Raw genomic sequence first — 57,671 nt, 5'->3', positions numbered from 1 at the left:
TACGTGCTCGACCAGAGCCGCGTGAAGGACCTGCGTACGAACGTCGAAATGAGCAACACGCGTGCGGTGCTCGACGGCGATCTCGACGACTTCATCAGCGCGAGCCTCAAACAGGGCGTGTAAGCGCCGCGGCGCGGCCTGGCCCGCGCCGCCCTTCCCGTTTGCGTTGCCGCACCCATTCCGAATTCCGACCATCATGACCGAACCGACCCAAACGCAGCCCGCCGTCACGGCGGACGAAAACCAGATCATCGCCGAGCGCCGCGAGAAGCTGCGCGCCCTGCGCGAGCAAGGCGTCGCCTATCCGAACGACTTCCGGCCCGAGCACCACGCAGCCGACCTGCAGGCGAAATTCGCCGACTCGGACAAGGCCGCGCTCGAAGCGAACCCGGTCGAGGTGTCGGTGGCCGGCCGCATGATGCTCAAGCGCGTGATGGGCAAGGCGAGCTTCGCGACGGTGCAGGACGGTTCGGGCCAGATCCAGTTCTTCGTGACGCCGAACGACGTCGGCGCCGACACCTACGACGCGTTCAAGAAGTGGGACCTCGGCGACATCGTCGCCGCGCGCGGCGTGCTGTTCCGCACCAACAAGGGCGAGCTGTCGGTCCAGTGCAAGGAGCTGCGCCTGCTGTCGAAGGCGCTGCGTCCGCTGCCGGACAAGTTCCACGGCCTGTCCGACCAGGAAATGCGCTACCGCCAGCGCTACGTCGACCTGATCGTCACGCCGGAAACGCGCGATACGTTCCGCGCCCGCACGAAAACGATCGCGTCGATCCGCAAGTTCATGGACAACGCCGCGTTCATGGAAGTCGAAACGCCGATGCTGCACCCGATCCCGGGCGGCGCCGCGGCGAAGCCGTTCGTCACGCATCACAATGCGCTCGACATGCAGATGTTCCTGCGCATCGCGCCGGAGCTGTACCTGAAGCGCCTGATCGTCGGCGGCTTCGAACGCGTGTTCGAAATCAACCGCAACTTCCGGAATGAGGGCGTGTCGCCGCGCCACAACCCGGAATTCACGATGATGGAGTTCTACGCCGCGTACACCGACTACCGCTGGCTGATGGACTTCACCGAGCAACTGATCCGCCAGGCGGCGATCGATGCGCTCGGCACCGCGACGATCCAGTATCAAGGCCGCGAGCTCGACCTCGCGAAGCCGTTCCATCGCCTGACGATCACGCAGGCGATCCAGAAGTACGCACCGGACTATACCGACGGCCAGCTGTCGGACGACGCGTTCCTGCGCACCGAACTGAAGCGCTTCGGCGTCGACGTGTCGCAGCCGGCGTTCCTGAACGCAGGCATCGGCGCGCTGCAGCTCGCGCTGTTCGAGGAAACGGCCGAAGCACAGCTGTGGGAACCGACGTTCATCATCGACTACCCGGTCGAGGTGTCGCCGCTCGCACGCGCATCGGATACCGTGCCGGGCATCACCGAGCGTTTCGAGCTGTTCATGACCGGCCGCGAGATCGCGAACGGCTTCTCCGAGCTGAACGATCCGGAAGACCAGGCCGCGCGCTTCAAGAAGCAGGTCGAACAGAAGGATGCGGGCGACGAGGAAGCGATGTTCTTCGACGCCGACTACATCCGCGCGCTCGAATACGGGATGCCTCCGACGGGCGGCTGCGGGATCGGCATCGACCGTCTCGTGATGCTGCTGACCGACAGCCCGACGATCCGCGACGTGTTGCTGTTCCCGCATCTGCGCCGCGAAGACTGACGGCCGCGACCGCGTGTGCGCCGCGCCCCTGCGGCGCGCACGCGTCAGCTTTGTAACGACGCGTAAATCCCGCCAGCCGGCGTTCGCCGGCTTTCGATCTCTCCCCGTTTTATTCCCTCGTCGCGACGGCCTTCTGCGGGTTTTCCCTGCCATGACCGCCGCTGCCCTGCTGCAATTCGTTACACCTTGATACGGCGCGCCGCTTGCCGGTGGACGACACTCCTCTTGCGTCACCACGCATGACCACGGGACCAGAACTGGGCGCAGGAACGCCGAGTCTGCTCGCTCCCGAGCGTGGGATCCGGCCCGGCGCCGCGCCGATCCGGATCGACATCGGAGAAAAAAATGGACAACCAGAATCAGACCACGCCGCAAAAGCAACGCCTCCATCCGCTCATCGCCACCGCCGCCGGCGCCGTCATCGTCGCCAGCCTCGCGGCGACGGCAGCGATCACGGGGCTCATCCCGAAGGCCAGCAGCAACAACGCGCAAAGCGGCCAGACCCAGGCCGCGCTGATCGCGTCGCAGCCGGCCGTCGACACGGCCGCAGCCGCCAGCGCGGCGCTCGCCGCGCAAGCGCAGCAGCAGGCCGCGGAACAGGCCGCGCAGCAAAAGCTGGCCGCCGAGAAAGCGGCGGCCGCGCAAGCCGAGCCGAAGCCCGCGCCGCGTCCGGCCGCGCCGCATCGCCGTCATACGACGGCACCGCAGCCGCCGCAGTACGCGCAGCAGCCGTCCGCGCCCGCGCAGACTTACTGCCAGAGCTGCGGCACGATCGTCGCGATCACGCAGACGCGCACGCCGGGCCAGAGCTCGGGGATCGGCGCCGTGGGCGGTGCCGCCGCCGGCGGCCTGCTCGGCAACCAGTTCGGCCACGGTAACGGCCGCACCGCGATGACGATCATCGGCGCGCTGGGCGGCGGTCTCGCCGGTAACCAGGTCGAGAAGCAGGTGCGCGCGGAAACCGACTATCAGGTGCAAGTGCAGATGGAAAGCGGCGCGACGCGCACGTTCACGTACCACAACCCGCCGCCGTTCGGCCAGGGCCAGCGCGTGCGGATCGAGAACGGCACGCTAGTCGGCGCGTAATCGTCCGATCGCTGCGCCCCCTGCCCGCCTGTCGTGCGGGGGCATGGCCGGCCGGAAAACGAAAACGGCTCGCGAGCAATTGCCCGCGAGCCGTTTTTTCATTGGTGCCACGCGCGCCCACGCGACGCACGCCGTGCCCGATCGGTCAGTCCTCGTCGTCGAAATCCGATTCGTCGATCCAGTGTGCCTGGATCGCTTCGAGGATCTTCTCGCCGGAGTGCTTCGGATCGTCGTCGAAGCCGTCGAGTTCGAGCACCCACTGGCGCAGGTCGACGAAATTGATCCGCTGCGGGTCGATGTCGGGGTGCTTGTCCGCCAGCGCAATGGCTATTTCACGCGAATCGGTCCATTTCATCGCCTGCCTCCGGTTTAGGTCAGTGGTTTTCCTTCGCGTGGTTGATCGAGTACTTCGGAATCTCGACCACCAGGTCCGAATCTTCCGTCACGATCGCCTGGCACGACAGCCGCGACGTCGGCTCGAGGCCCCACGCCTTGTCCAGCAGATCGTCCTCGTCCTCCTCGGACGGCGCCAGATCGTTGAAGCCCTCGCGGATCACCACGTGGCACGTCGTGCATGCGCACGACTTCTCGCATGCGTGCTCGATCTCGATCCCGTGATCGAGCAGGTTGTCGCAGATACTCTTGCCGGGCGTCGCGTCGATCACTGCGCCATCCGGGCACAGTTCGACGTGAGGCAGCACCACCAGTTGAGGCATGTCCGTTCCGTCAGTCAGGGTACGGCGCCACGCGCCGCACGGTTCATTACATGATCGCGCGCGGGCCGTCGCCGGCCGACGCGCGGTTCGCAAGTTCAGATCTCGTCGAGCCGGCGGCCCGACAGCGCGCGCTTGATGCTCTTGTCCATCCGGCGCGCCGCGAATTCGTCGGTGCCGTCGGCCAGCGCCTTGGTCGCCGCTTCGATCGCGTTCGTATCGTCGCCCTGCGCGACCGCGCGCAGCGCGGCGGCCAGCGCATCGACCTGCGTGCGCTCGTCGGCGTCGAGCAGTTCGCCGTCGGCCGCCAGCGCGGCCTGCGTCGCCTCGAGCATCCGCTCGGCCTCGACCTGCGCTTCGCGCAGCGCGCGGGCGCGCATGTCGATTTCGGCGGTCTTGAAGCTGTCCTCGAGCATCTTCGCGATGTCGTCGTCGGCGAGGCCGTACGACGGCTTCACGACGACCGACGCCTCGACGCCCGACAGTTGCTCGCGTGCGAACACCGACAGCAGGCCGTCCGCGTCGACCTGGTAGGTCACGCGAATGCGCGCGGCGCCGGCCGTCATCGGCGGAATGCCGCGCAGCTCGAAGCGCGCGAGCGACCGGCAGTCGGCGACGAGCTCGCGCTCGCCCTGCACGACGTGGATCGCCATCGCGGTCTGGCCGTCCTTGAAGGTCGTGAATTCCTGCGCACGCGCGATCGGAATCGTCGAGTTGCGCGGGATGATCTTCTCGACGAGACCGCCCATCGTCTCGACACCGAGCGACAGCGGAATCACGTCGAGCAGCAGCCAGTCGTCGCCGGTGCCGCGATTGCCCGCGAGCAGGTCGGCCTGGATCGCCGCGCCGAGCGCGACGACCTGGTCCGGATCGAGGTTCACGAGCGGCGGCTGACCGAAATATTTCGCGACCGCGTCGCGGATCACCGGCATGCGCGTCGCGCCGCCGACCAGCACGACACCCTTGATGTCGGCCGGCGTGACCTGCGCGTCGCGCAGCGCCTTGCGGGTCGGCGTGAGCGTACGCTGCACGAGTGGCTCGACGAGCGACGCGAACGTATCGTGCGAAATCGTCTGAACGAGGTGCGCACCGCCCGACAGCGTCACGTCGAGCGCGGCCTCCGGTGCCGACGACAGCGCTTCCTTCAGCACGCGCACGCGGTCGAGCAGCAGGCGCACGTCCTCGGGCGCCAGCGTCTTCGCGTCGATGCCGGCCTGCGCGAGCACGTGGCCGAACAGCGCATGGTCGAAATCGTCGCCGCCGAGCGCTGAATCGCCACCCGCGGCCAGCACCTCGAATACGCCCTTCGTCAGTTTCAGGATCGACAGGTCGAACGTGCCGCCGCCGAGGTCGTACACCGCGTAGAGGCCTTCGGACCCGTTGTCGAGCCCGTAGGCGATCGCGGCGGCGGTCGGTTCGTTCAGCAGGCGCAGCACGTTGAGGCCCGCGAGACGCGCCGCGTCCTTGGTCGCCTGGCGCTGCGCGTCGTCGAAGTACGCGGGCACCGTGATCACCGCGCCGACCAGATCGTCGCCAAGCGAATCCTCGGCGCGATAGCGCAGCGTCGCGAGGATCTCGGCCGACACTTCGACCGGGCTCTTCACGCCGTCGACGGTGCGGATCTGCACCATGCCCGGCGCATCGACGAATTCATACGGCGCGTTCGCCGCGCCTTCGACTTCGGCCTTGCCGCGGCCCATGAAGCGCTTGACCGAGACGATCGTGTTGCGCGGATCGGTCGCGGCCTGCTCCTTCGCTTCGTGGCCGATGCGGCGGCCGCCCTTTTCGAGGTAGCGGACCACCGACGGCAGCAGCACACGGCCCGCTTCGTCCGGCAGCACCTCCGGCACGCTGTTGCGCACGGCCGCGACGAGCGAGTTCGTCGTGCCGAGATCGATCCCGACGGCGAGTCGCCGCTGGTGCGGCGCCGGCGCCATGCCCGGTTCGGAAATTTGCAGTAAAGCCATCTTGGTTCGTTCGGGCGCTCGGCCCGTTTGCTGCGCGTGCCGCGAGGCACGCGGTTAAGTTTCGAGGCGCTCGATCTGCGCGCCCACTTCCGACGCGACGCGTTCGATGAACATCAACTGGCGCACGGCTTCCGCGGCGGCCTGGTCGGCGCCGCTGTCGAGCAGCGTACCGAGGCGCTCGACGCGCACGCGCTTCTCGTCGCGCAACTCGGCGAGCAATGCGTCGAGCGCGTCGACGTTGCGGGCGGCCGCGGCATCCTCGATGCCCTCGCGCCACTCCATCTGCTGCATCAGGAATGCAGGCTCCATCGCCGTGTTGTTTTCCGCGCCGATGTCCACACCGCGCAGCGACAGCAGATAGGACGCGCGCTTCAGCGGATCGCGCAGCGTGCGGTACGCCTCGTTCGCACGGGTTGCCCATTGCATCGCGATGCGCTTCTGCGCATCGCCGGCCGCCGCGAAGCGGTCCGGATGCACCTGCGTCTGCACCGTTCGATAGGCGGCGTCGAGCGCCGTTTCGTCGAGCGCGAATTGCGCCGGCAGGTGAAACAGGTCGAAGTGGCTGTCTTTCAGCGAGACCATCGTCGCGTTCAATTCCGGTTCGTCGCGCGGCAAACGCCGCACATTAAAAAGGCGGCCCGTGCCGCCTCTTGCCCGCATCGCGCGGAGACCCGCGTCACACGCGGAACGATTCGCCGCAACCGCACTCGTCCTTCACGTTCGGGTTGTTGAACTTGAACCCTTCGTTCAGGCCTTCGCGGGCGAAGTCGAGCTCGGTGCCGTCGATGTACGCGAGGCTCTTCGGATCGACGACGACCTTCACGCCATGGCTCTCGAACACCTGATCCTCGGGAGCCAGCTCGTCGACATACTCGAGCTTGTACGCGAGCCCCGAGCACCCGGTCGTGCGAACGCCAAGCCGCAGGCCCACCCCCTTGCCGCGACGGACGAGGTATTTCTGAACGTGCTGTGCTGCTTTTTCGGTCAGTGTAATTGCCATGATGTCCTTGCCGCGGCGCGCCACCGGGGCCCGCCGCGTTCCCTTCTCTAACCCGCTCGATGCCGCTCAGGCTGCTGCCTGATCGCCTTCCTTGGTGTCGTGGCGCTTCTTGTAGTCGGCCACGGCTGCCTTGATCGCGTCTTCCGCGAGGATCGAGCAGTGAATCTTCACCGGCGGCAGCGCGAGTTCCTCGGCGATCTGCGTGTTCTTGATCGACAGTGCCTCGTCGAGCGTCTTGCCCTTCACCCACTCGGTGACGAGCGAGCTCGACGCGATCGCCGAACCGCAACCGTAGGTCTTGAACTTCGCGTCTTCGATCACGCCGTCCGCGCCGACGCGGATCTGCAGCTTCATCACGTCGCCGCACGCCGGCGCGCCGACCATGCCCGTGCCGACCGTGTCGTCGTCCTTCGCGAACGAACCGACGTTGCGCGGGTTTTCGTAGTGATCCAGAACCTTGTTGCTGTAAGACATGACTCAGACTCCTTGACTCGTTACGTCTGCGTGCGTCAATCCGCCCGCGGGTGCATTCAATGCGGTATTAGTGAGCGGCCCATTCGATCGTCGACAGATCGATGCCTTCCTGGTGCATTTCCCAGAGCGGCGACAGTTCGCGCAGCTTCGCGATCTTGCTGTTCAGCAGGTTGATCACGAAGTCGACTTCCTGCTCCGTCGTGAAGCGGCCGACCGTGAAGCGGATCGAGCTGTGCGCGAGTTCGTCGTTGCGGCCGAGCGCACGCAGCACGTACGACGGCTCGAGCGACGCCGACGTGCACGCGGAGCCCGACGACACCGCGACGTCCTTGATCGCCATGATCAGCGACTCGCCTTCGACGAAGTTGAAGCTGATGTTCAGGTTGTGCGGGACACGGCGTTCCATGTCGCCGTTCACGTAGGTTTCCTCGATCTGCGACAGGCCGCGCAGCAGCTTGTCGCGCAGCATGCGCACGCGCTCGTTCTCGGTCGCCATTTCCTCGCGGGCGATGCGGAACGCTTCGCCCATGCCGACGATCTGGTGCGTCGGCAGCGTGCCCGAACGCATGCCGCGCTCGTGACCGCCGCCGTGCATCTGCGCTTCGATGCGCACGCGCGGCTTGCGGCGCACGTACAGCGCGCCGATGCCCTTCGGGCCGTAGGTCTTGTGCGCCGAGAACGACATCAGGTCGACCTTCAGCTTCGCGAGGTCGATGCCGACCTTGCCGGTCGACTGCGCGGCGTCGACGTGGAACACGATGCCCTTCTCGCGGCAGATCTCGCCGATCGTCTCGATGTCCTGGATCACGCCGATCTCGTTGTTCACGTGCATCACCGACACGAGGATCGTGTCCGGGCGCAGCGCGGCCTTGAACACGTCGAGGTCGATCAGGCCGTCATCCTTCACGTCGAGGTAGGTGACGTCGAAACCGTCGCGCTCGAGCTCGCGGCAGGTATCGAGCACGGCCTTGTGCTCGGTCTTCACCGTGACGATGTGCTTGCCCTTGCCCTTGTAGAAGTTCGCGGCACCCTTGATCGCGAGGTTGTCCGATTCGGTTGCGCCGGACGTCCAGATGATCTCGCGCGGATCGGCGTTCACGAGTGCGGCCACCTGTTCGCGCGCTTCCTCGACCGCACGCTCCGCGTCCCAGCCGTAAGCGTGGCTGCGCGACGCCGGGTTGCCGAACTGCTCGCGCAGGTACGGCACCATCTTGTCGACCACGCGCGGGTCGACGGGGGTCGTCGCGCTGTAATCCATGTAGATGGGCAGGTGGAGAGTCTCTTGGGTCATCTGTCGCTCCGGGTATTCTGTGCAGGGACTATGTGCGTTATGGGGTATGGCGGGCGCCTTCGCGCTCACGAACTCGCGATGTTGAACACCGAATTGGGGCCGAGCGGCATCGTGCGCACGGGCTCGGCCGGTGCGGCGACGGGCTCCGGCGCGCGGCGGTCGCGCAGCACCGCGGGCGCGCCCTCGCGTGCGCGCTGCTGATCGACGAGATCCTGCAGCGACACGGAGTCGAGGTATTCGACCATCTTCTGGTTCAGGGTCGACCACAGCTCGTGCGTCATGCAATGGCCGTCGGGCTGCTTCGAGCCGTCGCACGTGCCTTTGCCGCCGCACTGCGTGGCGTCGAGCGGTTCATCGACCGCGATGATGATGTCGGCAACGGTGACGTCCTGCGCGCGGCGCGCGAGGTTGTAGCCGCCGCCCGGGCCGCGCACGGATTCGACGATTTCATGCCTGCGCAGCTTGCCGAACAGCTGTTCGAGATACGAGAGCGAAATCCGCTGGCGCTGGCTGATGCCTGCAAGCGTCACCGGGCCCTGCTCCTGGCGCAGTGCCAAGTCAATCATCGCCGTGACGGCGAAACGGCCTTTGGTGGTGAGTCTCATGGTGTCTAGGGGACTGCAATCTTGACGATTTTGGTCAAGTATAAATATTTGACGTTTTTAGTCAAGTATCCATGTCTTTGAAAGGGTATTCGCAGACCGCTGAATACCACCGTGCGATCAGCGCGCCGTACGGGCCCGGAGTGTCTCCAGCAGGCCCGCGCACGCGCGTTCGACCTGATCGAGCACCTGTTCGAAGCCCTGCGCGCCGCCGAAATACGGGTCGGCCACTTCGGTTTCGGTCGAATCCGGCGCGAATTCCATCAGCAGGCGCACCTTGTCGCGATACCGCGGCGGGCAGCGGCGCTGCAATTCCGCGAGATTCGCCTCATCCATCGCAAGCAGCAGGTCGAAGCGCTCGAAATCCGCCGCACTCACCTGCCGCGCGCGCAGCGCCGACAAATCGTACCCGCGACTGCGTGCCGCCGCCTGCGCCCGTGTATCGGGCGGCTCGCCCACGTGCCAGTCGCCGGTGCCGGCCGAATCGATCGCGATCCGGTCGGCCAGCGCGGCCGCGTCGACCTGGTGGCGCATCACGCCTTCCGCGGTGGGCGAACGGCAGATGTTGCCGAGACAGACGAAACAGATAGCAACGCGGGTCATCGCACTATAGAAAAGTTGCGGCGGACCGCGTGGAAGAACAACACGCCATTATACAAAGGCGGCCGAAATCGCGCCGTCGCCCGACGCGACGGCGCCATGCCTCACAGCGCCTTCGGCGCGGCGAGCACGATGTCGCCGGATGCCGCCGGCAGCGGCTGCGCCGCGTCGCCGACCAGCCCGAACGACACCGCGCGCGCCAGCTCGGCGGACGCCTGGTGAACCGCGAGCGGACCGCGCGACGGCGCATCGGCCATCGTGTGCAGATAGGCTGCCGCTGCCAGCGGGACGACGATTGCCAGCGGCCAGTACATCGATATTGTCTTTCTCATGATGCGGACCTCCTTGACCCGGTACCCCGAAACCCAATTCCGGGGACTACAAACCAGATTCTATAGACCGCATCTATCGAGATAAATATGCAAATAGCGAACGCACTGTTGCCGCCCGCTGAACAGTCGTCAGCCGAGGTGGCTCTGGGACGCCGCGTACAGCTCCCGGAACGTGCGCCCGGTCGGCGTCGGCATGTCGCGCGTGTCCATCCAGCCGCCCATCATCGGCAGGCGCCGCAGCGTGCCGCCGTTGCCCAGCCGCTCGAGGACGCGCACCGCGAGCTTGGTCGTCAGCGCGTACAGCATCGGCCGCCGCGCGAAGAAGCCCCATGCGGCGAGCGCCGCCCGCTCGCGCCACGGCCGCAGGTGCCGCTCGACCTGCTTCTCGCGCAGCGTGCGCAGCAGGTGCGACAACGGAATCCCGGCCGGGCACACGCTGTCGCATTCGCCGCATAGCGTCGCGGCCTGCGGCAGGTCGAGCGTACGGTCGAGCCCGACGTAGCTCGGCGTCAGCACCGACCCCATCGGCCCCGGATAGACCCAGCCGTACGCATGGCCGCCGACCTTCTGATATACCGGGCAATGGTTCATGCACGCGCCGCAGCGGATGCAGCGCAGCATCTCCTGGAATTCGCCGCCGATCAGGCCCGTGCGGCCGCCGTCGACCAGTACCACGTAGTTGTGCTCGGGGCCATCCTCGTCGCCCGGCCCGCGCGGCCCGGTCAGCAGCGAGAAATAGTTCGACGTCTTCTGCCCGGTCGCCGAACGCGGCAGCAGGCGCATCGCGGTCGCGAGATCCTCGAGGGTCGGCAGCACCTTCTCGATGCCCGTCACCGCGACGTGCACGCGCGGCATCACCGTGCACATGCCTTCGTTCCCTTCGTTCGTCACGATTGCGACCGAGCCCGTCTCGGCGATCACGAAGTTGCCGCCCGTCACGCCCATGTCGGCCGACATGAAATGCGGGCGCAGCACCTCGCGCGCCTCGCGCGTCATGTCCGGAATCTCGGTGAGCCGCTCGCGGTGGTGCGTGCGCGCGAACAGGTCGGCGATCTCGTCCTTGTCCTTGTGCACGACGGGCGCGATGATGTGGCTCGGCGGCTCGTTGTCGTTGATCTGCAGGATGTATTCGCCGAGGTCCGTCTCGATCGACTGCACGCCCATCTCCGCGAGCACCGCGTTCAGGCGCATTTCCTCGGACACCATCGACTTGGTCTTGATGACCTTCTTCACGTCGTGCCGGCGCGCGATGTCGGCCACCAGCCGCGCGGCATCCGCGGTCGTTTCGGCGAACAACACCGTCGTGCCGCGCCGCGTCGCCTCCTGCTCGAAAGCCTCGAGCCACACGTCGAGGTTCTCCAGCGCGCGGTTGCGGCGCGCCTTGAGCGCGGCGCGCGTGGCCGGGAAGTCGATCGCGGTCATCGCGTCGGCGCGCGCGGACACGAACTTCGTCGACAGCTTCTTCAGGTTCTGCTGCAGGCGCTGGTCGGCCAGCTTCTGGCCGGCGCGCGCCTTGAAATGCATCGATTGGACTTGCATCGCGGTATCGGGAAAAGTGAGCGGAACCGGGCGTCAGACGTCGCCCGCCAGCACCTGCGCGACGTGCAGCACGCGCGTGTCGCGGTCGCCGGTGCGGCGCAACCGCCCTTCGATGTTCAGCATGCAGCCGAGATCGCCGAGCACGACGGCACCCGCGCCCGACGCACGCACGTTCGCGCATTTCTCGTCCGCGATGGCCGCCGAGATGTCGCCGTACTTGATCGCGAACGTGCCGCCGAAGCCGCAGCAGTGCTCGCAGTCCTTCATCTCGGTGACCGCAACGCCGCGCTGCGCGAGCAGCGCGCGCGGCTGCGCCTTCACGCCGAGTTCGCGCAGGCCCGAACACGAGTCGTGATAGGTGACGGGGCCGGTGAACTCGCCCGGCGCGAGCGACACCTTCGCGACGTTCGCGAGGAAATCGGTCAGTTCGTAGACCTTCTGCTGGAACCGCGTGTAGCGCCCCATCAGTTCGGGGTCGTCGCGAAACAGGTCGCCGTAGTGCGCGCGGATCATCCCGCCGCACGAGCCCGACGGCGCGACGACGTAATCGAACTGCTCGAACTCGCGCAGCGTCTTTTCGGCGAGGTCGCGCGCGAGCGCGCGGTCGCCCGAGTTGTAGGCCGGTTGCCCGCAGCAGGTCTGCGCGGGCGGCACGATCACTTCGTAGCCGGCGTCGCGAATCAGCTTGAGCGCCGAGAAACCGATTTCGGGGCGCATCAGATCGACCAGGCAGGTCACGAACAAACCGACTCGCATACGTGCTCCTTCGAGAAAACGGCTCTCATTATCCGCCGTTTGGCCAGCAAGACCAACGCCGGCTCGCATGCAAGCCCGTCGTGCACGAAACGAGGACTTCCTCGAACGGCGTTCGCTTTTTTCACAATACGAGATACAATCGTTGCAACACCGCTTGACGCGTCAACCGATTTCTCCCCCCGACATGAGCCAACCCACCCCGGATTCAAAAACGTCGATCCAGGTGATCGAACGCATGATGCGGCTGCTGGACGCGCTCGCCGCGCACAGTGATCCTGTCAGCCTGAAGGAACTGGCGCAGCGCACGGAGCTGCACCCGTCGACCGCGCACCGCATCCTCAACGACATGGTGACCTGTCGCCTCGTCGACCGCTCCGATCCCGGCACCTACCGCCTCGGCATGCGGCTGCTGGAGCTCGGCAACCTCGTGAAGGCGCGCCTGTCGGTACGCGACGCGGCGCTGATGCCGATGCGCGAGCTGCACCGCCTCACCGGGCAGACCGTGAACCTGTCGGTGCGCCAGGGCGACGAGATCGTCTACATCGAGCGTGCGTATTCCGAGCGCTCGGGGATGCAGGTCGTCCGCGCGATCGGCGGCCGCGCGCCGCTGCACCTGACGTCGGTCGGCAAGCTGTTCCTCGCGGCCGACGAAACGTCGCGCGTGCGCGCCTATGCGACGCGCACGGGGCTGTCCGGCCATACGCAGAACAGCATCACCGACATCGCGAAGCTCGAGCGCGAGTTGACGATCGTCCGCCAGCAATCGTGCGCGCGCGACAACGAGGAGCTGGAGCTCGGCGTGCGCTGTATCGCGGCCGGCATCTACGACGATTCGGGCAAGCTCGTCGCGGGCCTGTCGCTGTCGGCACCGGCCGACCGCCTGCAGGACGCATGGCTCGGCCAGCTGAGCCGCACGGCACTCACCATCTCGGAATCGCTCGGCTACCGGCCGACGCCCGCGAAGGACGTGGACGGGCTGCAGCGGCAGGCGTAAGCCGCCCGCCGGCCTCGATGCCGGTTCCGCCGGACGTAAAAAAGCCCCGCGATTGCGGGGCTTTCTTGTTGCAGCCTGCGGCGCGATCAGGTTCCGCCGTTCGGCGTGTTGGCCGCCGTCAGGCGCTCGCCGCCGCCGGCGTCGAGCCAGTTGCGCAGGCGCGATGCGTCGGCGAAGCGCGAGTACTTGCCGAACGAGTCGAGCAGCACCATCACCATCGGCCGGCCATGGATCGTCGCCTGCATCACGAGGCATTCACCCGCTTCGTTGATGAAGCCCGTCTTCTGCAGGCCGATGTCCCACGAGCCGTTGCCGCGGATCAGCGCGTTCGTGCTGTTGTACGCGAGATTGCGCTTGCCCGTGAACACCTCGTAGCTGCGATCGGTCGAGAACTGGCGGATCATCGGATACTGATACGCGGCATTGACCATCTTCACGAGATCACGCGCACTCGACACGTTCGAGCTGGACAGGCCGGTCGAATTCTCGAAATGCGTATCGGCCATGCCGAGCGCCTTCGCCTTCGCGTTCATCGCGGCGATGAACGCCGGACGGCCGCCCGGGTAATAACGCGACAGCGCCGCGGCCGCGCGGTTTTCCGACGCCATCAGCGCGATGTGCAGCATGTCCTCGCGCGACAGCACCGAGCCGACCGACAGGCGCGAGCCCGTGCCCTTCTCGTAGTCGCGGTCTTCGTCGGTGACTTCGATCTGATCGGTCATCGGCGCCTTCGAGTCGAGCACGACCATCGCCGTCATCAGCTTCGAGATTGACGCGATCGGCACGACGGCGTGCGAATTCTTGTCGAACAGCGGCTCGCCGGAATTCTGGTCGACGACGTACGCGACGCTCGAACGCAGCGCGAGCGCGTCGGGCGTATCGTGCAGGCCGAACGCCTGACCGACCGTCGGCCGGCGCGGCTGGAACGCGACCTTGCGGACCGCGCCGCGATGGCCGCCATGCAGGTTGTTCGCCGCGAGCGTCACGCGCTTTCGCGACGCCTTCGCGCGCGGCGCATCGGCCGCGGCGACCTTGGCGGATTTGTCGGACGTCGCCTTCGCCGACTTCTTCTTCGCTGACGAAGCAGGAGCGACGGCTTTTTTCTTGGCGGCTTGTTGGGTCTTCGCAGTGGCGGCAAAGGCGTCAGCAGGCGCGACGGACGCGGTGGTCGCCAGCAAGGCGACTGCGACCGACACAGCCGTGCCGAGCGTCATGCTCTGCAACAATCTGCGCGGTGAAAACGATTCGGCTTTCATTGGGGTCTGGACAAAGCGGCGGGAGGTTTCCGCAAGTGTAGTTAAAGCTGAAAAAAAGAGCAATATTAGGCACTTACCGATCGTCGTTAAACCGGAATGTAAGGGTCGGCCAACCTCAGACCAATCGACCCTCCCGCCCCCATCGAAAAAACTCATGGGTGCACTGCCCGACAGCGCCCGTCTCCCGATTACCACTCGGTTAATTGAGATAACGTCACTTCGGAGGCGATTTAAAGCGGGGAAACTACGTATCCGGTGCTCGGCGTGCCAGGGGCGCCGGTCTCGACCGTGGCGGCGGCACGTCGCCACGGCACGCGCATCGAAACGGCGCGTTTTTCGACAGGAACAGAAGGATAACGTTCCATGGGCCTGTCAGGTTTACCTGTGCATGATCATGGTGCGCCGCGCTTTCCCCGCCGTCGTGCGCACCATCTGGGAACGCGCCTGAAACCGATTCCGGACGACCGCGATAACCCGTTGTTTTATCGATAATTTGTCGCGATTGTGCAACGCACAAAAAACACTTGACATCCGTTTTCTCTGCCCTAAAATAAGCCTCATTGCTGCGTTGCACAAAGCACGCGCATCCGAGATTCCCCGTCGTAGTGCCCTTTACCCTGCGATCGACGCGATCGCTTTTCAGGAGCTGGACATGTCCTTGCTGACCCCCGAGCAAATCGCCGCTGCACAGAAAGCCAACCTCGAGAGCCTGTTCGGTCTGACGACCAAGGCGTTCGAAGGCGTCGAAAAGCTGATCGAACTGAACCTGCAGGTCGTGAAGTCGACGCTGGCCGAAGGCCAGGAAAACGCACAACGCCTGCTGTCGGTGAAGGACGCGCAGGAACTGATCGCGCTGCAAGCCAGCCTGTCGCAGCCGGTCGCTGAAAAGGTGCTGTCGTACGGCCGTCACCTGTACGAAATCGCATCGTCGACGCAAGCCGAGTTCGCGAAGGTTGCCGAAGCGCAATTCGACGAGCAGAACAAGAAGGTCCAGGCACTCGTCGACAACGTCGCGAAGAACGCCCCGGCCGGTTCGGAAACGGCTGTCGCCGCGCTGAAGTCGGCACTGAACGCCGCGAACACCACGTACGAAACGGTTCAGAAGGCCACGAAGCAAGCCGTCGAAATCGCTGAAACGAACTTCAACGCTGCTGCTGCCGTCGCGACGAAGGCTGCTACCGCCGCCGCCGCACGCCGTTCGAGCAAGCCGGCCGCGTAAGCGCCCCTGCTCCTGAAAGAGCCGCGCCCAGCGCGGCTTTTTCGTTTCTGGCGCCGGAACACGTGCGAACCGGCAAACGCCGGCCGGCTTCAAGCCGTCGTCCGGCCGCCGCGCCGGCTGCGCACAAAAGAAAACGCCGCCGCCCGAATCGTCCGGGCGGCGGCGTTTTTCGTGGCCGGCGCATGGCCGGCCGTGCCGGTCGCGTTACTTCTTGCGTTGCGGCGGCAGGTCCGTACAGACGCCTTCGTACAGTTCGGCGGCCATGCCGACCGACTCGCCGAGCGTCGGGTGCGGATGGATCGTCTTGCCGATGTCTTCCGCGTCCGCGCCCATCTCGACGGCGAGGCACACTTCGCTGATCAGGTCGCCTGCGTTCAGGCCGACGATGCCGCCGCCGATCACGCGATGGGTTTCCTCGTCGAAGATCAGCTTCGTGAAGCCTTCGTCGCGGCCGTTCGCGATCGCGCGGCCCGAAGCGGCCCACGGGAACACGGCCTTGCCGTACTTGATGCCTTCGGCCTTGCACTGGTCTTCCGTCTTGCCGGCCCACGCCACTTCCGGATCGGTGTAGGCGACCGACGGGATCTGCAGCGCATCGAAATACGCCTTCTCGCCGTGCGCGGCTTCCGCTGCGACGTGGCCTTCATGCACGGCCTTGTGCGCGAGCATCGGCTGGCCGACGATATCGCCGATCGCGAAGATGTGCGGGACGTTCGTGCGCATCTGCTTGTCGACGTCGATGAAGCCGCGATCGGTGACCGCGACGCCGGCCTTGTCGGCACCGATCTTCTTGCCGTTCGGGCTGCGGCCCACCGCGACGAGCACGAGGTCGTAGCGCTGCGCTTCCGCCGGCGCCTTCTCGCCCTCGAACTTCACGTAGATGCCGTCTTCCTTCGCTTCCGCGCCGACCGTCTTGGTCTTCAGCATCACGTTGCCGAAGCGCTTCGCGTTGTACTTTTCCCAGACCTTCACGAGATCGCGGTCCGCGCCCATCATCAGGCCGTCCATCATTTCGACGACGTCGATCTCGGCGCCGAGCGTCGAGTACACCGTGGCCATTTCGAGGCCGATGATGCCGCCGCCGATCACGAGCATGCGCTTGGGCAGCTGGCGCAGTTCGAGTGCGCCGGTCGAGTCGACGACACGCGGGTCTTCCGGCATGAACGGCAGCTTCACGGCTTGCGAGCCCGCGGCGATGATCGCCTGCTTGAACTTCACGACCTTCTTGCCGTTTTCGCCCTGCACTTCCATGTGGAACGGATCGACGAACGCACCGACGCCGGTGACCACTTCGACCTTGCGTGCCTTGGCCATGCCGGCGAGGCCCGTCGTCAGCTTCTTGACGACGCCGCCCTTGAAGTCGCGCAGCTTGTCGAGATCGACCTGCGGCTTGCCGAACGTGATGCCGTGCGACGCGAGCGCCGCGGCTTCCTCGACGACGAGCGACGTATGCAGCAGCGCTTTCGACGGGATGCAGCCCACGTTCAGGCACACGCCGCCGAGCGTCGAGTAGCGTTCGACGAGCACGGTCTTCATGCCGAGGTCGGCCGCGCGGAACGCGGCCGAGTAGCCGCCGGGGCCGGCGCCGAGCACGAGCATGTCGCACTCGATGTCGGCGGCGCCGGCATAGCTGCCGGCTTGCGGCGCGGGCGCCGGAGCGGCGGCAGCCGGTGCCGGTGCCGGCGCGGCTGCGGGCTTCGGCGCTTCAGGCGCTTTCGCGGGTGCGGCGGCACCGGCCGACGCTTCGACGATGGCGATGACGGTGCCTTGCGAGACTTTCTCGCCGGCCTTGACCTTGACTTCCTTGACGGTGCCGGCGACGTCGCTGGGCACTTCCATGGAGGCCTTGTCGGATTCGAGCGTGATGAGCGTTTGCTCTTTTTCGATCACGTCGCCGGGCTTCACGTTGACTTCGATGACATCGACGCCGCTGAAATCGCCGATATCCGGAACCTTGACTTCGATGAGACTCATGACTGTCCCCTTCTTGATTGGCTGCAGAGAGAGAGGGAGGGACTGGCGGAAAGACGGAACCTGACGACAAGCGGCCTGACAAGAGCACGCGACGTTGGGCAGGACTACCTTTGCCGTCCGCCCAAGGACGCGCCTTTCTTTTGGTTACTTTTCTTTGGAAGACAAAGAAAAGTGACCGCCGCCCCGCGCAGGGGCGACGCCGGCAGACCGTTGGCAAAACAGGTTCAACGACAAGCGCGTGGCGAACCGACAAGAACCACGCCCCCGCGAGCCCCTCATCTCATCAAAGAATGATGCGGCGGAAATCGGCCAGCAACGCACCGAGATACGCGTTGAACCGTGCGGCCTCCGCACCGTCGATGACACGGTGGTCATACGACAGCGACAGCGGCAGCATGAGACGCGGCACGAACTGCTTGCCGTCCCACACCGGCTTCATCTGCCCACGCGACAACCCGAGGATCGCCACTTCCGGCGCGTTGATGATCGGCGTGAAGTTCGTGCCGCCGATCCCGCCGAGCGACGAGATCGAGAAGCAGCCGCCCTGCATCTGGTCCGGCTTCAGCTTGCCTTCGCGCGCGGCCTTCGACAGGTCGCTCATTTCCTTCGCGATGTCGACGAGGCCCTTCTTGTCCGCATCGCGGATCACCGGCACGACGAGGCCGTTCGGCGTATCGGCCGCGAAACCGACGTGGAAGTACTGCTTGAACACGAGGTTGTCGCCGTCGAGGCTCGCGTTGAAGGTCGGGAATTTCTTCAGTGCGGCGACGACTGCCTTGATCACGAACGCGAGCATCGTGAACTTCACGCCCGCCTTTTCGTGTTCCTTGTTCAGCTGGACACGCAGCGCTTCGAGCTCGGTGATGTCCGCTTCGTCGTTGTTCGTGACGTGCGGGATCATCACCCAGTTGCGATGCAGGTTCGCGCCGGAAATCTTCTTGATGCGCGACAGCGGCTTCGCCTCGAACGGGCCGAACTTCGAGAAGTCGACCTTCGGCCACGGCAGCAGGTTCAGCTCGCCGCCGCCTGCCGGCGCAGCCGCTGCTGCACCCGGTGCCGCGCGCTGGCCCGTCATCACACCCTTCACGAAACCGGTGACGTCGTCCTTCGTGATGCGGCCCTTCAGGCCCGAACCCTGCACGCGTGCGACGTCGACGCCGAGTTCGCGCGCGAACTTGCGCACCGACGGCGATGCATGGCTCGCGCGGTACTCGCCCGACGGCGCGGCGGCCGGTGCGGCGGCAGCCGGTGCCGGCGCTGCCTTCGCGGGTGCCGGTGCGGCGGCGGGTGCCGGAGCCGGCGCGGCCGCAGCCGGCGCCGGTGCGCTGGCCTGCGCAGCGGGAGAGGACGCGCCTGCGGCTTCGAGCAGCACGATCAGCGTGCCTTCCGATACCGAATCGCCCACCTTGACCTTGATGTCCTTCACGACGCCGGCGGCCGGGCTCGGCACGTCCATCGTCGCCTTGTCGGATTCGAGCGTGACGAGCGACTGTTCCTTCTCGACCGTATCGCCGACCTTCACGCCGATCTCGATCACCGGCACGTCCTTGTAATCGCCGATGTCGGGCACCTTCACTTCGAGCGTGCCGCCGGCTGCTGCCGGTGCGGCCGCCGGTGCAGCCGCGGCCGGAGCCGGCGCTGCCGCCGGAGCGGGCGCTGCGGCCGGTGCAGTCGCGCCGTTGGCCTGCGCCGCGCCGGCGCCTTCGAGCAGGATGATCAGCGAGCCTTCCGACACGGAATCGCCCACCTTGACCTTGATTTCCTTCACGACGCCGCCCACCGGGCTCGGCACGTCCATCGTCGCCTTGTCGGACTCGAGCGTGACGAGCGACTGCTCGGGCTCGACCGTATCGCCGACCTTCACGCCGATCTCGATCACCGGCACGTCCTTGTAATCGCCGATATCCGGCACCTTCACTTCGATCGCTTGACTCATCTGTTTCTGTCTCCATGGCCGCGCGCGCTCCTCGCGGGAGCGACGCGGGCATTACACGGCGTGTGCGTTAAACGGTCATCGGGTTGGGCTTGGACGGATCGAGGTTGTACTTGGCAATCGCGTCCGCGACCACCTTGCGCTCGATCGTGCCTTCGTCGGCCAGCGCGTTGAGCGCGGCGACGGTGACCCAGTGACGGTCGACTTCGAAGAAGTGACGCAGCTTCTCGCGGGTATCCGAGCGGCCGAAGCCGTCCGTGCCCAGCACGACGAAGCGGCGATCGATCTGGCCGCGGATCTGGTCGACCAGCGCACGGACGTAGTCGGTCGATGCGATGACCGGGCCCTGCGTGTCCTTCAGGCACTTCTGCACGTGCGACAGGCGACGCTCTTCGGTCGGATGGAGCAGGTTCCAGCGTTCGACCTGGTGGCCTTCGCGCGCGAGCTCGGTGAAGCTCGGCACGCTCCACAGGTCGGCGGCGACGCCCCAGTCATTCTTCAGCAGGTCGGCGGCGGCGATCACTTCGTTGAAGATCGTGCCCGCGCCGAGCAGCTGGACGCGCGGCGCCTTCTTGTCGGCGTCGGCCTTCCTGAACGCGTACATGCCCTTGATGATGTCGGCTGCCACGTGGTCGCCCTGCGGAATCGCCGGGTGCTCGTAGTTCTCGTTCATCACCGTGATGTAGTAGTACACGTCTTCCTGGTCCTGCACCATGCGGCGCAGGCCGTCCTGGACGATCACGGCGAGTTCATAGCCGAACGTCGGGTCGTAGCTCACGCAGTTCGGCACCGATGCCGCCCACAGGAGCGAGTGGCCGTCTTCGTGCTGCAGGCCTTCGCCGTTCAGCGTCGTGCGGCCCGCCGTGCCGCCGAGCAGGAAGCCGCGCGAACGCATGTCGCCCGCGGCCCATGCGAGGTCGCCGATCCGCTGGAAGCCGAACATCGAATAGAAGATGTAGAACGGCACCATGATCTCGCCGTGCGTCGAGTACGACGTCGCCGCCGCGATCCAGTCGCACATGCCGCCCGCTTCGTTGATGCCTTCCTGCAGGATCTGGCCGGTTTCCGATTCCTTGTAGAACATCAGCTGGTCGGAATCTTCCGGCACGTACTTCTGGCCTTCCTGGTTCCAGATGCCGATCTGGCGGAACAGGCCTTCCATGCCGAACGTACGCGATTCGTCCGGGACGATCGGCACCACGCGCTTGCCCAGCGCCTTGTCCTTCAGCAGGATGTTCAGGATCCGCACGAACGCCATCGTCGTCGAGATCTCGCGGCCTTCGCCCGTGCCCTTCAGCAGCGGCTCGAACGCGTCGAGCGCCGGCACCGGCAGCGACGTCGCCTTCTCGCGGCGATGCGGCAGGTAGCCGCCGAGGTCCATGCGCTTCTGGCGCATGTATTCGAGTTCCTTCGAACCTTCCTCGAACTTGAGGTACGGCACGTCGGCGATCTGCTCGTCGGTGATCGGCAGACGGAACTGGTCACGGAACTTCTTCAGTTGCTCGACCGGCAGCTTCTTCTGCTGGTGCGTGATGTTCATCGCCTGGCCCGACTCGCCCATCCCGTAGCCCTTGATGGTCTTCGCGAGGATGACGGTCGGCGCGCCCTTCGTGTTCGACGCTTCGTGGAACGCCGCGTAGATCTTGTGCGGATCGTGGCCGCCGCGGTTCAGCGCCCAGATGTCGTCGTCCGACCAGTCGGCGACGAGCGCCTTCAGTTCAGGCGTGTTGAAGAAGTGCTCGCGAACGAACGCGCCCGACTCCGACTTGTACGTCTGGTATTCGCCGTCGACGACTTCCATCATGCGGCGCATCAGCGCGCCCGACTTGTCGCGCGCGAACAGCGCATCCCAGCGGCTGCCCCAGATGACCTTGATCACGTTCCAGCCGGCGCCGCGGAATTCCGATTCGAGTTCCTGGATGATCTTGCCGTTGCCGCGCACCGGGCCGTCGAGACGCTGCAGGTTGCAGTTGATCACGAACACGAGGTTGTCGAGCTTCTCGCGGCTCGCCATCCCGATCGCGCCGAGCGATTCCGGTTCGTCCGTCTCGCCGTCGCCGAGGAACGCCCACACCTTGCGGCCTTCCGTCTTCGCGATGCCGCGCGCCTGCAGGTACTTCATGAAGCGCGCCTGGTAGATCGCCATGATCGGGCCGAGACCCATCGACACGGTCGGGAATTGCCAGAAGTCCGGCATCAGCCACGGGTGCGGGTACGACGAGATGCCCTGGCCGTCGACTTCCTGGCGGAAGTTGTCGAGCTGCTCTTCCTTCAGGCGGCCGAGCAGGAACGCGCGCGAGTACACGCCCGGCGACGAGTGACCCTGCACGAACACGAGATCGCCGCCGTGCTGGTCGGACGCCGCGTGCCAGAAGTGGTTGTAGCCGACGTCGTAGAGCGTCGCGGCCGATGCGAACGAGGCGATGTGGCCGCCGACGTTCGTGTCCTTGCCGGCACGCAGCACCATCGCCAGCGCGTTCCAGCGCGTGTACGAACGGATGCGGTGCTCGATGTCCTGGTCGCCCGGGATCTTCGCCTGGGCTTCGACCGGGATCGTGTTGATGTACGGGGTGTTGGCGGAGAACGGCAGGTGCTCGCCGTGCATGCGGGCGAACTCGATCTGTTTTTCGATCAGGTAATGCGCGCGGCCGGTGCCCACGGAGGAGATCACGCCATCGAGCGACTCCAGCCACTCGATGGTTTCTTGCGGGTCGTCGTCACGATCGGCGGCGACATATTTCATCACTTCGTTCGGTACAGCGGACATTCTCGTCTCCTGGGTCCTGGAATGTGAGGATCGCTCTCATGCAGACGACGCGACGCGGCCGGCTGCGGGCAAGCTCCAGCGGATTGTAATGAGCGTGCGCGGGCCTGCGCAACAAAATTTTCGAATTGTGAGATCTTTTCTCGTAATGCGAAATATTGCTGCGCCGCACCCATGCTTCGGGGCGCGGCGGCACGCCACGGCGGAACAAATCCGTTTCCGTTCAACATATCCGGTACCGGTTTTCCATGTATTGCGCTGCGCTACAATCCTGCCATGTTGACCGATCGGCTTTTCGCACGCTCGGCGCGACCGTCGGGCCCGCCGGCGGAGTCGCAGCCGTCCCGTTGGCACCACGGACCGTGGTGGTCCAATTCCTATTTGCTGACGCCGCTGCTGTCGATCCTGGTATTTCTCGTGGTGATGAGCCTCATCCTGTGGAGCCTCAATCGCCGCGAACAGCAGCAGCAGGAAGACACCCTGTTTCGTAACGTCGCCTGGGCGCAGCAACAGATCCGCCTGTCGATGACGGGCGCGCAGGAACAGCTGCAGGCGCTGTCGCGCGATCTCGCGTCGGGCCGCCTCGACCAGAACGCATTCCAGATGGCCGTCGCGGACGTGATGCAAACGCATCCGGAAATCCTCTACCTGAACTGGTACACCGCGCCCGGCGTGCAGCGCTGGCCGACCGTGCATCCGCCGCTGCTCGGCCAGCGGCTCGCGAAGCCGGGCGACGCGCAGATGCAGGACGCCGTGCGCGGCGCGTACGACGAAGCGCGCAGCACGCGCCGCCAGGCCTATTCGCCGCTGATCTACGACGACTTCGGCAACGGCTTCATCACGCTGCAGACGCCCGTGATGCGCGGCGACCGCGAATATCTCGGCTCGATCGCCGCGGTGTTCTCGGTCGAGGGCATCCTGAAGCACGACATCCCGCAGGAACTGTCGTCGAAGTACAAGATCTCGATCACCGACGCGAACAACCGCGAGCTGTCGTCCACGTCGACGCGCCCGCGCCTGCCGCGCGACTCGCACTACGACCTGCCGCTCGATCCGCCCGGCCAGGGGCTGACGGTGCGCGTGTACGCATTCCCGCAGCTCACGAACCTGACCAACAACACGCTCGTGTGGCTCGTCGCCGGCCTGTCGTGCTTCGTGCTGTGGAGCCTCTGGAGCCTGTGGAAGCACACGCGCCAGCGCTTCGAGGCGCAGCAGGCGCTGTACGCGGAAGCGTTCTTCCGCCGCGCGATGGAAAACTCGGTGCTGATCGGCATGCGCGTGCTCGACATGCACGGCCGCATCACGCACGTGAACCCCGCGTTCTGCCGGATGACGGGCTGGGACGAAACCGACCTCGTCGGCAAAGTCGCGCCGTTCCCGTACTGGCCACGCGACGCCTACCCGGAAATGCAGCGCCAGCTCGACATGACGCTGCGCGGCAAGGCGCCGAGCTCGGGCTTCGAGCTGCGCGTACGGCGCAAGAACGGCACGCTGTTCCATGCGCGCCTGTACGTGTCGCCGCTGATCGACAGTTCGGGCCGCCAGACCGGCTGGATGTCGTCGATGACCGACATCACCGAACCGAAGCGCGCGCGCGAGGAGCTCGCGGCCGCGCACGAACGCTTCACGACGGTGCTCGAAAGCCTCGACGCCGCGGTGTCGGTGCTCGCCGCCGACGAAGCCGAGCTGCTGTTCGCGAACCGCTACTACCGCCACCTGTTCGGCATCCGCCCGGACGGCCATCTGGAACTGTCGGGCGGCGGCTTCGACCGCGCGCAGGCATCGTCCGACTCGATCGACATGGTCGACGCGTTCGCGGGCCTGCCGGCCGCCGCGCTGACGAGCAGCACCGCCGATGCGCAGGAGGTGTACGTCGAAAGCATCCAGAAATGGTTCGAGGTGCGCCGCCAGTACATCCAGTGGGTCGACGGCCACCTCGCGCAGATGCAGATCGCGACCGACATCACGACCCGCAAGAAGGCGCAGGAACTCGCGCACCAGCAGGAAGAAAAGCTGCAGTTCACGAGCCGATTGATGACGATGGGTGAAATGGCGTCGTCGATTGCTCACGAATTGAACCAGCCGCTCGCCGCGATCAACAACTACTGCTCGGGCACGCTCGCGCTCGTCAAGAGCGGCCGCGGCACGCCCGAAACGCTGCAACCCGCGCTGGAAAAGACCGCGCAGCAGGCGCTGCGCGCCGGGATGATCGTCAAGCGGATCCGCGAATTCGTGAAGCGCAGCGAGCCGAAACGCCAGCCGGCCCGGGTCGCGGACATCGTCGCCGACGCGGTCGGGCTCGCCGAAATCGAGGCCAGGAAGCGCAGGATCCGGATCGTCACGGAAATCCTCGCAAGAATGCCTATTATTTATGTCGACCCCGTGCTGATCGAGCAGGTGTTGATGAACCTGATGAAGAACGCGGCCGAGGCGATGGCCGACGTGAAGCCGGCCTCGGCGGACGGCGTGATCCGCGTCGTCGCCGACATCGACGCGGGTTTCGTCGACATCCGCGTGATCGACCAGGGTCCGGGCGTCGACGAAGCGACCGCCGAGCGCCTGTTCGAACCGTTTTACAGCACCAAGTCCGATGGCATGGGCATGGGGCTGAACATCTGCCGTTCGATCATCGAATCGCATCGGGGGCGTCTGTGGGTGGTCAACAACGTCGAGCCGGATGGCCGCATTTCCGGCGCGACGTTCCACTGCAGCCTGCCCATTGGGGAACCCGCTGATCTCGGCCAAGGGGGGCGCGAGGCATCGGCATCACATACCGTTACGGGAGAACTATGAATAGCCCTGTCACCACCACTCAGGAAACCGTCTTTGTCGTCGACGACGACGAGGCCGTACGGGACTCGCTGCGCTGGCTGCTGGAGGCGAACGGCTATCGCGTGCAATGCTTCTCGAGCGCCGAGCAGTTCCTCGATGCCTACCAGCCGGCGCAACAGGCCGGCCAGATCGCGTGCCTGATCCTCGACGTGCGGATGTCGGGCATGAGCGGCCTCGAGCTGCAGGAGCGCCTGATCGCCGACAACGCCGCGCTGCCGATCATCTTCGTCACGGGTCACGGCGACGTGCCGATGGCCGTGTCGACGATGAAAAAGGGTGCGATGGACTTTATCGAGAAACCGTTCGACGAAGCCGAGCTGCGCAAGCTCGTCGAGCGGATGCTCGACAAGGCCCGAAGCGAAAGCAAGAGCGTCCAGGAACAGCGTGCCGCGAGCGAGCGCCTGTCGAAGCTGACCGCGCGCGAGCAGCAGGTGCTCGAACGCATCATCGCGGGCCGCCTGAACAAGCAGATCGCCGACGATCTCGGCATCAGCATCAAGACGGTCGAAGCGCACCGCGCGAACATCATGGAAAAGCTCAACGTCAACACGGTGGCCGACCTGCTGCGCCTCGCGCTGTCGAAGAAGCAGGCCTGAGCGTCTTCAGCGGCCGCGGCGGCGCTGCCCGCCCGGCCCGCCACCGGCGCTTGCCGCCCCGCGCGATGCGGCCCACTCGCGCGGCGGCGGCCTTTCCTCCCGGCGCACGCGCGCCGCGACCATGACGCTTCCCGTTGATTCGCTGTCGGACGGCAGCAAGCGAACGGTATAATTGCGTGCTTTGCTGCGGCGCTTCCGGCGCCGTACGCCCGCATTCCAACTTCCCGGCAGGACCCACCACCATGACAGCCCTCCTCATCGACGGCAACGCCCTTTCGAAGACCTTGCGCGCCCAGGCCGCCGAACGCGCCGCCGCCCTGACCGCTCGCGGCCACCAGCCCGGTCTCGCGGTGATCCTCGTCGGCGAAAACCCGGCGAGCGAAGTCTACGTGCGCAACAAGATCAAGGCGTGCGAGGACAATGGTTTCTTCTCGCTGAAGGATGCCTACCCGGCCACGCTGTCGGAAGCCGACCTGCTCGCGCGCATCGACGAGCTGAACCGCGACCCGAAGATCCACGGCATCCTCGTGCAGCTGCCGCTGCCCGCGCATATCGACAGCCACAAGGTGATCGAGGCGATCGCGCCGGAGAAGGATGTCGACGGCTTTCACGTCGCGAACGCCGGCGCGCTGATGACCGGCAAGCCGCTGTTCCGCCCGTGCACGCCGTACGGCGTGATGAAGATGTTCGAGGCGCACGGCATCGCGCTGCAGGGCGCGAATGCGGTCGTGATCGGCCGTTCGAATATCGTCGGCAAGCCGATGGCGATGATGCTGCTCGACGCCGGCGCGACCGTGACGATCTGCCACAGCAAGACGCGCGACCTCGCCGCGCACACGCAGCAGGCCGACATCGTGGTCGCCGCGGTCGGCAAGCGCAACATCCTGACCGCCGACATGGTGAAGCCGGGCGCGACGGTGATCGACGTCGGCATGAACCGCGACGATGCGGGCAAGCTGTGCGGCGACGTCGATTTCGCGGGCGTGAAGGAAGTGGCCGGCTACATCACGCCGGTGCCGGGCGGCGTTGGCCCGATGACCATCACGATGCTGCTGGTCAACACGATCGAATCCGCCGAACGCGCCGCTGCCGCCGCGGCCTGACGCATCCCCGTTCAGCCGGCGCGCCTGCGTGCGCCGGCGTCTCGCCGGCCGCGTCGATGCGGCCGCACCGCGTCCGGCCGCAAGCCGCCGGACGCCCGTCCCCGGATGCCCGCTGTCGGATGCGCACGGCCACGCATCCGACCCTGCGTCAATCGCGCCATTAGAAACTAACGATTGGAAAGCGCACGATGCGCCCCAATAATGTCGGTATCGGGCGCCGTCGCGCCCAGCCGCCGTTACCCTTTTCATCCCGGTTCATCCGGCAACAGACAGGGAGTCTTATGTCCGCCAGCGCCAACACCAATCCGCTCCTCGACTTCTCCGGCCTGCCCCGTTTCGGCGAAATCCGCCCGGAACACGTGACGCCCGCACTCGATACGCTGCTCGACGCCGCCAGCCGCGCGGTCGAAACCGCGAGCGCGCAGGAGACGCCGTCGACCTGGGCCGCCGTCGTCGAGACGGTCGAGCAGGCCACGGAGCCGCTCGGCCGCGCATGGGGCATCGTCGGCCATCTGAACGCGGTCGCCGACACGCCGGAGCTGCGCGCCGCCTACGGCGAAAACCTGCCGCGCGTGACCGAGTTCTGGTCGAGCGTCGGCCAGAATCTCGCGCTGTACGAGAAGTACAAGGCAATTGCCGCGAGCGCCGAATACGCGACGCTGTCCGCCGAACGCAAGAAGATCCTCGATAACGCGCTGCGCGATTTCCGCCTGTCGGGCGCCGAGCTGCCGGAGGACCAGAAGCCGCGCTTCGCGGAACTGCAGGAGCAGCAGGCCGCGCTGTCGAAGGCCTTCTCCGACCACGTGCTCGACGCGACCAACGCGTACGCGTATGTCGTCGAGGACGAAGCCGAACTGGCCGGCTTGCCCGGCGATGCGATCGAGGCCGCCCGCGAAGCCGCGCAGAAGGACGGCAAGGCAGGCTGGAAATTCACGCTACACTTCCCGTCGTACTTCCCGGTGCTGCAGTACGCCGAGAACCGCGCGCTGCGCGAGACGCTCTACCGCGCCTATGCGACGCGCGCGTCGGAACTCGGGCCGCAGTACGGCGGCGGCAAGGCCGAATGGGACAACACGGCGATCGTCGCCGACGAGCTGAAGCTGCGCCGCGAAGAGGCGCAGATGCTCGGCTACCGCAATTTCGCCGAAGTGTCGCTCGCGCCGAAGATGGCCGAATCGCCGCAACAGGTCATCGCCTTCCTCGAGGATCTCGCGACGCGCGCGCGTCCGCACGCGGACAAGGACTGGGACGAGCTGCGCACGTTCGCCGCGAAGGAACTCGGCCTCGCCGAACTCGCGCCGTGGGACGTCGCGTACGCGGCCGAGAAGCTGCGCCAGCAGCGCTACGCGTTCTCGGAAAACGAGGTCAAGCAGTACTTCCCGGAACCGGCCGCGCTCAAGGGCCTGTTCACCGTCACCGAAACGCTGTTCGGCGTGCGGATCAAGCCGGATGAAGCGCCGGTGTGGCACAAGGACGTGCGCTTCTTCCGCGTCGAGAACCGCGACGGCTCGCTCGTCGCGCAGTTCTATCTCGACCTGTACGCGCGCGAAGGCAAGCGCGGCGGCGCATGGATGGACGACGCGCGTTCGCGTGCGAAGCGCGGCAGCGACGTGCAGACGCCGGTCGCGTATCTCACCTGCAACTTCTCGGCGCCGATCGGCGGCAAGCCCGCGTGCTTCACGCACGACGAAGTCATCACGCTGTTCCACGAGTTCGGCCACGGGCTGCACCACATGCTCACGCGCGTCGACGAACTCGGCGTGTCGGGCATCAACGGCGTCGAATGGGATGCGGTCGAGCTGCCGTCGCAGTTCATGGAAAACTTCTGCTGGGAATGGGACGTGCTGTCGTCGATGTCGTCGCACGTCGATACGGGCGCCTCGCTGCCGCGCGAGCTGTTCGACAAGATGATCGCCGCGAAGAATTTCCAGAGCGGGCTCGGCACGCTGCGCCAGATCGTGTTCTCGATGTTCGACATGCTGCTGCACGTCGACTTCGACCCGGCCGGCGCCACCGGCGTGACCGCGTTCGCGCGCGAGATCAACGAGCGCTACCACGTGATCCCGCAGGCGGCCTTCTCGCGCTGGCCGAACACGTTCAGCCACATCTTCGCGGGCGGCTACGCGGCCGGCTATTACAGCTACAAGTGGGCCGAGGTGCTGTCGGCCGACGCGTACGCGGCGTTCGAGGAAGCGGCCGCCCAGAGCGGCAGCGTGCTCGACGCGGCCACCGGCACGCGCTATCGCCGCGAGATCCTCGAGGTCGGCGGCAGCCGCCCGGCGATGGATTCGTTCAAGGCGTTCCGCGGCCGCGAGCCGGAAATCGATGCGCTGCTGCGCCACAACGGGATGGCCGCGCCCGCGCACTGAGCGCGCCGCCCGACCCTTCCGGCTGCATCGACAGGCACCGCCACGGCGGTGCCTTTTTTCATGGCGCGGGCGCTTCGTCGTCGAACAGCGAGAACTGCCCGTGACGCTCGGCCGTGTCCTCGTCGATGCGCACGCCGACGCCGAGCAGCCGTACGGCCTGCGCGCGCCGCTGCAGCCCCTTCGCGAGCAGCGTGACGGCCGTCTCCGCATGCGTCGCGTCGGCCACGCATTCGACCGTCGTGCGCTGGAAATCGGCGAAGCGGATCTTCACGTACAGCTTGCGGATCGACCGCGCGGCGCCGGCGCGCGCGATCCGCGCGTCGAGCTGCACGACGAGGCGGCGAATCTCGTCCGCGCATTGCTCGAGCGTCGTCAGGTCGGTCACGTAGGTCGTCTCGACGCTGACCGACTTGCGCTCCTGGTCGGCCTGCACGGGCCGCTCGTCGATGCCGCGCGACAGTTCGTACAGCCGCCGCCCGAATGCGCCGAACTCGCGATGCAGGTCGATCAGCGGCCAGTCGCGCAACTGCGCGCAGGTCTGGATGCCGAGCCGGTCGAGCCGCGTGGCCGTCACCTTGCCGACGCCGTGCAGCTTGCGCACCGGCAGCGCCGCGACGAACGCGTCGATCTCGTGCGGCCGCACGACGAACAGGCCGTCCGGCTTGTTCCAGTCCGACGCGATCTTCGCGATGAACTTGTTCGGCGCGACGCCGGCCGACACGGTCACGCCGACCGTGTCGAACACGCGCTGGCGGATCTCGCGCGCGATCAGCGTCGCACTGCCCTGGCACCGCTCGGACCCGCTGACGTCGAGGTACGCCTCGTCGAGCGACAGCGGCTCGACGTCGGGCGTGTAGTCGCGATAGATCGCCATGATCTGCCGCGACGCCGCGCGGTATTTATCCATCGCGGACGGCAGGATCAGCAGGTCCGGGCACTTGCGCATCGCGAGCGCCGACGACATCGCCGAATGCACGCCATAGCGCCGCGCCTCGTAGTTGCAGGTCGCGATCACGCCGCGCTGGTCGGGCCGGCCGCCGACCGCGAGCGGCCGGTTGCGCAGCGACGGATCGTCGCGCATCTCGACCGACGCGTAGAAACAGTCGCAGTCGCAGTGAATGATCTTGCGCATGCGCGGCAGCGCGTCGCCCGGTGGCGGCACGTGCGGATCGGCAGGCGGGATAGTGGTCGGGTTCACGGTGCCGATACTGTACAAAAACACAGTGCCGGTTTCAACTGTCGCGTGCGGCCGCGCCCGGCTGCGCCGTACCGGCCCGCTTTGCGCGGATCGTACCGGCCGCGCGCCGGCAGCGACGCCTATACTCGTCTGCCGCGACACACCAAACGAGAAGGTGACGGATGAAGACGATCGGATTGATCGGCGGCATGAGCTGGGAATCGTCGGCCGAGTACTACCGGATGATCAACCGCCATTCGAAGGCGCTGCATGGCGGCCACCACAACGCGAAGAGCGTGCTGGTCACGGTCGACTTCGCGGAAATCGAAGCGCTGCAGCGCACGCACGACTGGGCGGCGCTCGGCGAACGGATGGCCGACGCGGCGCGCCAGCTCGAAGCGGCCGGCGCCGATCTCGTCGTGCTGACGACCAATACGATGCATCGCGTGCACGACGCGATCGAAGCCGCGGTGAAGCTGCCGTTCCTGCACATTGCCGATCCGACCGGCAGCGCGCTGCGCGACGCAGGCGTCGAGCGCGTCGCGCTGCTCGGCACGCGCTACACGATGGAGTTGCCGTTCTATGCGGAGCGGCTGCGCGACAAATTCGGGATGGACGTGCTCGTGCCGGACGAACGCGGGCGCGACGACGTGCACCGGATCATCTACGACGAGCTGTGCCACGGCATCGTCGCGGCGGAATCGCGCGCGACCTACGTGTCGATCATCGAGGCACTGGCGCGGCGCGGCGCGCAGGCCGTGATTCTCGGCTGCACGGAAATCACGCTGCTGATCGGCGCGGACGATTCGCCGCTGCCGGTGTTCGACACGACCGCGCTGCATGCGAAGGCGGCCGTGGAGTGGGCGGCGCGGTAACCACGACAATCGCGCCGGCGATATCGCGCGCGGAAAACAAAAAACCCGGCACGGGGCCGGGTTCCTGTCGACGAAGCGCGCATCGGTCATTTGCGCTGCACATCGTCTGGTGTGCTTGGTTGCGGGGGTAGGATTTGAACCTACGACCTTCGGGTTATGAGCCCGACGAGCTGCCAGACTGCTCCACCCCGCGTCAGAGAAATAAATTATAGGGTGATGAAGTACTCACGTCAACACTTTTGTCACAAATTCTTCTCTCGTCTTCCAGACGGCGTGGCCCGCGCCCTGCTCCGCGTCGCGTTTCGCGCGCGTTCGCCCCGCATGCTCGCGGTAAGATGGCGGCCTTCGCATTCACGCCGCACACATACTCCCGTTCATGAAAATCGCCACCTGGAACGTCAACTCGCTCAACGTCCGCAAGCAGCATGTGCTCGACTGGCTCGCGCAAAGCGGCACCGACGTACTGTGCCTGCAGGAACTGAAGCTGCCTGACGAGAAATTCCCGCGCGCCGATCTCGAGGCGATCGGCTATCGCAGCTGGTTCACGGGCCAGAAGACCTACAACGGCGTCGCGATCCTCGCGCGCGCGTCGCTCGCCGTCGACGAATCGGACATCGTGCGCAACATCCCCGGCTTCGACGATCCGCAGCAGCGCGTGGTCGCCGCGACGGTCGACGGCGTGCGCATCGTGTCCGCCTACTTCCCGAACGGCCAGGCGCCCGACTCCGACAAGTTCGTCTACAAGATGCAGTGGCTCGACGCGCTGCAGGCGTGGCTGCGCACCGAGCTGCAGCGCTACCCGAAGCTCGCGCTGCTCGGCGACTACAACATCGCGCCGGAAGACCGCGACGTGCACGATCCCGCGAAATGGGAAGGCCAGAACCTCGTGTCGCCGCAGGAGCGCGCGCACTTCGCGCAACTGATCGAGCTCGGCTTCGTCGATGCGTTCCGCCGCTTCGAGCAGCCCGAGAAAACCTTCACGTGGTGGGACTACCGGATGATGGCGTTCCGCCGCAACGCCGGGCTGCGCATCGACCACATCCTGCTGTCGCCGGCGCTCGCGGAAACCTGCACGTCGTGCGAGGTCGATCGTACGCCGCGCACGTGGGAACAACCGTCCGACCACACGCCCGTCGTCGCGGTCGTCGGCTGATCGTCCCATCCGCCCGCGCGCTCAGTGCCGCGCGGGCGCCGGCCCGAGATGGGCCCACAGGAAGCCGAACTCGGCCGCATCGGCCTCCGCACGCTCCAGATCGTCGGCGCTGCCGTGGCCGCCGTCGGTGTTCTCCCAATACCACACCCGTTCGTGACCGAGCGCCTGCATGCGCGCGGCCATCTTGCGCGCATGCGCGGGATGCACGCGGTCGTCGCGCGTCGACGTCGTCAGCAGCAGCGGCGGATACGTGACGCCTTCGCGCACGCGGTGATACGGCGAATACGCGGCCAGCGCCGCGCCCGCGCGCGGATCGTCGGGGTCGCCGTATTCGTCGAGCCATGCGGCGCCCGCGTGCAGCTTCGGATAGCGCTGCATGTCGAGCAGCGGCACGCGGCACAGCACCGCGCCGAACAGCTCCGGCCGCTGCATCATGCACGCGGCGACCAGCAATCCGCCGTTGCTGCCGCCCTCGATCCCGAGCTGCGCGGCCGTCGTCACGCCGGTCGCGGCCAGATCCTCGGCCACCGCGATGAAATCGTCGAATGAACGCTGCCGATGTTCGCGCTGCGCGTCGACGTGCCAGCGCGGCCCGAACTCGCCGCCGCCGCGGATATGCGCGAACGCCATCACGCCGCCGCGTTCGAGCCACCCGATGCCGAACGCGTCGCTGTAGCCCGGCAGGTTCGGGATCGCAAAGCCGCCGTAGCCCGACAGCAAACACGGCCGCGCGACGCGCGCGGCGCCGTCGGCCGGATCGAGCGCATCGCGCGGCCCGATCAGCGTGTACGGCACCATCGTGCCGTCCCGCGAGCGCGCGCTCGCGCGGCGCACGACGAGCCCGGCCGCCTCGAACTGCACCGGCGGCCGGTCGAGCAGCACACGGCGCGACGGCGCATCGTCCGCCCGATCGGCAAGATCGGCCAGCCAGCATTCGGGCGGATCGAGATAGGTGTCGACGTCGACGTACACCTCGTCGTTCAGCGTCGCCTCGACGGGTTCGACGTCGATCTGCGCATCGCCCGTCCACTCGAACGGCCGCGCGTCCCATGTCCACGTGCCGTCGTTGGCCTGCCGCGGCTGCCACAGCATCGTCCGGTTGTGCACGTCGTCGAGCCAGCTCGCGATCAGCATCGTGCGCGTGTGCGTCCACGTGCACGCGGATGTGGTCGGCCGCGGCGCGAACAGCGTCGTGAATGCGCGCGACCCGGCCAGGAACGCCTGCTCGCGGATCGCGAGCAGCGAGCCGCCCGCATGGCGCACGCCGTCGCAATCCCAGTCGAGGCGCGGCTCCAGCACGAGCCAGCCTTCCCAGAACCCGACCTCGACGTGCGTCGGCACGTCGTAGCGCGCCCACTCGCCGGCGTCGGTCAGCCAGTAGGCATGCGCGTCGAAGAAGTCGACGCTGCGCCACGCGACGTGACGCCGATCGATCGGATCGAACCACGCCCCGGCGCTGATGTCGTCGGGTTCGCCGCTGAACACGACGGGCGCATCGGCGAGCGCCGTGCCGCGCACCCAGCGCCGCGCTTCGTACGGATAGCCGGCCGCGGTCGCATGCGCTTCGCCGCGATCCCAGCTCACGTAGACGGTGTCGCGGTCGATCCAGCCGACCGTGTGATGGCCCGGCTCGTCGATCGTGAAGCCGCCGTCGACGAAACGGCGTTCGACGAGATCGAATTCGCGCACGACGACCGCGTCGGCACCGCCCGGCGACAGCGACAGCAGCGCGCGATCGCCGTCCGGATACAGGATCGCATCCTGCTCGAACACCCACGACTCGCCCTCTTCGGCACCGAGCGCATCGACGTCGAGCAGCGTTTCCCACGCGGGCCGACCGGCACGCCAGTCGTCCCAGCGCGCGCGGCGCCACAGCCCCTTCGGATGGAGATCGTCCTGCCACAGGTCGTACGCCCAGTCGCGCCAGCGGGTCGGAATCACCGGGCGCTCACGCGGCAGATAGGCCTTGGCGAGACGCGCGGCCAGCGCGCGATACGCATCGTCGTCGCGCAGCGCGGCACGCGTGCGCGCATTCTGCTCGTCGACCCACGTGCGGGCGCGCTTGCTGTCGAGCGCTTCGAGAAAACGGAACGGGTCGGCCCCGGCGGGCCAGCGGAAGGAATCGGACATTGAGGATCGGCGGAATGGCAAACGGCGTGCAAACCGCGATTATGTCCGATCGCGGCATGCGCGACGCGCGTGCAAACCGCGATTATGTCCGATCGCGGCATGCGCGACGCGCGCGCATGCCGCGATTCGTGCTCAGGGCTCCAGGTGGAGTTCCTGGATCTTGCGCGTGATCGTGTTGCGGCCGATACCGAGGCGCTCCGCGGCCTCGACCTTGCGGCCCCGCGTGAAGTCGAGCGCCTCGCGGATCACGGCCGCCTCGAAACGGCGTGCGAGCTCGTCCATCACGTCGGCCGAATTCTCGCGCAACAGCCGCGCGACTTCGGTGCGCAGGCCATGCTCCCACAGCGGATAGCCGTTCGGCACGCTGCCGTTCGGCGCGGCCGCGACGGGCGCGCTCGCCGCCGGCGCCGCACCGAGCGCGGGCGGCACGGCCGGCGCGCTGCCGGGCGCATCCGCGCCGTCGCCCGTCGCGACGACCGGCGCGCCGGCCGGCACGAGATCGGGCGGCAGGTCCTTGATCTCGACCGTCTGCGCGGGCGCCATCACGGTCAGCCAGTTCGCGAGGTTCTCGAGCTGCCGGACATTGCCGGGAAACGGCAGCGACGTCAGGTACGCGAGCGCGTCGTCGGACACGCGCTTCGGCTCGACGCCGAGATCGCGTGCGCTCTTCTGCAGGAAGTGGCGCGTGAGCAGCGCGATGTCCTCGCTGCGTTCGCGCAGCGGCGGCAGGCGCAGCCGGATCACGTTGAGCCGGTGGTAAAGGTCCTCGCGGAACAACCCCTGCCGCACGCGCGATTCGAGATTCTGGTGGGTCGCGGCGATCACGCGCACGTTCGCGCGCAGCGGGTTGTGCCCGCCGACGCGGTAGAACTGCCCGTCCGACAGCACGCGCAGCAGGCGCGTCTGCAGGTCGAACGGCATGTCGCCGATTTCGTCGAGGAACAGCGTGCCGTTCTCGGCCTGCTCGAAACGGCCCTGCCGTGTCGTCTGCGCGCCGGTGAACGCGCCGCGCTCGTGGCCGAACAGCTCGGATTCGAGCAGGTCCTTCGGAATCGCCGCGGTGTTCAGCGCGATGAACGGGCCGTTCGCGCGCGGGCTGTGGCGATGCAGCGCCCGGGCGACGAGCTCCTTGCCGGTGCCCGATTCGCCGGTGATCAGCACGGTCGCGGCCGAATGCGACAGGCGGCCGATCGCGCGGAACATGTCCTGCATCGCGGGCGCCTGGCCGAGCATCTCGGGCGCCTCGGCGACGCGCTCGTCCTGCGGCGCGCCGCCGCGCAGGCTTTCCTCCACCGCGCGGCGGATCAGCTCGACGGCCTTGTCGACGTCGAACGGTTTCGCGAGATATTCGAACGCGCCGCCCTGGAACGCCGCGACGGCGCTGTCGAGGTCGGAGAACGCCGTCATGATGATGACGGGCAAGCCCGGCAGCCGCTCGTGCATCGCCTGCAGCAGCTCGAGGCCCGAGCCGCCCGGCATCCGGATGTCGGACACGAGCACCTGCGGCGTCTCGTGGTCGAGCGCGGCCAGCGCATCGCGCACGTTCGCGAAGCTCTTCGTCGCGAAGCTGTCCCGGGCGAGTGCCTTTTCAAGCACCCAGCGGATCGATTGGTCGTCGTCTACTATCCAGATCGGCTTCATAGGTCGGTCAGGTATGGGTGAATCCGGTGAATCGCAATGTCGCCACTCAATGGTCGAGCGGCAGCAGAATCTGAAATTCGGTACGTCCGGGCCGGCTTTCGACCTCGATCATCCCGTCGTGCTGCTGCACGAAAGTCTGCGCGAGCGTCAGGCCGAGACCACTGCCGTCTTCGCGCCCGGACACGAGCGGATAGAAAATGCGGTCGCGGATCTCGTCCGGAATGCCGGGCCCGTTGTCGATCACGTGCAAGTCCAGTGCCAGCCGGTACAGGCGCTTCGCGATCGTGATCTTGCGCGCGATGCGCGTGCGCAGCTCGATCTTCGCGTCGCCCTGCGCGATCCGCTCGCGCAGCGCCTGCGCCGCGTTGCGCACGATGTTGAGCAGCGCCTGGATCAGTTGCTCCTTGTCGCCGCGCAGGTCCGGCACGCTCACGTCGTAGTCGCGCTCGATCGTGAGCCCGCGCGGAAACTCCGCGAGCATCACCGCGCGCACGCGTTCGCACACTTCGTGGATGTTCACGTCGCCGACGATGTGCGGATGCCGATGCGGCTCCAGCAACCGGTCGACGAGCGTCTGCAGGCGATCGGACTCCTTGATGATCACCTGCGTGTATTCGCGCAACTCGCCGCGCTCGCGCTCGCCCAGTTCGAATTCGAGCAGCTGGGCTGCGCCGCGAATGCCGCCGAGCGGGTTCTTGATCTCGTGCGCGAGGTTGCGGATCAGCTGCTTGTTGACCGCGGTCAGGTCGTGGATGCGCTCTTCCCGGTCGGTACGCGACTGCCGTTCGTTCTCGAACAGCTCGACGAGCACGAAATCGGGCGCCGACTCGAGGAAGCCGACGATCGCATGCACATGCAGCGGTTCGCGGCCGGGCCGGTCGAGCACGGTATCGAGGTGCGTCGCGTGAAAGCGTTCCTCGCCGATCGCGGTGATCGTCGATGCCAGCTCGTTCGCGTTCGGAAAAATCTCGCCCCACGGCCGCTGCGCGAGCTGCCGGCGCGAGATGTCGAGCATCGCCTCCGCCGACGGGTTCGCGAACGCGATCCGCAGCGTCTTGCGGTCGAGCACGATCACGACCGTCGGCAGCGCTTCCAGCCCCGCCAGCAGGCCCGAACGCGCGAGCCGCTCGTCGTCCGTCAGTCGCTCGGGCTGCCCCGTTTTCGCCTTGATCAGATTCTTCAGAACCATCTGCGTGCTTGTCGCGCCTCACCGGGCCAGAAAATGAAAATCACCGGAACAAAAAAGGGACGGCTGGACGCCGTCCCCTTTCAGACTCCGCCGTTCCCGCCGCAGGCCGCGCGACGGGAACGAACCGGCAAAATGGCGCTGAATCGTCGCGCCATCGCCGATTAGAGCGAGTAGTACATCTCGAACTCGATCGGGTGCGTCGTCATGCGGAACTTCGCCAGCTCCTGCTCCTTCAGCGCGAGGTACGCGTCGATCATGCCGTCCGTGAACACGCCGCCGCGCGTCAGGAACTCGCGATCCTTGTCGAGCGCTTCGAGTGCCTGGTCGAGGCCCGCGCAGACGGTCGGGATCTTTGCATCCTCTTCCGGCGGCAGGTCGTACAGGTTCTTGTCCGCGGCTTCGCCCGGATGGATCTTGTTCTGGATCCCGTCGAGGCCGGCCATCATCAGCGCCGTGAAGCACAGGTACGGGTTCGCCATCGGATCCGGGAAGCGCGTTTCGATGCGGCGGCCCTTCGGGTTCGACACGTGCGGAATGCGGATCGATGCCGAACGGTTGCGTGCCGAGTAAGCGAGCTTGACCGGTGCTTCGAAGTGCGGGACCAGACGCTTGTACGAGTTCGTCGTCGGGTTCGTGATCGCGTTCAGTGCACGGGCGTGCTTGATGATGCCGCCGATGTAGAACAGCGCCAGTTCCGACAGGCCGGCGTAGCCGTTGCCCGCGAACAGGTTCTGGCCGTCCTTCCAGATCGACTGGTGAACGTGCATGCCCGAACCGTTGTCGCCGACGACCGGCTTCGGCATGAACGTCGCCGTCTTGCCGTACGAGTGCGCGACGTTGTGGATGATGTACTTCGACCATTGCGTCCAGTCGGCGCGCTGCACCAGCGTCGAGAACTTCGTGCCGATTTCGTTCTGGCCCTGGCCCGCCACTTCGTGGTGGTGCACTTCGACCGGGATACCGAGCTGTTCGAGCAGCAGGCACATTTCCGAACGCATGTCCTGGAACGTGTCGACCGGCGCGACCGGGAAGTAACCGCCCTTCGTGCCCGGACGGTGGCCCGTGTTGCCGCCTTCGAATTCCTTGCCGGCCGACCACGGTGCTTCTTCCGAGTTGATCTTCACGAAGCAGCCCGACATGTCCGTGTTCCACTGGACCGAGTCGAAAATGAAGAATTCCGGTTCCGGACCGAAGTAGGCCGTGTCGCCGATGCCCGTGCTCTTCAGGTACGCTTCGCCGCGCTTCGCGAGCGAACGCGGATCGCGCTCGTAGCCCTTGCCGTCTGCCGGCTCGACCACGTCGCAGGTCAGCACGAGGGTCGACTCTTCGTAGAACGGGTCGACGAAGGCCGCGCTCGGGTCCGGCATGAGCAGCATGTCCGACGCCTCGATGCCCTTCCAGCCCGCGATCGACGAACCGTCGAATGCATGGCCGCTTTCGAACTTGTCTTCGTCAAACGCCGAAACCGGCACCGACACGTGCTGTTCCTTGCCGCGCGTATCCGTGAAGCGGAAATCGACAAACTTGACGTCCTCGTCCTTCACGAGCTGCATGACGTCGGCGACGGTTTTACTCATAACCTCTTCTCCTGATTGAACAATTCCGGCGGACTGGGAACCGCCTCGTTTATCGAGCTGACCGGGGTCTTGCTTTAGCGCAGCGCGCCCCGATTCGACCGAATTCTATATAGCAGCATCCGTGCCAGCCATCGCAAAACCGACGTAAATCGCGCCGGAGCGCGTCGCGACGGGACCCGGCTGCGCAATTCCGGGGCCGGCCACCGCACCGGCGGCCGCGCAAACGCACCGAAACGGTGCAATCACGCCAGCGCGCCGTCGCGGCGGAATCATTCTGGTGCATGCACGCCATTCTGCACCCTTTTGGTGAGTGCGTGGCGGTGCATGTGCCTGTCGGTAGACGGGCGTTCGTACCGCGACGCCGCGCTAGAATGTTCGTTTGACCGATACGGAGACTCCCTGCCATGAGTACGCTCGACCAGCTTTACGCGAAGGCCGACGAACGCCGCGCACAAGGCGCGCTCAACTACGCCGGCGCGCTGCTGCCGGTCGAGGCATTCGAACTGCTGCAGCTCGACCCGTCCGCGCGCCTCGTCGACGTGCGCACGCGCGCCGAACTCGACTGGATCGGCCGCCCGCTCGTCGGCGACGGCCAGTACCTGCACCTCGAATGGACGCGCTACCCGGGCGGCGTGCCGAACGCCGAATTCGTCAACGAACTGAAGGCGGCCCTCCCGGCCGATACGCCGATCCTGTTCCTGTGCCGCAGCGCCGCGCGCTCGAAGCTCGCCGCGGTCGCGTCCGCGCAGGCCGGCTTCACGAAGGCGTTCGACCTGCTCGAAGGCTTCGAGGGCGCCAAGGACGCCGAAGGCCACCGCAAGACGGTCGACGGCTGGTGCTTCCGCAAACTGCCGTGGATCGGCGCCTGACGAAGCACGACGCTCGGCGGCGACAGCCTCATCGTCGAGCCGGGCGATGACATGCCGATGACGGGCCGCGTTGCGCGGCCCGTGCTTTTTTTGCGGCCGCGTGGCGGGCCGCTCAGGCGCGCGGCGTATCGGGCTCGACGACGTCGCCGCCGAGCAGGTGCACGCCTTCGCGCAGCTTCACGAACGCAGCCGCGACGGCTTCCGGCTCGCCCTTCACGCCGAGGTCGATGTGACGGCGCGCATAGATGCCACCGCGCTCCGCATCGCCGACGCTCGGCAGGCTGAACACGCGCACGCCCGGGAAATCGCGCTCGATGCGCTCCATCAGCGGCGTGAGCGTCGATTCCGGCAGCTCGAACACGTACAGCGAGCGCTCCGCGTGCGGCGTCGCGTGATGCAGGTGCGCGTACTTCGTGTCGAGCACCCATTCGATCATCGGCCAGGCCATCACCGGGAAACCCGGCACGAAGTGCAGGTCGCCGGCCGAAAAACCGGGAATGCGGTTATAGCCGTTCGGGATGATGGTCGCGCCCGCCGGGAACACGCCCATGTTGAAGCGGTGCTGGTTCTCCGGCGAATCGAAGTCGACCGGCGTGGCCGGATCGGTATGCGTTTCGCGGATCCGCTCCGAAATCAGCACCTTCGCTTCCGGATGCAGTTCGAGCGGCACGCCGAGCGCGGCGGCCGCGCACTGGCGCGTGTGGTCGTCCGGCGTCGCGCCGATTCCGCCCGTCGAGAACACGATGTCGCCCGACGCGATCGCACGCGCGAGCGTCGCCGTGATGCGCGCCGGATCGTCGCCGACGTATTCGGCCCAGTCGAGCGCGAGGCCGCGCGCGCCGAGCAGTTCGATGACCTTCGCCAGATGCTTGTCCTGCCGCCGGCCCGAAAGGATTTCGTCGCCGATGATGATGATGCCGATGCTCATGCCTGCCCCATGTCGATTGCGGTGGCGCGCGCACTCGCGCGCAGGTCCTCCAGCGCGCGCAGGCAGTAGTGCCCGAACCACAGCGCCGAGAAGACGAGGATGAAAGCGTAAACCCAGATCATGGCCGCCGCGACGAATGGAAACAGCACCATCATCCAGACCGACGACACCCATACGAAGGTCGGTACGGTGCCGAGCAGCCCGGTCGCGACGCCGATGCCGATCAGCGGCCAGCGGTGGCGGCGCACGAGCGCGCGGCGCTCGTCGCGGCTCGCGTGCAGCGCGAGCGCGTCGTAGGTCATCACGCGGTACGTGAGCCAGCCCCAGATCACCGGCGGCAGCAGCGCGAAGAACGGCGGGATCAGCCACAGCGGGATCGTGACGACGAGCAGCACGACGCCGACCAGCGCCGCGCCGAGCGAATTGAACACGCTGCCGAAAAAGGTACCGCCCCGCTTCGGCTCGAGCGCCGCGAACTGCCGGTTCGACAGGTGCTTGATCACGACCGGCATCGAGATCGTCGCGATCAGCAGCAGCACGGTCAGCACGATCAGCGGAATCGCGAGCGACACGACCACGAACGGCGCGACGACCGCGTGCAGCTGCGACATGCCGATCGCATCGAACGCGCGATACAGCGCGGCCGTCAGCACGAAGCCGTCGAGCGCGCCGCGCGCGAGATCCAGCAGCGTCTGCCACGAAAACCACAGCACGGCGCCCCACAGCAGCGCCGAGACGACGAACGGCATCAGGGTGAGCCACAGCATGCGCGGGTGCAGCGCGCTGGCGATCGCCCGGACGAAGGAGCGCAGCAAGTCGTTCATGCGAACCTGTATCGACGGAGAAAAACGGGGAAAGGATAAACCACACGGCCCGCATGCGCCGAAGCGCATGCGGGCCGTGTGGGAATGCCGTTCAACGGGAGCGGGATCGCGTCAGGCCGACGCCGCGCCGCGCTTCGCGGGGAACAGACGCCGGAAGATCCGCACGAACGCGAGGCCGTGCTGCGACCAGAAGCCGTCGCCGTAGGACACGCCCTCGACCTGCTCGCGGATGCCGGTCGGCTCGACCGTGCGACTCCACGACGCGGTGCCGAACATCATGTCCCACCACGGGAACAGCACGCCGAAGTTGCAGCCGTACTTGGTGCCTTCGTGACCGTAGCCGACCGCATGGTGGCGCCGATGGAAGATCGGGCTGACGAGCAGGCGCTCGCCGAGCCAGCCGAACGACAGGCGCGCATTCGTATGCTGGATGCTCTGCATGAAGTTCGTGAACGCGGTCAGCACGACGAACTGCGACGGCGTCACGCCGATCACGAGCGCGATCGCCGCGAAAAAGCACGACTGGATCACGTCGTCGAGCAGGTGGTTGCGGTCGTCGCACCACAGCGACATCTGCCGCTGGCTGTGATGGACCGCGTGCAGCTCCCACCAGATGCCGAACTTGTGCTGCCAGCGGTGATACCAGTAGCCGGCGAAGTCGAGCACGACAAGGTAGATCGCGAACGCGACGATCGGCTGCGAGGTCACGCCCGGCCACAGGTAGTCGAGATTGACGTTCGCGACGCCGTGCAGGCGCAGCCAGGACTGGAAGCTGTCGAACACCGGCTGCAGCGCGAAGAAGAAGAACAGCGTGTAGATGCCGAGCTTCGAGATCGCCGTGTAGATCACGTCGACCCGCACCGCGCGGCGGTTTTTCCAGCGTTCGACCGGCAGCAGCGCCTCGAGCGGGCGCAGCAACGCGAACATCAGCACCATCTGCAACGCGCCGATGATCACCCAGTACAGCGCGTCGTAGGTGTCCTCGTCATAGTCCATCAGGTTGAACTTGAAGAGGAGCGGCTGCACGACGTCGACGTACAGCCAGGTCTGGATGTCCGACACGAACGCATCGATCAGGTGCAGCATCGTTCGCCTCCGCCCGTCACGCGCCGTTCGCCGCCTTCCACGGCGCGCGGTCGTAGAAGTAGATGCCGTGCGGCGAGCGGCCGACGGCGATCGTCTGCACCAGCTTGCGCGACGCCAGGTCGATGATCCCGACCTTCTTCGCGAAGCGGAACGTCACCCACAGCGTCTTCTTGTCGGCGGACAGTTCCATGTCGTCGGGGCCCGGCAGCAGGCCGGTGATGTCGCCGACGTTGGTGAGGGTGTTCTCGTCGATGATGCTGATCGTGTTCGCGACGCGGTTCGTCACCGCGACGTGCGTGCCGTCGGCGAGCGAGCGGAAGTTGTGCGCGCCCTTGCCGGTGTAGATCTGCTTGACGACCTTCTGGTTGCGCCAGTCGACGACCGCGACGTAATCCGCGCCCGTCATCCCGACCAGCAGGAATTTGTCGTCCGGCGTGAGCCACAGGCCGGCCGGCACCTTGCCGACCTTCATCTTCCACTTGACCGTCTGCGTCGGCAGGTCGATCGCCGCGATCTCGCCGGACACCTGCAGCGACACGAGCAGCGTCTTGCTGTCCTTCGTGAATGCGAGGTGGCTCGGCATCACCGCGAGCGGCACGCGCTTCACGAGGTGCAGGTCGCGGCCGTCGTAACCGTAGATGTCGACGCGGTCGAGCCGCAGGCCGGCCGCCGCGAACCATTTGCGGTCCGGCGAGAAGCCGAGCTGGTAAGGATCGTCGATCCCTTCGACGGTGCGCTGCAGCTTGCCCGTCTTCGGATCGAGGAACATCAGGCTGTTCGAGACCGAATTGGCGACGATCAGCGACGCATTGTCGGGCGTCGCCATCAGGTGATGCGGCTCCTTGCCGGTCGGCATCGTGCTGACGACCTCGCGGGTCTGCTGGTCGATCAGGGAAAGCGTCGCTTCGGCCGAGTTGAGGACGATCACGTTATTCGCGTGTGCGGCGGGCGCCAGTACGGCGGCGGCCAGCGCGAGCGTGCGGCCGAGGGAAAGGAAAGTGCGCATGAAGACTCACGTCGAGGAACAACCGTCATTGTAAAACGTTCAACCGGCCGCGCCGGTTGACGGCGGTCGGTATTGCGCCACTTCGACGCACGCCGCGGCGGCCGGACGAGCCGCCGCGGCAAGCACCGTACGGCCGGCCGGGGCCATCCGCCGCGGCGGGCCCGGGACGCCGATGTTGCGCTAGCGCTGCATCGACTCCCAGACCTTGTGCAGACGCTTGACAGAGACAGGCATCGGCGTGCGCAGTTCCTGCGCGAACAGCGAAATCCGCAGTTCTTCGAGCAGCCAGCGGAATTCCGCGAGCCGCGCATCGGCGACGCCGCCGCGCTGCGACACCGCGCGCTGGTACTGCTGGACAAGCGGCAGCAGGTCGGCCGACTGCTTCGCATCGCGCGCCGGATCGGCCTTCAGCTTGTCGATGCGCAGCGCGATGCCCTTCAGGTAGCGCGGGAAATGCGCAAGCTGCGCGTAAGGCGTGTCGATCACGAAGCGCTTGCCGACCAGCGCGGCGAGCTGCTGCTGCAGGTCCGCATGGGCCTGCGCGAACGGCTTCGCCTGCGCGAGCTTCTTCACGAGCCCCGCGTATTCGGCGAGGATCTGGCCGACCAGCCGCGCGATTTCCTGCGCGAGCAGGTTCAGGCGGCTCCGGCCCTCGTCGCGGCGCGCGTGGAAGCTTGCGTCGTCGTCGGGCAGCGGGTCCTGCAGGCACGCGCGGTCGAGCGCCGTATCGATCAGCTGGTCGCGCAACTCGTCCTGCGTGCCGAGCGACATGTACTGCATCGCCATCTCGCGCAGGCCCGGCAGGTTCTTCTCGAGGAACTTGATCGGCTCCTTCAGCTGCAGCGCGAACAGCCGCCGCAAGCCGGCCCGGTGGATGCGTGCGGCCTCCTCCGGCGAATCGAACACCTCGACGTCGCAATGCGTGCCGCGGTCGACGAGCGCCGGGTAGCCGTACAGCGTCTGGCCGCGCCGGCGGATTTCCAGCAGCTCGGGCAGCTTGCCGAAATTCCACGTCGTCAGGTTCTCGTACAGCGCCGTCGCGCCGGCTTCCGCCGGCGCGGCCGTCTGCGGCGCCGCGCCCTTGCCTGCCTTCGCGTTACGGCCGGCGGCACCGGCCGTGGCCGCCGCCGGCGCCTGGCCGACCGGCTGGCCCGCATCGACATCGCCGCCCGTCGCGATCGTCGACGCCGCCGCGATCTTCTGGAACTGCTGCTGCGCCTGCGCGCCGAGCTCCTGGCGAAGCTGCGCGAGATTGCGCCCCATCGCCAGCTGGCGGCCGTGCTCGTCGATCACCTTGAAATTCATGAACAGGTGCGCGGGCAGCGTCTCGAGCTTGAAGTCGGCCGTCTTCATCGCGACCTGCGTCTCGCCGCGCACGTCGGCGATCAGCGCCTCGACGAGCCCGCCCGCGCCGAAGCGCTCGCGCCCCATCCGCTCGACGAAGCCGGCCGCGTATTCGGGCAGCGGCACGCAGTGCCGGCGCAGCTTCTGCGGCAGCGACTTCAGCAGCAGCTGCACCTTTTCCTTCAGCATCCCCGGCACGAGCCACTCGCAGCGGCGCGCATCGACCTGGTTCAGCGCGTACAGCGGCACCGCGAGCGTCACGCCGTCGCGCGGCGTGCCGGGCTCGAAGTGGTACGTGAGGGCCATCTCGACGCCGGCCATCGTCGCGCGCTTCGGGAACAGCTCGGTCGTCACGCCGGCCGCCTCGTGGCGCATCAGGTCGTCGCGCGACAGGTACAGCAGCCGCAGCTTGTCCTCGGGCTGGCCGCCCTTCTTCACTTCGTCGCGATACCAGCGCTCGAACGCCGCGCCCGTGTGGATCCCCTCGGGAATCGCCTGGTCGTAGAACGCATAGATCAGCTCGTCGTCGACCAGCACGTCCTGACGGCGCGACTTGTGCTCGAGCTGCTCGATGTCGGCGAGCAGCTTGCGGTTGTGCGCGAAGAACGCGAGCTTCGTGTCGAACTCGCCTTCGACCAGCGCACCACGGATGAACAGCTCGCGGGCACGCGCCGGATCCTGCTTGCCGAACGCGACGCGCCGGCGGTGGTAGATCGGCAGCCCGTACAGCGTCGCGCGCTCGTACGCGCTGACCTGCGCCGGGCGCTTTTCCCAGTGCGGCTCCGACAGCGATTTCTTCAGCAGGTGCGCGCCGATTTTCTCGACCCATTCGGGCTCGATCTTCGCGAGGCAGCGCGCGTACAGCCGGCTCGTCTCGACGAGCTCGGCCGCCATCACCCAGCGGCCGGCCTTCTTCGCGAGCGCGGAGCCCGGCCACAGGTAGAACTTGATGCCGCGCGCGCCGAGATAGTGCGGATCGTCGTCGGCCTTCAGGCCGAGGTTGCCGAGCAGCCCCGTCAACAGGGCCAGATGGACCTGTTCGTAGGTCGCCTCGACTTCGTTCAGGCGCCAGCCGTGCTCGCGCACGACGGTCAGCAACTGCGAATGGACGTCGCGCCATTCGCGCAGCCGCAGGTGCGACAGGAAATTCTGGCGGCACGCGTCGACGAGCTGGCGGTTCGACTTCTTGTGCGCGACGGCCTCTTCGAACCATGCCCAGATCTTCAGCCACTGCAGGAATTCGGAACGCTCGTCGGCAAACCGGCGGTGCGCCTGGTCGGCCTGCTCCTGCGCGTCGATCGGCCGGTCGCGCGGGTCCTGCACGGACAGCGCGCTCGCGATGATCAGCACCTCGCGCAGCGACTGCTGGTCGCGCGCGGCGAGAATCATCCGGCCGACGCGCGGATCGAGCGGCAGCCGCGCGAGTTCGCGGCCGAGCGGCGTCAGCGCGTTGTCGTCGTCGACCGCGCCGAGCTCGTTGAGCAACTGGTAGCCGTCCGCGATCGCGCGGCCGGGCGGCGGTTCGAGGAACGGGAACGATTCGATCGCCGTCAGGTGCAGCGACTTCATCCGCAGGATCACCGACGCGAGCGACGAGCGCAGGATTTCCGGATCGGTGAAGCGCGCGCGCGCCTGGTAGTCGCTTTCCTCGTACAAGCGGATGCAGACGCCGTCGGCCACGCGGCCGCAGCGGCCCGCGCGCTGGTTCGCGGCCGCCTGCGAGATCGACTCGACCTGCAGCTGCTCGACCTTGTTCCGGTACGAATAGCGCTTCACGCGCGCAAGGCCGGTGTCGACCACGTAGCGGATGCCCGGCACTGTCAGCGAGGTTTCGGCGACGTTGGTCGCGAGCACGATCCTGCGCGCGTTCGACGCCTTGAACACCTTGTCCTGGTCGGCCGCCGACAGCCGCGCGAACAGCGGCAGGATCTCGGTGTGCGGCGGATGGTGCTTGCGCAGCGCCTCGGCCGCCTCGCGGATCTCGCGCTCGCCGGGCAGGAACACCAGCACGTCGCCGGGGCCCTCGCGGCACAGCTCGTCGACCGCGTCGACGATCGCGTCCATCAGGTCGCGCTCGGCTTCGCGCGCGGTCTTCACCCGGTCGCGGCCGCCCGTGCCTTCGGCATGCTTCACGGCCGGGCGATCCTCGGCCACCGGGCGGTAACGCATCTCGACCGGATACAGCCGCCCGCTCACCTCGATCACGGGCGCCGGGCGCTCGTCGGTGCCGAAATGGCGCGCGAAGCGATCGGCGTCGATCGTCGCGGACGTGACGATCAGCTTCAGGTCCGGCCGCCTCGGCAGGATTTCCTTCAGGTAGCCGAGCAGGAAATCGATATTCAGGCTGCGCTCGTGCGCCTCGTCGATGATCAGCGTGTCGTACGCCTTCAGCAGCGGGTCGGTCTGCGTCTCGGCGAGCAGGATGCCGTCCGTCATCAGCTTCACGGACGCGCCCGGCGCGAGATTGTCGGTAAAGCGCACCTTGTAGCCGACCACCTCGCCGAACGGCGTGCCGAGTTCCTCGGCGATCCGGCGACCGGTCGACGACGCGGCGAGCCGGCGCGGCTGGGTATGGCCGATCAGGCCCGTGCCGCCGGCGCCGAGGCCGCGGCCGAGATCGAGACAGATCTTCGGCAACTGCGTGGTCTTGCCCGAACCCGTTTCGCCGCAGACGATGACGACCTGATGACCGGCGATCGCGCGCGCGATTTCGTCGCGCTTGCCCGACACGGGCAGGCTTTCGGGGTACGTGATCGGCGGGACGGGATTCGGCGCGACGACCGCTCGCGGCGGACGCTCGCGGCGCGGGGCGCGCTCGCCCGATGCCTGCGGTACGCCCTTCGCGGCCGGCTGGCGCGCGTCGCCGCGCCGTTCGTCGCCGCGCCGTTCGTCGCCGCGCGGCCCGCGCGGTGCGTGTGCCGGCGGGGCCGCCGGCTGGTCCTGCTGCTGGCGCGGCGGCTGGCCCTGCTGCCCGCGTGCGTCGGCCGCACCATCCGGGTGCCTGGCCGACGGCGTATTGGCCCGCGTCGGCGCGGGACTTTTAGAAACATTCGACATGGGGGCGCATTATAATCCCGCCCATGAATTCCCAAACCGACCTCCCCCCCGCCCAGACCAGCGCCGCGACGCCGCCGGCCGCCGACGATTCGGCCGCCAGCCACGCGCAATTCGTCGACTGGATGCGCTCCGTCGCGCCCTATATCCACAAGTTCCGCAACAGCACGTTCGTCGTGGGGTTCGGCGGCGAGGTGGTGCAGCAGGGGCTGCTGAACGCGCTCGTGTCCGACATCGCGCTGCTGCAGGCGATGGGCATCCAGATCGTGCTCGTGCACGGCTCGCGCCCGCAGGTCGAGGAGCAGCTGAGCCTGCACGGTGTCGAATCCGAGTTTTCGCACGGCCTGCGCATCACCGATGCGCGCGCGCTCGAATCCGCGAAGGAAGCGGCCGGCGAAGTGCGTCTCGACATCGAGGCCGCGATCAGCCAGGGTCTGCCGAACTCGCCGATGGCGCACGCGCACATCAGCGTCGTGTCGGGCAACTTCGTCACGGCACGGCCGGTGGGGATTCTCGACGGGGTCGATTTCGCGCATACGGGCATCGTGCGCAAGATCGACGCCGAATCGATCCGTCATTCGCTCGCGAGCCGCAAGCTCGTGCTGCTGTCGCCGCTCGGTTTCTCGCCGACCGGCGAGGCGTTCAACCTGTCGATGGAAGACGTCGCGTCGGCGGCCGCGATCGCGCTGCGCGCCGACAAGATCATCTTCCTGACCGAAGCGCCGGGCATCGTCGACGACGAAGGCGGGCTGATCCGCGAAATGTCGCTCGACGCGGCGGCCGAGCTGCTCGATTCCGGCAACATCCAGGGCGACGACGCGTTCTTCCTGAAGCACTCGATCCGCGCGTGCCGCGGCGGCGTGACGCGGGCGCACCTGATTCCGCAATCGCTCGACGGCAGCATGCTGCTCGAACTGTTCCTGCACGACGGCGTCGGCACGATGATCTCGTACGAGAACCTCGAAAGCCTGCGCGAGGCGACGCCGGACGACGTCGGCGGCATCCTGTCGCTGATCGAGCCGCTCGAGACCGACGGCACGCTGGTGCGACGCGGCCGCCACCAGATCGAACGCGACATCGACCACTTCTCGGTGATCGAGCACGATGGCGTGCTGTTCGGCTGCGCGGCGCTGTACCCGTACCAGCAGGAGAAGATCGGCGAGATGGCTTGCCTGACGGTCGCGCCGGAAGCGCAGGGCTCGGGCGACGGCGAACGCCTGCTCAAGCGCATCGAGCAGCGCGCCCGCGCGCGCGGCCTCACGCACATCTTCGTGCTCACGACGCGCACCGAGCACTGGTTCCTCAAGCGCGGCTTCGTCAAGGTCAGTGTCGACGACCTGCCGGAAGACCGTCGCAAACTCTATAACTGGCAGCGCAAGTCGCTCGTGCTGATGAAGCAGCTCTGAGCGCAGGCACGACTGCCCTCCCCCCAGTTCGATTACAGGAGAAGTACACGATGGCTCGAATGATCCAATGCGCGAAGCTCGGCAAGGAAGCCGAAGGCCTCGATTTCCCGCCGCTGCCGGGCGAACTCGGCAAGCGCATTTACGAGAGCGTCTCGAAGGAAGCATGGCAGGGCTGGCTCAAGCAGCAGACGATGCTGATCAACGAAAACCGCCTGAACATGGCCGACCCGCGTGCGCGCCAGTACCTGATGAAGCAGACCGAAAAATACTTCTTCGGCGACGGCGCGGACCAGGCGTCCGGCTACGTGCCGCCGACGGAAGGCTGATGACGTGACGCGCGGCGCCGGCAGCGCGGCCACATGATCCGACGAACAACGGCACCGTGTCCCGCACGGTGCCGTTTTTCTTTCGGGCGCATGCGCCCGGCGTGCGTCAACCCGCCGGTTTCAGCGTGCCGCCGTCGCCCGGCTGTTGCGCGCCGCCGCTCGCGCTGTCGGCGCTGCCGCCTTCGGTGCCCCATTCCGCCGCATCGCTGCGTTCGGCCGTCGACAGTTCGTCGGCGCGATAGCCGGTGCGGTTCAGCAACGCCAGCATGCAGACGAGCGACACGAGCGCGTAGAGCCCCGATGCGACCGCGACGCCGACGATGCTGCCCGTCGCGTTGAGGATCGCCTGCGCGAGCACCGGCGTGCCGCCGCCGACGACCAGCGCGCTCAACTGGTACGCGAGCGACAGGCCCGTATAGCGGATGTTCGCCGGAAACACGCGCGCGAGCACGCCGCCGACCGCGCCGTAGAACATCGCCGACGGAATCGTCGAGATGCACATGCCCGCGACGGCGACCCCGTACGAACGCGTCGCGAGCGCATGGAACATCACCGGCATCAGCACGATTTCCGGAATCAGGATCCAGCACATCGCGCGCCGCATGTCGACCTTCGACACGAACCATGCGCCGACCGGCTGCATCAGGAACTGCACGACGAGCGAGATCGACAGGATGCCGAGGAACGTGCCCTGCGCGTAGCCGAGCTCCTTCGTCGCCCACGACAGCGCGAACGTGCTGCGGAAATACGTGACGTTGATCACGGGCAAGGTGCCGGCCGCGAGCAGCACGACCACCCAGTGATCGCGCACGACGTCGCGCAGCGGCAGCTTCACCGTGCGCTTGCGCGCGAGCACGCGCTGCATGTCGGCCGATTCCTCGAGCTTCAGCCGGATCACCATGCCGATGATCACGAGCACGGCCGACAGCAGGAACGGAATGCGCCAGCCCCACGTCAGGAACGACGGCGTCGGCAGCGCGCTCAGCGCGAAGAACGCGGCGGTGGCGAGCAGGTTGCCGGTGGGCGAGCCCTGCTGCGCGAACGCCGCATACAGGATGCTGCGGTGCTTCGGCGCGTTTTCGCTCGCGATCAGCACCGCGCCGCCCCACTCGCCGCCGACCGCGATGCCCTGCAGCACCCGCAGCACGACGAGGCCGGCCGGCGCCCAGACGCCGATCTGCGCATAGCCGGGCAGCAGGCCGATGCCGGTCGTCGCCAGACCCATCATCACCAGCGTGATCACGAGTGCGGTCTTGCGGCCGACGCGATCGCCGAGATGCCCGAACACGATGCCGCCGAGCGGCCGCGCGGCGAAACCGGCCCAGAACGTGACGAACGCGAGCAGCGTCGCGACGCCCGGGTCCATCGTGCTCGCGAAGAACACCTTGCCGAACACGAGCGCCGCGGCCGTGCCGTAGATGTAGAAGTCGTACCACTCGATCGTGGTGCCGACGAACGCCGCGAAGGCGGCGCGGCCAGGCCGCGGCAGCGCGGCGCTCGGGGATTGCGGACGGCTCATCGATGTCTCCTGTTGGGTGATCGGGGGCGCGACTCGCGCGCGCCTTTCCCGGGTGGCCGGCATCGCGCCGCCGGCCGGCGGCGTGATGTCAGCCGGGCGCCGGGTCCGGCGCCGTTTTCAGCACGCCGGCGTCGAGCAGTTGCTGCTGAAGCGCACGATCGACGCCGAGCCGGTCGAGCACCGCGCGCGTGTCGCGGCCAAGCGCGGGCGGAGCCGACCGATAGGTGGCCGGCGTGCGCGACAGCTTCACCGGCGACGCCGTGCCGCGATACGCGCCGATCTCGACGAACAGGTTACGGTGCAGCGCATGCGGATCGTGCGCGACGTCGGCCACCGTCCGCACCGGCCCGCACGGCACGCCGGCCGCCATCAGGTCGCGCGCGAGCGGCTCGCATGCGTGCGCGGCGAGCCGCGCTTCCAGTTCGGCCTTCAGCGCGGGCCGGTGCGCGCAGCGGCTGCGGTTATCGACGAAGCGCGCGTCGCCCGCGAGCGCCGGCGCACCGAGATGCGCGACGAGCCGCGCGAACTGCCGGTCGTTGCCGACCGCGAGGAAGATCGGCACGGTCGCCGTGCGGTAGCTGTCGTAGGGCGCGATGTTCGGATGCGCGTTGCCGCTGCGCTCCGGCACGCGCCCGGAGCCGAAGAAGTTCGGCAGGTGCGGATGCAGCAGCGATACACCGCAGTCGTACAGCGCGATGTCGATCGACTGCCCCTGCCCGCTTTTCTCGCGCTCCGCGAGTGCGAGCAGGATGCCGGCGAGCGCGTTGAGCCCCGTGACCATGTCGACGATCGGCAGGCCGATGCGCGTCGCGTCGCCGTCGCGCTCGCCGTTGACGCTCATCAGCCCGGCCATCGCCTGGATCACCGCGTCGTAGCCGGGCAGCCCGCCGAGCGGGCCGTCGTCGCCGAAGCCCGTCACCGCGCAATGGATCAGGCGCGGAAAGCGCGGCTGCAGGTCGCGCGCATAGTCCATCCCCCAGCGCGCGAGCGTGCCGGGCTTGAAGTTCTCGACCAGCACGTCGGCCTCTTCCAGCAGGCGCCACAGGATCGCGCGCCCTTCGGCGCGCGACAGGTCGAGCGCCAGCCCTTCCTTGTTGCGGTTGACGCCCATGAAGTACCAGGCCGTGTCGCCGAGGAACGGCGGCCCCCAGCCGCGTGTTTCGTCGCCGGCGGGCGGCTCTATCTTGACCACCGTCGCACCGTGGTCGGCGAGCGCCTGCGTGCAGTACGGGCCGCCGAGCACACGACTCAGGTCGACGACTTTCAGGCCGTCCAGCGCACCGCGGGACGCGCGCGTCACGTTCGTTACGTTCGTTGCGCTCATCGTTCGACCTCCGGCAGCAGGTCGAGCGCCGTGTCGAGCGCGACCGGCGTGCCGCGCAGCAACGCATCGAACGCGGCCGACTCGTCGTCGCGCAACGCCGGCGCGAGCGGATCGACCGGCAGCAGCTTGTGGCGCACGAGCAGGTGCGCGAGCGCGAGACGCCGGAAATCCGGCGCGAGCCGCACGCCCTCGCAGGCCATCAGCACGGCCGCGCTCGCGTAGTACAGCGCGGACGCGGCCTGCCGCACGTGCGCGTCGTCGCCGTCCGCCGCGACTCGCGCCAGTGCATCGCATGCGCGCGCGAGGATGCGCCGCAGCGCCGCGCGGCTCGCGTCGGGCAGCGGTGCCGCGCCGAGCCGGTCGCCGAGGAACGCGCGCAGCGCGTCGAGTGCGTGCTCGCGCTGCGCGGCCCGCGCAACGTCCAGCGCGACGATGTTGCTCGTGCCTTCCCAGATCGAGCCGAGATGCGCATCGCGCACGAGCCGTGCATCGCTCCATTCCTCGATGTAGCCGGTGCCGCCGCGCACTTCCATCGCATCGCCCGTCACGCGGCGCGCATCGCGGCACGCGCGGAACTTGATCAGCGGCGTCAGGATCCGCACGCAGCGCGCGGCCTGCTCGTCACCGGCGTCGGCCTGCGGCAGCAGCAACGCGATCTGCATGAACATCGCGCGGGCAGCCTCGGCCGGCAGCAGCATTTTCATCAGCTGGCGCTGCATCAGCGGCATCTCGATCAGCTTGCGGCCGAACGCCTCGCGATGCGCGGCGACGTGCAGCGCCTCGTTCAGCGCGCGCCGCATCAGCCCCGCCGCGCGCACGCCGTTCGACAGCCGCGACATGTTGATCATGTCGGCCATCTGGTGAAAGCCGCGGCCGATCTCGCCGATCAGCCAGGCCTGCGCACCGTCGAGCACGATCTCGCCGCTCGCCATCGAACGGCTGCCGAGCTTGTCCTTCAGGCGCACGATCCGGTAGCGGTTGCGCGTGCCGTCGGGCAGCGTCTTCGGCAGCAGGAACAGCGCGAGGCCCTTGATGCCGTCCGGCGCGCCGTCGGGCCGCGCGAGCACCATCGCGAGGTCGGCATCCGCGTTCGAGCAGAACCACTTGTCGCCGGTCAGGCGCCAGACGGTCCCGCCGTGCGCGTCCGTCTCGCGCGCGGCGCGCGTCGCGATCCGCGCGACGTCGGAGCCGGCCGCCTGCTCGGTCATGAACATCGCCCCCTGGTACAGCGTGTCGAAGTCGCGCGACGCGAGCATCGGCAGATAACGCGCGACGAGCGCCGGATCGCCGAAGCGGCGCAGCGTGCGCGTCAGCGAGTCGGTCATGCTGACCGGGCAGCACAGCCCGAACTCCGCCTGCACGAACAGGAACGTCAGCGCGTACTTGACGAGCGGCGGCACGGATTGCGCCCCGTGGCTCATCGACGCGAGCCCGAGCTCCGCATACGCAACGCGTTCGAGCGCGACATACGCGGGATCCTTGTCGATCCGCTGCACGGCCTCGCCGCGCCGGTTGCGATGCTCGAGCACGGGCGGATGCTTGTCCGCGCGCGATGCCCATTCGTCGAGTTCGCCGGACACGCGTGCCCCGAGCGCGCGCAGTTGCGGCTCGAGTTCGGCATAGTGCGCATCGCCGAGGTGCAGCTTCAGCAACGCGCCGAGGTCGGTGTCGGCGGTGAAGAAATTGATGCCCCGGCTGTCGGGGATGTTGGATGTGCCGGGGTCCGGCGCGCCAGCGGTGTCGTTCATGCGAGTTGTCTCCTGAGTTGCCTGCGCGTTGATCCGGCCGGCCGGGCGCCGCCGCCCGCTGCCGGCTCCGCGCGAAACCTTCCGCAGAGCGTAGGCGCGCGATCGATAAGCGTCCAATACAGGATTCATCCGGTACGATAGATGTCGCTTATCGATGCCGACGCCAGGAGGAGACACCGTGGAACTGAGGCAATTGCGCTATTTCGTGGCGGTCGCGGAGGAGCTGCATTTCGGGCGCGCGGCGAAGCGCCTGTTCATCTCGCAGCCGGCGCTGAGTTTCGACATCCGCAAGTTCGAGGACACGCTCGGCGTGCAGCTCTTCTCGCGCACCAACAAGACCGTCGCGCTGACCAACGCGGGCGAGGTGCTGCTCGGCGAGGCACGCCGGCTGCTGCTGCAGGCGGCCGAGGCCGAGCGCCTGACGGTGCGCTCCGCGTCGGGCCTCGCGGGCCGGCTGCGGATCGGCTTCGTCCATTCGATGCTGTATCGCGGGCTGCCCGACGCGGTACGGCGCTTCGAAACCGACTACCCGGGCGTCGAGGTCGTGCTGAGCGAGATGAACACGCATGCGCAGGTGCAGGCGATCCAGCGTGGCCAGATCGATCTCGGCTATGCGCACTGGGGCCACTTCCCGCCCGAAGTCGAATCGGTACCGGTCTATGCGGAACCGTTCGTGTGCTGCCTGCCGGCCGCGCATCCGCTCGCGCGGCGCAGACAAGTCGCGCTCGCCGCGCTTGCGACGGAACCGTTCATCCTGTTTCCGCGCGAAGCGGCGCCGCACTATCACGACCTGATCATCGCGCAGTGCGTGAACGCGGGATTCAGTCCGTTGATCCGCCACGAAGCGCGGCTGTGGCAGACGATCCTGTCAATGATCGAGTTCGGGATGGGGGTGGCGCTGGTGCCGCGCGTGCTGCAGCAGGCGAAGAGCGACCGGCTCGCGTTCCGGCCGCTGAAGGATGCGTCGCTCGAATCGCGCACGCTTGCGCTCAAGCGCAGCGGCACCGCCGAGCCGGTCGCGCTACGCTTCGCCGACTACGTGCGCGCATCGATCGACGGGCTGCCCGCGCTCGCGGGCTGAACGGGCGGTCGGCGGCGGGTGCCGGCGGACATTCGAAAAAATTTGCAGAAAGGGCTTTACAGGCCCTCAAAGCCCTGACATAATTTCAGCTTCTTTGGGCGGTTAGCTCAGCGGTAGAGCACTGCCTTCACACGGCAGGGGTCACTGGTTCGATCCCAGTACCGCCCACCAAAGAATTCAAGGCCCTGCGTCTCACGACGCAGGGCCTTTTCGTTTTGCCGCGCCGGATTCACGACGCAGCCGTTGTCACCTCCTCCACGTATCCGCGGCCTCGATCAACACGCCCCTTCCTGCGCGCGCGCGGATTTCCTGCGCGCGCGCGGATTTTCACCTGCGGAAAATCAATGTCCTCGCGGTCAACGCGCTGGAGTTCCGTGCGCTTTTCCAACAATATCGCCGCATTGCCAATCGGAATCCCGCGCAGGAACGCTGTCTCTCAAACTTTGATGGCCATCGATGCGCGTCAATTTGCCAAGCATCGATTGCTTGTATCGGCTGATGCAAATCAGGGAAATGCGCGATCAACGGCAAAATCGTTCATTTCTTCGCGGATCAACGTCCGCTGGTACCACACCGTCTTCCGACCCGGCGGACGAACAAAGATCAGACATTTCATTCAGGCCATTAGCAAGCTTTCAACACGAAAGAAAGAAAATTGCCAGTGTAATTTTTGGTAATTCTTCTGTAACATTTGTAGAAATCCGGATGCATAGAATCCTTACACCAAATAACAACCAGCCGAATCGGCATCGCATTTAGGCACGAAATCTTGACTTGCGATGGTCAGAGCTGGTGATAGAGATTGACACCCATGGCACAAGAGAAGAACGACTACACCCTGTGGCTTACCGGTCTGAGCGGCGCCGGCAAGTCAACCCTCTCGCGCGAGATCGCCAGGCAGTTGCGCGCGCGCGATATTCCGACATGCATACTCGACGGCGACGAATTGCGGGCGGGCGTGTCTCCCGATCTCGGTTTCTCGCGGGAAGATCGTACCGAGAACTGCCGTCGCACCGCCGAAATGGCGAAATTGCTCAATGCGCAGGGTTTTACCGTCATCGTCGCGCTGATCTCGCCTTATGAAGCCGACCGGCAACGGGCACGACATATCGTGGGCGCAGATCGGTTCGTCGAGGTTTATCTGAAAACCGATATTGCAACCTGTTCCGCACGCGATCCGAAGCAGCTTTACGCAAAAGCGTTCACCGGCCAGACGACGCAATTCACCGGCATCTCGGATCCCTACGAAGTTCCGGCCGCGCCCGATGTCGTCGTCGAAACCGGAGCGATGGATATCGCGTCTTCGGTTGCGCACATCATGGCCTTCGAGCGGCAGCGGTTCACGCACGTTTGATACCGCGCGGTTTTATTCCCCTTCAGGCAACGCGCGGTTCACGTTGCACCGACTGGACCGGCCGTCATGGCCGGTCCGGCGCAGGAAACACCACACGGCGGAGTCGCCGTCACCGCCAAACCGGTCCGGTCCACCGGCATTCACCGAATGTCCGCCGGTAAAGCCGCAACGCGCTGCGACATGATCGAGTCGCGGCCACGCGAGCACGGCCGAATCGTTGCACGACTTACCCCACCCGCTCCGCCGTCGCATCGAACGCATGCTTCGCCTTGTCGACGATCTCGTCGACTTCCGCCTCGCGAATCACGAGCGGCGGCGACAGCAGCATCCGGTCGCCGGTCGCGCGCATGATCAGGTGGCCGTTGAAGCAGAAGTCGCGGCAGATCGTGCCGATATCGACGTCCGCACCGAACCGCTCGCGCCGGCCGCGATCGCGCGCAAGCTGAACGCCTGCGACGAGCCCCGCGCCCGCAATCTCCCCGACGATCGGATGGTCACCCAGCGCATCGCGCAGCCGACGCTGGAAATACGGCCCGATATCGGTCTTCACGCGCTCGACGATGCCTTCGTCGCGCAGCAGCTTCAGGTTCGCGACCGCGACGGCCGCCGCGACCGGATGGCCCGAGTACGTGAGGCCGTGATTGAATTCGCCGTTGTCGATGATCGGCCGCGCCACGCGCTCGTGAATGCCGACCGCCCCCATCGGCACGTAGCCCGACGTGAGGCCCTTGGCCATCGTGATCAGGTCCGGCTCGAAACCGAAGTACTGATGCGCGAACCATTCGCCGGTGCGCCCGAAGCCGCCGATCACCTCGTCGGCGACAAGCAGGATGTCGTACTTGCGACAGATCCGCTGGATTTCCGGCCAGTACGTCGACGGCGGGAAGATCACGCCGCCCGCGCCCTGGAACGGCTCGCCGATGAACGCGGCAACGTT

The 57,671-nt window shown here is 66.9% G+C and carries 47 protein-coding genes and 2 tRNA genes (1 of these 49 running past the window's edge); 18 read left to right on the top strand and 31 right to left on the bottom strand.

The genetic code is table 11. The annotated features are described in order from the left end of the window. The 3 genes from prfB to AC0KUR_RS31370 form a co-directional block, all read left to right on the top strand. Window positions 1-123, top strand: a protein-coding gene (gene prfB / locus AC0KUR_RS31380; RefSeq protein WP_124609692.1) for a peptide chain release factor 2 (it extends 982 nt beyond the left edge of the window). Within the gene, window positions 1-123 belong to an annotated coding region that runs on past the window's edge; the region does not span the whole gene. A gap of 73 nt (window positions 124-196) precedes the next feature. Continuing rightward, window positions 197-1,723: a lysine--tRNA ligase gene (lysS, locus tag AC0KUR_RS31375; RefSeq protein WP_034188937.1), complete on the top strand. Its 1,527-nt coding sequence runs from the start codon at window positions 197-199 to the stop codon at window positions 1,721-1,723. Between the two features lie 345 nt (window positions 1,724-2,068). Further along, window positions 2,069-2,809, top strand: coding sequence for a glycine zipper 2TM domain-containing protein (locus tag AC0KUR_RS31370; RefSeq protein ID WP_034188938.1), 741 nt, complete (start codon window positions 2,069-2,071; stop codon window positions 2,807-2,809). Between the two features lie 145 nt (window positions 2,810-2,954). Here AC0KUR_RS31370 and iscX read toward each other — a convergent pair whose 3' ends face one another. From iscX to AC0KUR_RS31310, 12 genes are all read right to left on the bottom strand, one after another. Further along, window positions 2,955-3,164, bottom strand: coding sequence for a Fe-S cluster assembly protein IscX (gene iscX, locus AC0KUR_RS31365; RefSeq protein WP_021157676.1), 210 nt, complete (start codon window positions 3,162-3,164; stop codon window positions 2,955-2,957). 19 nt (window positions 3,165-3,183) lie between these two features. Continuing rightward, window positions 3,184-3,525: an ISC system 2Fe-2S type ferredoxin gene (gene fdx / locus AC0KUR_RS31360; RefSeq protein ID WP_034188939.1), complete on the bottom strand. Its 342-nt coding sequence runs from the start codon at window positions 3,523-3,525 to the stop codon at window positions 3,184-3,186. 95 nt (window positions 3,526-3,620) lie between these two features. Continuing rightward, window positions 3,621-5,489: a Fe-S protein assembly chaperone HscA gene (gene hscA, locus AC0KUR_RS31355; protein WP_034188940.1), complete on the bottom strand. Its 1,869-nt coding sequence runs from the start codon at window positions 5,487-5,489 to the stop codon at window positions 3,621-3,623. A gap of 54 nt (window positions 5,490-5,543) precedes the next feature. After that, entirely contained in the window at window positions 5,544-6,071 is a 528-nt protein-coding gene (hscB, locus tag AC0KUR_RS31350) for a Fe-S protein assembly co-chaperone HscB (protein ID WP_006491598.1), read from the bottom strand. Window positions 6,072-6,165: 94 nt separating this feature from the next. Then, complete coding sequence (gene iscA, locus AC0KUR_RS31345; RefSeq protein ID WP_011885413.1) at window positions 6,166-6,489, bottom strand: iron-sulfur cluster assembly protein IscA; 324 nt, start codon at window positions 6,487-6,489, stop codon at window positions 6,166-6,168. Window positions 6,490-6,555: 66 nt separating this feature from the next. Beyond that, complete coding sequence (gene iscU / locus AC0KUR_RS31340) at window positions 6,556-6,963, bottom strand: Fe-S cluster assembly scaffold IscU (RefSeq protein ID WP_006481982.1); 408 nt, start codon at window positions 6,961-6,963, stop codon at window positions 6,556-6,558. 67 nt (window positions 6,964-7,030) lie between these two features. Next, the gene (locus tag AC0KUR_RS31335) at window positions 7,031-8,254 is read right to left on the bottom strand and encodes an IscS subfamily cysteine desulfurase (RefSeq protein ID WP_034188941.1); all 1,224 of its coding nucleotides are present in this window, start codon (window positions 8,252-8,254) and stop codon (window positions 7,031-7,033) included. A 65-nt stretch (window positions 8,255-8,319) separates the two neighbouring features. After that, complete coding sequence (iscR, locus tag AC0KUR_RS31330; RefSeq protein ID WP_006401955.1) at window positions 8,320-8,859, bottom strand: Fe-S cluster assembly transcriptional regulator IscR; 540 nt, start codon at window positions 8,857-8,859, stop codon at window positions 8,320-8,322. Window positions 8,860-8,976: 117 nt separating this feature from the next. Continuing rightward, on the bottom strand, window positions 8,977-9,459 hold the full coding sequence (locus AC0KUR_RS31325) for a low molecular weight protein-tyrosine-phosphatase (protein WP_473376848.1): 483 nt from the start codon (window positions 9,457-9,459) through the stop codon (window positions 8,977-8,979). Window positions 9,460-9,560: 101 nt separating this feature from the next. Further along, on the bottom strand, window positions 9,561-9,788 hold the full coding sequence (locus tag AC0KUR_RS31320) for a hypothetical protein (protein WP_034188943.1): 228 nt from the start codon (window positions 9,786-9,788) through the stop codon (window positions 9,561-9,563). A 129-nt stretch (window positions 9,789-9,917) separates the two neighbouring features. Continuing rightward, complete coding sequence (locus AC0KUR_RS31315) at window positions 9,918-11,327, bottom strand: lactate utilization protein B (protein WP_034188944.1); 1,410 nt, start codon at window positions 11,325-11,327, stop codon at window positions 9,918-9,920. 33 nt (window positions 11,328-11,360) lie between these two features. Then, a complete protein-coding gene (locus AC0KUR_RS31310) occupies window positions 11,361-12,083 on the bottom strand; it encodes a (Fe-S)-binding protein (RefSeq protein WP_049031305.1) in 723 nt (240 codons plus the stop codon). A 184-nt stretch (window positions 12,084-12,267) separates the two neighbouring features. Between AC0KUR_RS31310 and AC0KUR_RS31305 the strand changes: the two genes are divergently transcribed. After that, entirely contained in the window at window positions 12,268-13,077 is an 810-nt protein-coding gene (locus AC0KUR_RS31305) for an IclR family transcriptional regulator (RefSeq protein ID WP_034188946.1), read from the top strand. Window positions 13,078-13,163: 86 nt separating this feature from the next. Here the strand turns inward: AC0KUR_RS31305 and pbpG are convergent, their stop codons facing one another. Then, window positions 13,164-14,333, bottom strand: a complete 1,170-nt coding sequence (gene pbpG, locus AC0KUR_RS31300; protein WP_034188947.1) for a D-alanyl-D-alanine endopeptidase — start codon at window positions 14,331-14,333, stop codon at window positions 13,164-13,166. Window positions 14,334-14,985: 652 nt separating this feature from the next. On the opposite strand from pbpG, the gene AC0KUR_RS31295 reads away from it, so the two are divergent. Beyond that, window positions 14,986-15,552 (top strand): phasin family protein, encoded by a 567-nt coding sequence (locus AC0KUR_RS31295; protein WP_034188948.1) that lies wholly within the window; start codon window positions 14,986-14,988, stop codon window positions 15,550-15,552. Window positions 15,553-15,756: 204 nt separating this feature from the next. Here AC0KUR_RS31295 and lpdA read toward each other — a convergent pair whose 3' ends face one another. From lpdA to aceE, 3 genes are all read right to left on the bottom strand, one after another. Then, complete coding sequence (gene lpdA, locus AC0KUR_RS31290) at window positions 15,757-17,526, bottom strand: dihydrolipoyl dehydrogenase (RefSeq protein ID WP_124670794.1); 1,770 nt, start codon at window positions 17,524-17,526, stop codon at window positions 15,757-15,759. Window positions 17,527-17,809: 283 nt separating this feature from the next. Then, window positions 17,810-19,462, bottom strand: a complete 1,653-nt coding sequence (aceF, locus tag AC0KUR_RS31285) for a dihydrolipoyllysine-residue acetyltransferase (protein WP_034188950.1) — start codon at window positions 19,460-19,462, stop codon at window positions 17,810-17,812. A 67-nt stretch (window positions 19,463-19,529) separates the two neighbouring features. Continuing rightward, a complete protein-coding gene (gene aceE, locus AC0KUR_RS31280) occupies window positions 19,530-22,226 on the bottom strand; it encodes a pyruvate dehydrogenase (acetyl-transferring), homodimeric type (RefSeq protein ID WP_034188951.1) in 2,697 nt (898 codons plus the stop codon). A 273-nt stretch (window positions 22,227-22,499) separates the two neighbouring features. On the opposite strand from aceE, the gene fixL reads away from it, so the two are divergent. From fixL to AC0KUR_RS31260, 4 genes are all read left to right on the top strand, one after another. Next, entirely contained in the window at window positions 22,500-25,016 is a 2,517-nt protein-coding gene (gene fixL, locus AC0KUR_RS31275) for an oxygen sensor histidine kinase FixL (RefSeq protein ID WP_034188952.1), read from the top strand. After that, window positions 25,013-25,651, top strand: coding sequence for an oxygen response regulator transcription factor FixJ (fixJ, locus tag AC0KUR_RS31270; RefSeq protein WP_006493245.1), 639 nt, complete (start codon window positions 25,013-25,015; stop codon window positions 25,649-25,651). The genes fixL and fixJ overlap by 4 nt, the downstream gene beginning before the upstream one ends. Before the next feature lie 242 nt (window positions 25,652-25,893). Next, a complete protein-coding gene (gene folD, locus AC0KUR_RS31265) occupies window positions 25,894-26,754 on the top strand; it encodes a bifunctional methylenetetrahydrofolate dehydrogenase/methenyltetrahydrofolate cyclohydrolase FolD (protein ID WP_473376847.1) in 861 nt (286 codons plus the stop codon). Between the two features lie 281 nt (window positions 26,755-27,035). Beyond that, window positions 27,036-29,123: a M3 family metallopeptidase gene (locus AC0KUR_RS31260; RefSeq protein ID WP_034188954.1), complete on the top strand. Its 2,088-nt coding sequence runs from the start codon at window positions 27,036-27,038 to the stop codon at window positions 29,121-29,123. A 58-nt stretch (window positions 29,124-29,181) separates the two neighbouring features. Here the strand turns inward: AC0KUR_RS31260 and dinB are convergent, their stop codons facing one another. Then, window positions 29,182-30,345, bottom strand: coding sequence for a DNA polymerase IV (gene dinB, locus AC0KUR_RS31255; RefSeq protein ID WP_034188955.1), 1,164 nt, complete (start codon window positions 30,343-30,345; stop codon window positions 29,182-29,184). A 137-nt stretch (window positions 30,346-30,482) separates the two neighbouring features. Between dinB and AC0KUR_RS31250 the strand changes: the two genes are divergently transcribed. Next, window positions 30,483-31,175 carry an aspartate/glutamate racemase family protein gene (locus tag AC0KUR_RS31250; protein WP_034188956.1) on the top strand — a complete coding sequence of 231 codons (693 nt, stop codon included), beginning with the start codon at window positions 30,483-30,485 and terminating at the stop codon, window positions 31,173-31,175. Between the two features lie 116 nt (window positions 31,176-31,291). Here AC0KUR_RS31250 and AC0KUR_RS31245 read toward each other — a convergent pair. Continuing rightward, window positions 31,292-31,368, bottom strand: a tRNA-Met gene (locus tag AC0KUR_RS31245). 183 nt (window positions 31,369-31,551) lie between these two features. On the opposite strand from AC0KUR_RS31245, the gene xth reads away from it, so the two are divergent. Continuing rightward, entirely contained in the window at window positions 31,552-32,328 is a 777-nt protein-coding gene (gene xth / locus AC0KUR_RS31240) for an exodeoxyribonuclease III (protein ID WP_034188957.1), read from the top strand. Window positions 32,329-32,349: 21 nt separating this feature from the next. Here the strand turns inward: xth and AC0KUR_RS31235 are convergent, their stop codons facing one another. The 4 genes from AC0KUR_RS31235 to glnA form a co-directional block, all read right to left on the bottom strand. Next, a complete protein-coding gene (locus AC0KUR_RS31235; RefSeq protein ID WP_473376846.1) occupies window positions 32,350-34,458 on the bottom strand; it encodes a prolyl oligopeptidase family serine peptidase in 2,109 nt (702 codons plus the stop codon). Window positions 34,459-34,590: 132 nt separating this feature from the next. Next, window positions 34,591-36,099 (bottom strand): nitrogen regulation protein NR(I), encoded by a 1,509-nt coding sequence (gene ntrC, locus AC0KUR_RS31230; RefSeq protein ID WP_034188959.1) that lies wholly within the window; start codon window positions 36,097-36,099, stop codon window positions 34,591-34,593. A gap of 46 nt (window positions 36,100-36,145) precedes the next feature. After that, window positions 36,146-37,288, bottom strand: a complete 1,143-nt coding sequence (gene glnL, locus AC0KUR_RS31225) for a nitrogen regulation protein NR(II) (RefSeq protein WP_034188960.1) — start codon at window positions 37,286-37,288, stop codon at window positions 36,146-36,148. Window positions 37,289-37,449: 161 nt separating this feature from the next. Next, window positions 37,450-38,865, bottom strand: coding sequence for a type I glutamate--ammonia ligase (glnA, locus tag AC0KUR_RS31220; RefSeq protein WP_017331833.1), 1,416 nt, complete (start codon window positions 38,863-38,865; stop codon window positions 37,450-37,452). A 404-nt stretch (window positions 38,866-39,269) separates the two neighbouring features. Here glnA and AC0KUR_RS31215 point away from each other — a divergent pair, with 404 nt between their 5' ends. After that, window positions 39,270-39,734 carry a rhodanese-like domain-containing protein gene (locus AC0KUR_RS31215; RefSeq protein WP_006478364.1) on the top strand — a complete coding sequence of 155 codons (465 nt, stop codon included), beginning with the start codon at window positions 39,270-39,272 and terminating at the stop codon, window positions 39,732-39,734. A gap of 112 nt (window positions 39,735-39,846) precedes the next feature. On the opposite strand, the gene AC0KUR_RS31210 is transcribed toward AC0KUR_RS31215, so the two are convergent. From AC0KUR_RS31210 to hrpA, 5 genes are all read right to left on the bottom strand, one after another. Continuing rightward, entirely contained in the window at window positions 39,847-40,662 is an 816-nt protein-coding gene (locus AC0KUR_RS31210) for a competence/damage-inducible protein A (protein ID WP_049034902.1), read from the bottom strand. After that, the gene (locus AC0KUR_RS31205; RefSeq protein ID WP_034188962.1) at window positions 40,659-41,486 is read right to left on the bottom strand and encodes an EI24 domain-containing protein; all 828 of its coding nucleotides are present in this window, start codon (window positions 41,484-41,486) and stop codon (window positions 40,659-40,661) included. The genes AC0KUR_RS31210 and AC0KUR_RS31205 overlap by 4 nt, the downstream gene beginning before the upstream one ends. Before the next feature lie 111 nt (window positions 41,487-41,597). Next, window positions 41,598-42,572, bottom strand: coding sequence for a sterol desaturase family protein (locus tag AC0KUR_RS31200; protein ID WP_034188963.1), 975 nt, complete (start codon window positions 42,570-42,572; stop codon window positions 41,598-41,600). 16 nt (window positions 42,573-42,588) lie between these two features. After that, window positions 42,589-43,578 (bottom strand): YVTN family beta-propeller repeat protein, encoded by a 990-nt coding sequence (locus AC0KUR_RS31195; protein ID WP_034188964.1) that lies wholly within the window; start codon window positions 43,576-43,578, stop codon window positions 42,589-42,591. Between the two features lie 180 nt (window positions 43,579-43,758). Further along, complete coding sequence (gene hrpA, locus AC0KUR_RS31190) at window positions 43,759-47,979, bottom strand: ATP-dependent RNA helicase HrpA (RefSeq protein WP_473376845.1); 4,221 nt, start codon at window positions 47,977-47,979, stop codon at window positions 43,759-43,761. Between the two features lie 23 nt (window positions 47,980-48,002). Between hrpA and argA the strand changes: the two genes are divergently transcribed. Both argA and AC0KUR_RS31180 read left to right on the top strand, forming a co-directional pair. Next, window positions 48,003-49,382 carry an amino-acid N-acetyltransferase gene (gene argA / locus AC0KUR_RS31185; protein WP_034188966.1) on the top strand — a complete coding sequence of 460 codons (1,380 nt, stop codon included), beginning with the start codon at window positions 48,003-48,005 and terminating at the stop codon, window positions 49,380-49,382. 50 nt (window positions 49,383-49,432) lie between these two features. Beyond that, the gene (locus AC0KUR_RS31180) at window positions 49,433-49,708 is read left to right on the top strand and encodes an oxidative damage protection protein (protein WP_006478357.1); all 276 of its coding nucleotides are present in this window, start codon (window positions 49,433-49,435) and stop codon (window positions 49,706-49,708) included. A 106-nt stretch (window positions 49,709-49,814) separates the two neighbouring features. Here AC0KUR_RS31180 and AC0KUR_RS31175 read toward each other — a convergent pair whose 3' ends face one another. The 3 genes from AC0KUR_RS31175 to AC0KUR_RS31165 form a co-directional block, all read right to left on the bottom strand. Beyond that, the gene (locus tag AC0KUR_RS31175) at window positions 49,815-51,227 is read right to left on the bottom strand and encodes an MFS transporter (protein WP_059562051.1); all 1,413 of its coding nucleotides are present in this window, start codon (window positions 51,225-51,227) and stop codon (window positions 49,815-49,817) included. Window positions 51,228-51,315: 88 nt separating this feature from the next. Beyond that, window positions 51,316-52,551, bottom strand: a complete 1,236-nt coding sequence (locus tag AC0KUR_RS31170) for a CaiB/BaiF CoA transferase family protein (RefSeq protein WP_473376844.1) — start codon at window positions 52,549-52,551, stop codon at window positions 51,316-51,318. Continuing rightward, entirely contained in the window at window positions 52,548-54,299 is a 1,752-nt protein-coding gene (locus AC0KUR_RS31165; RefSeq protein WP_069706955.1) for an acyl-CoA dehydrogenase family protein, read from the bottom strand. Before AC0KUR_RS31165 ends, AC0KUR_RS31170 begins: the two co-directional genes overlap by 4 nt. A gap of 178 nt (window positions 54,300-54,477) precedes the next feature. Between AC0KUR_RS31165 and AC0KUR_RS31160 the strand changes: the two genes are divergently transcribed. The 4 genes from AC0KUR_RS31160 (at window position 54,478) to cysC (ending at window position 56,734) form a co-directional block, all read left to right on the top strand. Further along, on the top strand, window positions 54,478-55,380 hold the full coding sequence (locus tag AC0KUR_RS31160; RefSeq protein WP_124609681.1) for a LysR family transcriptional regulator: 903 nt from the start codon (window positions 54,478-54,480) through the stop codon (window positions 55,378-55,380). A gap of 96 nt (window positions 55,381-55,476) precedes the next feature. After that, window positions 55,477-55,551: transfer RNA gene (locus AC0KUR_RS31155), tRNA-Val, on the top strand. A gap of 203 nt (window positions 55,552-55,754) precedes the next feature. Continuing rightward, complete coding sequence (locus AC0KUR_RS31150; RefSeq protein ID WP_473376843.1) at window positions 55,755-56,057, top strand: hypothetical protein; 303 nt, start codon at window positions 55,755-55,757, stop codon at window positions 56,055-56,057. 134 nt (window positions 56,058-56,191) lie between these two features. After that, complete coding sequence (gene cysC / locus AC0KUR_RS31145) at window positions 56,192-56,734, top strand: adenylyl-sulfate kinase (RefSeq protein WP_034188971.1); 543 nt, start codon at window positions 56,192-56,194, stop codon at window positions 56,732-56,734. Between the two features lie 226 nt (window positions 56,735-56,960). Here the strand turns inward: cysC and AC0KUR_RS31140 are convergent. Next, window positions 56,961-57,671 (bottom strand): aminotransferase class III-fold pyridoxal phosphate-dependent enzyme (locus AC0KUR_RS31140; RefSeq protein ID WP_473376842.1); only part of this gene is annotated, 711 nt, incomplete at its 5' end.

This window comes from Burkholderia sp. YHN3-13 (assembly GCF_055810675.1).
Note: the sequence above shows the minus strand (reverse complement) of the source record. Positions and strands in the feature narration are given on the sequence as shown.

Excerpts from the sequence above, each read along its gene's own strand:
- lysS (WP_034188937.1), top strand. The coding sequence starts at position 197 with ATGACCGAACCGACCCAAACGCAGCCCGCCGTCACGGCGGACGAAAAC.
- AC0KUR_RS31370 (WP_034188938.1), top strand. The coding sequence starts at position 2,069 with ATGGACAACCAGAATCAGACCACGCCGCAAAAGCAACGCCTCCATCCG.
- iscX (WP_021157676.1), bottom strand. The coding sequence starts at position 3,164 with ATGAAATGGACCGATTCGCGTGAAATAGCCATTGCGCTGGCGGACAAG.
- fdx (WP_034188939.1), bottom strand. The coding sequence starts at position 3,525 with ATGCCTCAACTGGTGGTGCTGCCTCACGTCGAACTGTGCCCGGATGGC.
- hscA (WP_034188940.1), bottom strand. The coding sequence starts at position 5,489 with ATGGCTTTACTGCAAATTTCCGAACCGGGCATGGCGCCGGCGCCGCAC.
- hscB (WP_006491598.1), bottom strand. The coding sequence starts at position 6,071 with ATGGTCTCGCTGAAAGACAGCCACTTCGACCTGTTTCACCTGCCGGCG.
- iscA (WP_011885413.1), bottom strand. The coding sequence starts at position 6,489 with ATGGCAATTACACTGACCGAAAAAGCAGCACAGCACGTTCAGAAATAC.
- iscU (WP_006481982.1), bottom strand. The coding sequence starts at position 6,963 with ATGTCTTACAGCAACAAGGTTCTGGATCACTACGAAAACCCGCGCAAC.
- AC0KUR_RS31335 (WP_034188941.1), bottom strand. The coding sequence starts at position 8,254 with ATGACCCAAGAGACTCTCCACCTGCCCATCTACATGGATTACAGCGCG.
- iscR (WP_006401955.1), bottom strand. The coding sequence starts at position 8,859 with ATGAGACTCACCACCAAAGGCCGTTTCGCCGTCACGGCGATGATTGAC.
- AC0KUR_RS31325 (WP_473376848.1), bottom strand. The coding sequence starts at position 9,459 with ATGACCCGCGTTGCTATCTGTTTCGTCTGTCTCGGCAACATCTGCCGT.
- AC0KUR_RS31320 (WP_034188943.1), bottom strand. The coding sequence starts at position 9,788 with ATGAGAAAGACAATATCGATGTACTGGCCGCTGGCAATCGTCGTCCCG.
- AC0KUR_RS31315 (WP_034188944.1), bottom strand. The coding sequence starts at position 11,327 with ATGCAAGTCCAATCGATGCATTTCAAGGCGCGCGCCGGCCAGAAGCTG.
- AC0KUR_RS31310 (WP_049031305.1), bottom strand. The coding sequence starts at position 12,083 with ATGCGAGTCGGTTTGTTCGTGACCTGCCTGGTCGATCTGATGCGCCCC.
- AC0KUR_RS31305 (WP_034188946.1), top strand. The coding sequence starts at position 12,268 with ATGAGCCAACCCACCCCGGATTCAAAAACGTCGATCCAGGTGATCGAA.
- pbpG (WP_034188947.1), bottom strand. The coding sequence starts at position 14,333 with ATGAAAGCCGAATCGTTTTCACCGCGCAGATTGTTGCAGAGCATGACG.
- AC0KUR_RS31295 (WP_034188948.1), top strand. The coding sequence starts at position 14,986 with ATGTCCTTGCTGACCCCCGAGCAAATCGCCGCTGCACAGAAAGCCAAC.
- lpdA (WP_124670794.1), bottom strand. The coding sequence starts at position 17,526 with ATGAGTCTCATCGAAGTCAAGGTTCCGGATATCGGCGATTTCAGCGGC.
- aceF (WP_034188950.1), bottom strand. The coding sequence starts at position 19,462 with ATGAGTCAAGCGATCGAAGTGAAGGTGCCGGATATCGGCGATTACAAG.
- aceE (WP_034188951.1), bottom strand. The coding sequence starts at position 22,226 with ATGTCCGCTGTACCGAACGAAGTGATGAAATATGTCGCCGCCGATCGT.
- fixL (WP_034188952.1), top strand. The coding sequence starts at position 22,500 with ATGTTGACCGATCGGCTTTTCGCACGCTCGGCGCGACCGTCGGGCCCG.
- fixJ (WP_006493245.1), top strand. The coding sequence starts at position 25,013 with ATGAATAGCCCTGTCACCACCACTCAGGAAACCGTCTTTGTCGTCGAC.
- folD (WP_473376847.1), top strand. The coding sequence starts at position 25,894 with ATGACAGCCCTCCTCATCGACGGCAACGCCCTTTCGAAGACCTTGCGC.
- AC0KUR_RS31260 (WP_034188954.1), top strand. The coding sequence starts at position 27,036 with ATGTCCGCCAGCGCCAACACCAATCCGCTCCTCGACTTCTCCGGCCTG.
- AC0KUR_RS31250 (WP_034188956.1), top strand. The coding sequence starts at position 30,483 with ATGAAGACGATCGGATTGATCGGCGGCATGAGCTGGGAATCGTCGGCC.
- xth (WP_034188957.1), top strand. The coding sequence starts at position 31,552 with ATGAAAATCGCCACCTGGAACGTCAACTCGCTCAACGTCCGCAAGCAG.
- AC0KUR_RS31235 (WP_473376846.1), bottom strand. The coding sequence starts at position 34,458 with ATGTCCGATTCCTTCCGCTGGCCCGCCGGGGCCGACCCGTTCCGTTTT.
- ntrC (WP_034188959.1), bottom strand. The coding sequence starts at position 36,099 with ATGAAGCCGATCTGGATAGTAGACGACGACCAATCGATCCGCTGGGTG.
- glnL (WP_034188960.1), bottom strand. The coding sequence starts at position 37,288 with ATGGTTCTGAAGAATCTGATCAAGGCGAAAACGGGGCAGCCCGAGCGA.
- glnA (WP_017331833.1), bottom strand. The coding sequence starts at position 38,865 with ATGAGTAAAACCGTCGCCGACGTCATGCAGCTCGTGAAGGACGAGGAC.
- AC0KUR_RS31215 (WP_006478364.1), top strand. The coding sequence starts at position 39,270 with ATGAGTACGCTCGACCAGCTTTACGCGAAGGCCGACGAACGCCGCGCA.
- AC0KUR_RS31210 (WP_049034902.1), bottom strand. The coding sequence starts at position 40,662 with ATGAGCATCGGCATCATCATCATCGGCGACGAAATCCTTTCGGGCCGG.
- AC0KUR_RS31205 (WP_034188962.1), bottom strand. The coding sequence starts at position 41,486 with ATGAACGACTTGCTGCGCTCCTTCGTCCGGGCGATCGCCAGCGCGCTG.
- AC0KUR_RS31200 (WP_034188963.1), bottom strand. The coding sequence starts at position 42,572 with ATGCTGCACCTGATCGATGCGTTCGTGTCGGACATCCAGACCTGGCTG.
- AC0KUR_RS31195 (WP_034188964.1), bottom strand. The coding sequence starts at position 43,578 with ATGCGCACTTTCCTTTCCCTCGGCCGCACGCTCGCGCTGGCCGCCGCC.
- hrpA (WP_473376845.1), bottom strand. The coding sequence starts at position 47,979 with ATGTCGAATGTTTCTAAAAGTCCCGCGCCGACGCGGGCCAATACGCCG.
- argA (WP_034188966.1), top strand. The coding sequence starts at position 48,003 with ATGAATTCCCAAACCGACCTCCCCCCCGCCCAGACCAGCGCCGCGACG.
- AC0KUR_RS31180 (WP_006478357.1), top strand. The coding sequence starts at position 49,433 with ATGGCTCGAATGATCCAATGCGCGAAGCTCGGCAAGGAAGCCGAAGGC.
- AC0KUR_RS31175 (WP_059562051.1), bottom strand. The coding sequence starts at position 51,227 with ATGAGCCGTCCGCAATCCCCGAGCGCCGCGCTGCCGCGGCCTGGCCGC.
- AC0KUR_RS31170 (WP_473376844.1), bottom strand. The coding sequence starts at position 52,551 with ATGAGCGCAACGAACGTAACGAACGTGACGCGCGCGTCCCGCGGTGCG.
- AC0KUR_RS31165 (WP_069706955.1), bottom strand. The coding sequence starts at position 54,299 with ATGAACGACACCGCTGGCGCGCCGGACCCCGGCACATCCAACATCCCC.
- cysC (WP_034188971.1), top strand. The coding sequence starts at position 56,192 with ATGGCACAAGAGAAGAACGACTACACCCTGTGGCTTACCGGTCTGAGC.